General features: G+C 69.4%; 54 protein-coding genes and 1 pseudogene (1 of these 55 running past the window's edge). 28 read left to right on the forward strand and 27 right to left on the reverse strand.

Annotated elements, in window-relative coordinates:
- From ABD224_RS19040 to ABD224_RS19055, 4 genes are all read right to left on the reverse strand, one after another.
- The gene (locus ABD224_RS19040; RefSeq protein WP_344051410.1) at positions 1–252 is read right to left on the reverse strand and encodes an acyl-CoA carboxylase epsilon subunit; all 252 of its coding nucleotides are present in this window, start codon (positions 250–252) and stop codon (positions 1–3) included.
- Positions 249–1,844 carry an acyl-CoA carboxylase subunit beta gene (locus ABD224_RS19045; protein ID WP_344051412.1) on the reverse strand — a complete coding sequence of 532 codons (1,596 nt, stop codon included), beginning with the start codon at positions 1,842–1,844 and terminating at the stop codon, positions 249–251. The genes ABD224_RS19040 and ABD224_RS19045 overlap by 4 nt, the downstream gene beginning before the upstream one ends.
- A complete protein-coding gene (locus tag ABD224_RS19050; RefSeq protein ID WP_344051414.1) occupies positions 1,841–2,005 on the reverse strand; it encodes a hypothetical protein in 165 nt (54 codons plus the stop codon). The genes ABD224_RS19045 and ABD224_RS19050 overlap by 4 nt, the downstream gene beginning before the upstream one ends.
- A gap of 128 nt (positions 2,006–2,133) precedes the next feature.
- Entirely contained in the window at positions 2,134–3,720 is a 1,587-nt protein-coding gene (locus tag ABD224_RS19055; RefSeq protein ID WP_344051416.1) for an acyl-CoA mutase large subunit family protein, read from the reverse strand.
- 100 nt (positions 3,721–3,820) lie between these two features.
- On the opposite strand from ABD224_RS19055, the gene ABD224_RS19060 reads away from it, so the two are divergent.
- The 3 genes from ABD224_RS19060 to ABD224_RS29480 all read left to right on the forward strand — a co-directional run bounded on the left by ABD224_RS19060 (position 3,821) and on the right by ABD224_RS29480 (position 5,479).
- Complete coding sequence (locus tag ABD224_RS19060) at positions 3,821–4,510, forward strand: TetR/AcrR family transcriptional regulator (protein WP_344051418.1); 690 nt, start codon at positions 3,821–3,823, stop codon at positions 4,508–4,510.
- A gap of 229 nt (positions 4,511–4,739) precedes the next feature.
- A complete protein-coding gene (locus ABD224_RS19065; protein ID WP_344051420.1) occupies positions 4,740–5,237 on the forward strand; it encodes a hypothetical protein in 498 nt (165 codons plus the stop codon).
- The gene (locus tag ABD224_RS29480) at positions 5,234–5,479 is read left to right on the forward strand and encodes a snapalysin family zinc-dependent metalloprotease (RefSeq protein ID WP_425581010.1); all 246 of its coding nucleotides are present in this window, start codon (positions 5,234–5,236) and stop codon (positions 5,477–5,479) included. The genes ABD224_RS19065 and ABD224_RS29480 overlap by 4 nt, the downstream gene beginning before the upstream one ends.
- A gap of 33 nt (positions 5,480–5,512) precedes the next feature.
- Here the strand turns inward: ABD224_RS29480 and ABD224_RS19070 are convergent, their stop codons facing one another.
- From ABD224_RS19070 to ABD224_RS19085, 4 genes are all read right to left on the reverse strand, one after another.
- Positions 5,513–5,809: an antibiotic biosynthesis monooxygenase gene (locus ABD224_RS19070; protein ID WP_344051422.1), complete on the reverse strand. Its 297-nt coding sequence runs from the start codon at positions 5,807–5,809 to the stop codon at positions 5,513–5,515.
- A 126-nt stretch (positions 5,810–5,935) separates the two neighbouring features.
- Positions 5,936–6,169, reverse strand: a complete 234-nt coding sequence (locus ABD224_RS19075; RefSeq protein ID WP_067400606.1) for a hypothetical protein — start codon at positions 6,167–6,169, stop codon at positions 5,936–5,938.
- A 424-nt stretch (positions 6,170–6,593) separates the two neighbouring features.
- Positions 6,594–8,471 carry a Na+/H+ antiporter NhaA gene (gene nhaA, locus ABD224_RS19080; RefSeq protein ID WP_344051426.1) on the reverse strand — a complete coding sequence of 626 codons (1,878 nt, stop codon included), beginning with the start codon at positions 8,469–8,471 and terminating at the stop codon, positions 6,594–6,596.
- A gap of 292 nt (positions 8,472–8,763) precedes the next feature.
- A complete protein-coding gene (locus ABD224_RS19085) occupies positions 8,764–9,372 on the reverse strand; it encodes a hypothetical protein (protein ID WP_344051428.1) in 609 nt (202 codons plus the stop codon).
- Between the two features lie 748 nt (positions 9,373–10,120).
- Here ABD224_RS19085 and dnaK point away from each other — a divergent pair.
- The gene (gene dnaK, locus ABD224_RS19090; protein WP_344051430.1) at positions 10,121–11,989 is read left to right on the forward strand and encodes a molecular chaperone DnaK; all 1,869 of its coding nucleotides are present in this window, start codon (positions 10,121–10,123) and stop codon (positions 11,987–11,989) included.
- Positions 11,989–12,618: a nucleotide exchange factor GrpE gene (gene grpE / locus ABD224_RS19095; RefSeq protein ID WP_344051432.1), complete on the forward strand. Its 630-nt coding sequence runs from the start codon at positions 11,989–11,991 to the stop codon at positions 12,616–12,618. Before dnaK ends, grpE begins: the two co-directional genes overlap by 1 nt.
- A gap of 138 nt (positions 12,619–12,756) precedes the next feature.
- On the opposite strand, the gene ABD224_RS19100 is transcribed toward grpE, so the two are convergent.
- Positions 12,757–13,179 carry an Hsp20/alpha crystallin family protein gene (locus ABD224_RS19100; RefSeq protein ID WP_344051434.1) on the reverse strand — a complete coding sequence of 141 codons (423 nt, stop codon included), beginning with the start codon at positions 13,177–13,179 and terminating at the stop codon, positions 12,757–12,759.
- A gap of 359 nt (positions 13,180–13,538) precedes the next feature.
- Here ABD224_RS19100 and ABD224_RS19105 point away from each other — a divergent pair, with 359 nt between their 5' ends.
- Positions 13,539–13,964 carry an Hsp20/alpha crystallin family protein gene (locus ABD224_RS19105; RefSeq protein WP_344051436.1) on the forward strand — a complete coding sequence of 142 codons (426 nt, stop codon included), beginning with the start codon at positions 13,539–13,541 and terminating at the stop codon, positions 13,962–13,964.
- 384 nt (positions 13,965–14,348) lie between these two features.
- On the opposite strand, the gene ABD224_RS19110 is transcribed toward ABD224_RS19105, so the two are convergent.
- Both ABD224_RS19110 and ABD224_RS19115 read right to left on the reverse strand, forming a co-directional pair.
- Positions 14,349–14,828, reverse strand: a complete 480-nt coding sequence (locus tag ABD224_RS19110; protein ID WP_344051438.1) for an Hsp20/alpha crystallin family protein — start codon at positions 14,826–14,828, stop codon at positions 14,349–14,351.
- 249 nt (positions 14,829–15,077) lie between these two features.
- Positions 15,078–15,215, reverse strand: a complete 138-nt coding sequence (locus ABD224_RS19115; RefSeq protein WP_344051440.1) for a hypothetical protein — start codon at positions 15,213–15,215, stop codon at positions 15,078–15,080.
- A gap of 640 nt (positions 15,216–15,855) precedes the next feature.
- On the opposite strand from ABD224_RS19115, the gene ABD224_RS19120 reads away from it, so the two are divergent.
- The 4 genes from ABD224_RS19120 (at position 15,856) to ABD224_RS19135 (ending at position 18,428) form a co-directional block, all read left to right on the forward strand.
- Positions 15,856–16,545 carry a lysophospholipid acyltransferase family protein gene (locus ABD224_RS19120; protein ID WP_344051442.1) on the forward strand — a complete coding sequence of 230 codons (690 nt, stop codon included), beginning with the start codon at positions 15,856–15,858 and terminating at the stop codon, positions 16,543–16,545.
- Between the two features lie 156 nt (positions 16,546–16,701).
- Positions 16,702–17,145, forward strand: coding sequence for an Hsp20/alpha crystallin family protein (locus tag ABD224_RS19125; RefSeq protein WP_344051444.1), 444 nt, complete (start codon positions 16,702–16,704; stop codon positions 17,143–17,145).
- A gap of 115 nt (positions 17,146–17,260) precedes the next feature.
- Positions 17,261–17,737 (forward strand): YflT domain-containing protein, encoded by a 477-nt coding sequence (locus tag ABD224_RS19130; RefSeq protein WP_344051446.1) that lies wholly within the window; start codon positions 17,261–17,263, stop codon positions 17,735–17,737.
- Between the two features lie 118 nt (positions 17,738–17,855).
- The gene (locus tag ABD224_RS19135; protein ID WP_344051448.1) at positions 17,856–18,428 is read left to right on the forward strand and encodes a transcriptional regulator; all 573 of its coding nucleotides are present in this window, start codon (positions 17,856–17,858) and stop codon (positions 18,426–18,428) included.
- 50 nt (positions 18,429–18,478) lie between these two features.
- Here the strand turns inward: ABD224_RS19135 and ABD224_RS19140 are convergent, their stop codons facing one another.
- Positions 18,479–18,916, reverse strand: coding sequence for an MmpS family transport accessory protein (locus tag ABD224_RS19140; protein ID WP_344051450.1), 438 nt, complete (start codon positions 18,914–18,916; stop codon positions 18,479–18,481).
- Positions 18,917–19,587: 671 nt separating this feature from the next.
- Between ABD224_RS19140 and ABD224_RS19145 the strand changes: the two genes are divergently transcribed.
- The 4 genes from ABD224_RS19145 (at position 19,588) to ABD224_RS19160 (ending at position 23,375) form a co-directional block, all read left to right on the forward strand.
- Positions 19,588–19,968, forward strand: a complete 381-nt coding sequence (locus ABD224_RS19145; RefSeq protein ID WP_344051452.1) for an effector-associated constant component EACC1 — start codon at positions 19,588–19,590, stop codon at positions 19,966–19,968.
- Positions 19,969–19,976: 8 nt separating this feature from the next.
- Positions 19,977–21,263 carry a caspase family protein gene (locus ABD224_RS19150; RefSeq protein WP_344051454.1) on the forward strand — a complete coding sequence of 429 codons (1,287 nt, stop codon included), beginning with the start codon at positions 19,977–19,979 and terminating at the stop codon, positions 21,261–21,263.
- 411 nt (positions 21,264–21,674) lie between these two features.
- A complete protein-coding gene (locus ABD224_RS19155; RefSeq protein WP_344051456.1) occupies positions 21,675–22,214 on the forward strand; it encodes a manganese efflux pump MntP in 540 nt (179 codons plus the stop codon).
- 240 nt (positions 22,215–22,454) lie between these two features.
- Positions 22,455–23,375, forward strand: a complete 921-nt coding sequence (locus tag ABD224_RS19160) for an NADP-dependent oxidoreductase (RefSeq protein WP_344051459.1) — start codon at positions 22,455–22,457, stop codon at positions 23,373–23,375.
- A gap of 85 nt (positions 23,376–23,460) precedes the next feature.
- On the opposite strand, the gene pqqE is transcribed toward ABD224_RS19160, so the two are convergent.
- From pqqE to ABD224_RS19205, 9 genes are all read right to left on the reverse strand, one after another.
- On the reverse strand, positions 23,461–24,582 hold the full coding sequence (gene pqqE / locus ABD224_RS19165) for a pyrroloquinoline quinone biosynthesis protein PqqE (RefSeq protein ID WP_344051461.1): 1,122 nt from the start codon (positions 24,580–24,582) through the stop codon (positions 23,461–23,463).
- The gene (gene pqqD, locus ABD224_RS19170) at positions 24,575–24,904 is read right to left on the reverse strand and encodes a pyrroloquinoline quinone biosynthesis peptide chaperone PqqD (RefSeq protein WP_344051463.1); all 330 of its coding nucleotides are present in this window, start codon (positions 24,902–24,904) and stop codon (positions 24,575–24,577) included. Before pqqD ends, pqqE begins: the two co-directional genes overlap by 8 nt.
- Positions 24,905–24,909: 5 nt before the next feature.
- Positions 24,910–25,611 carry a pyrroloquinoline-quinone synthase PqqC gene (pqqC, locus tag ABD224_RS19175; RefSeq protein WP_344051465.1) on the reverse strand — a complete coding sequence of 234 codons (702 nt, stop codon included), beginning with the start codon at positions 25,609–25,611 and terminating at the stop codon, positions 24,910–24,912.
- Between the two features lie 4 nt (positions 25,612–25,615).
- Positions 25,616–26,503 (reverse strand): pyrroloquinoline quinone biosynthesis protein PqqB, encoded by an 888-nt coding sequence (gene pqqB / locus ABD224_RS19180; RefSeq protein WP_344051467.1) that lies wholly within the window; start codon positions 26,501–26,503, stop codon positions 25,616–25,618.
- Between the two features lie 143 nt (positions 26,504–26,646).
- Positions 26,647–26,745, reverse strand: a complete 99-nt coding sequence (gene pqqA / locus ABD224_RS19185; RefSeq protein WP_344051470.1) for a pyrroloquinoline quinone precursor peptide PqqA — start codon at positions 26,743–26,745, stop codon at positions 26,647–26,649.
- Between the two features lie 47 nt (positions 26,746–26,792).
- The gene (locus ABD224_RS19190; protein ID WP_344051472.1) at positions 26,793–28,493 is read right to left on the reverse strand and encodes a PQQ-dependent dehydrogenase, methanol/ethanol family; all 1,701 of its coding nucleotides are present in this window, start codon (positions 28,491–28,493) and stop codon (positions 26,793–26,795) included.
- Positions 28,494–28,512: 19 nt separating this feature from the next.
- Entirely contained in the window at positions 28,513–28,974 is a 462-nt protein-coding gene (locus tag ABD224_RS19195) for an MSMEG_3727 family PQQ-associated protein (protein WP_344051474.1), read from the reverse strand.
- 377 nt (positions 28,975–29,351) lie between these two features.
- Positions 29,352–31,634, reverse strand: coding sequence for a catalase/peroxidase HPI (gene katG, locus ABD224_RS19200; protein WP_344051476.1), 2,283 nt, complete (start codon positions 31,632–31,634; stop codon positions 29,352–29,354).
- Between the two features lie 38 nt (positions 31,635–31,672).
- Positions 31,673–33,067, reverse strand: coding sequence for a DNA-binding protein (locus ABD224_RS19205; RefSeq protein ID WP_344051478.1), 1,395 nt, complete (start codon positions 33,065–33,067; stop codon positions 31,673–31,675).
- 419 nt (positions 33,068–33,486) lie between these two features.
- Here ABD224_RS19205 and ABD224_RS19210 point away from each other — a divergent pair, with 419 nt between their 5' ends.
- Both ABD224_RS19210 and ABD224_RS19215 read left to right on the forward strand, forming a co-directional pair.
- Positions 33,487–34,044, forward strand: a complete 558-nt coding sequence (locus tag ABD224_RS19210) for a pyridoxamine 5'-phosphate oxidase family protein (protein WP_344051480.1) — start codon at positions 33,487–33,489, stop codon at positions 34,042–34,044.
- 503 nt (positions 34,045–34,547) lie between these two features.
- A complete protein-coding gene (locus ABD224_RS19215) occupies positions 34,548–35,414 on the forward strand; it encodes an AraC family transcriptional regulator (protein WP_344051483.1) in 867 nt (288 codons plus the stop codon).
- A 441-nt stretch (positions 35,415–35,855) separates the two neighbouring features.
- On the opposite strand, the gene ABD224_RS19220 is transcribed toward ABD224_RS19215, so the two are convergent.
- Positions 35,856–36,254 carry a winged helix-turn-helix transcriptional regulator gene (locus tag ABD224_RS19220; protein WP_344051485.1) on the reverse strand — a complete coding sequence of 133 codons (399 nt, stop codon included), beginning with the start codon at positions 36,252–36,254 and terminating at the stop codon, positions 35,856–35,858.
- Between the two features lie 100 nt (positions 36,255–36,354).
- On the opposite strand from ABD224_RS19220, the gene ABD224_RS19225 reads away from it, so the two are divergent.
- Complete coding sequence (locus ABD224_RS19225; protein WP_344051487.1) at positions 36,355–37,218, forward strand: SDR family oxidoreductase; 864 nt, start codon at positions 36,355–36,357, stop codon at positions 37,216–37,218.
- A 749-nt stretch (positions 37,219–37,967) separates the two neighbouring features.
- A complete protein-coding gene (locus tag ABD224_RS19230; protein ID WP_344051489.1) occupies positions 37,968–38,444 on the forward strand; it encodes a GNAT family N-acetyltransferase in 477 nt (158 codons plus the stop codon).
- Positions 38,445–38,677: 233 nt separating this feature from the next.
- On the opposite strand, the gene ABD224_RS19235 is transcribed toward ABD224_RS19230, so the two are convergent.
- Together ABD224_RS19235 and ABD224_RS19240 are read right to left on the reverse strand one after the other, a co-directional pair.
- A protein-coding gene (locus ABD224_RS19235) for an IS5 family transposase (RefSeq protein WP_344051492.1) occupies positions 38,678–39,567 on the reverse strand; the annotation gives its coding sequence in 2 pieces (ribosomal slippage) (positions 38,678–39,201 and positions 39,201–39,567; 891 coding nt in all).
- Positions 39,568–39,938: 371 nt separating this feature from the next.
- Positions 39,939–40,757 carry an MBL fold metallo-hydrolase gene (locus ABD224_RS19240; protein WP_344051494.1) on the reverse strand — a complete coding sequence of 273 codons (819 nt, stop codon included), beginning with the start codon at positions 40,755–40,757 and terminating at the stop codon, positions 39,939–39,941.
- Positions 40,758–40,892: 135 nt separating this feature from the next.
- Here ABD224_RS19240 and ABD224_RS19245 point away from each other — a divergent pair, with 135 nt between their 5' ends.
- Positions 40,893–41,324, forward strand: coding sequence for a winged helix-turn-helix transcriptional regulator (locus ABD224_RS19245; protein WP_344051496.1), 432 nt, complete (start codon positions 40,893–40,895; stop codon positions 41,322–41,324).
- Positions 41,325–41,398: 74 nt separating this feature from the next.
- Here the strand turns inward: ABD224_RS19245 and ABD224_RS19250 are convergent, their stop codons facing one another.
- Entirely contained in the window at positions 41,399–41,977 is a 579-nt protein-coding gene (locus ABD224_RS19250) for a hypothetical protein (protein WP_344051498.1), read from the reverse strand.
- A gap of 797 nt (positions 41,978–42,774) precedes the next feature.
- Here ABD224_RS19250 and ABD224_RS19255 point away from each other — a divergent pair.
- The 7 genes and pseudogenes from ABD224_RS19255 (at position 42,775) to ABD224_RS19285 (ending at position 52,474) form a co-directional block, all read left to right on the forward strand.
- Positions 42,775–43,470 (forward strand): response regulator transcription factor, encoded by a 696-nt coding sequence (locus tag ABD224_RS19255; RefSeq protein WP_344051500.1) that lies wholly within the window; start codon positions 42,775–42,777, stop codon positions 43,468–43,470.
- Complete coding sequence (locus tag ABD224_RS19260; protein WP_344051502.1) at positions 43,463–44,590, forward strand: sensor histidine kinase; 1,128 nt, start codon at positions 43,463–43,465, stop codon at positions 44,588–44,590. The genes ABD224_RS19255 and ABD224_RS19260 overlap by 8 nt, the downstream gene beginning before the upstream one ends.
- A gap of 168 nt (positions 44,591–44,758) precedes the next feature.
- Positions 44,759–45,384 (forward strand): annotated as a pseudogene (locus ABD224_RS19265) (endonuclease/exonuclease/phosphatase family protein); the annotation flags it as partial.
- 271 nt (positions 45,385–45,655) lie between these two features.
- A complete protein-coding gene (locus ABD224_RS19270; RefSeq protein WP_344051531.1) occupies positions 45,656–45,922 on the forward strand; it encodes a CU044_2847 family protein in 267 nt (88 codons plus the stop codon).
- Positions 45,923–45,986: 64 nt separating this feature from the next.
- A complete protein-coding gene (locus tag ABD224_RS19275; RefSeq protein WP_425581011.1) occupies positions 45,987–48,098 on the forward strand; it encodes a VMAP-C domain-containing protein in 2,112 nt (703 codons plus the stop codon).
- The gene (locus ABD224_RS19280; protein ID WP_344051504.1) at positions 48,095–49,042 is read left to right on the forward strand and encodes an AAA family ATPase; all 948 of its coding nucleotides are present in this window, start codon (positions 48,095–48,097) and stop codon (positions 49,040–49,042) included. The genes ABD224_RS19275 and ABD224_RS19280 overlap by 4 nt, the downstream gene beginning before the upstream one ends.
- A 3-nt stretch (positions 49,043–49,045) precedes the next feature.
- On the forward strand, positions 49,046–52,474 hold the full coding sequence (locus tag ABD224_RS19285) for an SAV_2336 N-terminal domain-related protein (protein WP_344051507.1): 3,429 nt from the start codon (positions 49,046–49,048) through the stop codon (positions 52,472–52,474).
- Between the two features lie 798 nt (positions 52,475–53,272).
- On the opposite strand, the gene ABD224_RS19290 is transcribed toward ABD224_RS19285, so the two are convergent.
- The gene (locus ABD224_RS19290; RefSeq protein WP_344051509.1) at positions 53,273–54,166 is read right to left on the reverse strand and encodes a LysR family transcriptional regulator; all 894 of its coding nucleotides are present in this window, start codon (positions 54,164–54,166) and stop codon (positions 53,273–53,275) included.
- A gap of 98 nt (positions 54,167–54,264) precedes the next feature.
- Here ABD224_RS19290 and ABD224_RS19295 point away from each other — a divergent pair, with 98 nt between their 5' ends.
- Positions 54,265–54,630 (forward strand): YybH family protein, encoded by a 366-nt coding sequence (locus tag ABD224_RS19295; protein ID WP_344051511.1) that lies wholly within the window; start codon positions 54,265–54,267, stop codon positions 54,628–54,630.
- A gap of 152 nt (positions 54,631–54,782) precedes the next feature.
- Here ABD224_RS19295 and ABD224_RS19300 read toward each other — a convergent pair whose 3' ends face one another.
- The gene (locus ABD224_RS19300) at positions 54,783–55,307 is read right to left on the reverse strand and encodes a hypothetical protein (RefSeq protein ID WP_344051513.1); all 525 of its coding nucleotides are present in this window, start codon (positions 55,305–55,307) and stop codon (positions 54,783–54,785) included.
- 727 nt (positions 55,308–56,034) lie between these two features.
- On the opposite strand from ABD224_RS19300, the gene rph reads away from it, so the two are divergent.
- Positions 56,035–56,930, forward strand: partial view of a rifamycin-inactivating phosphotransferase gene (gene rph / locus ABD224_RS19305; RefSeq protein WP_344051515.1) — the 5' end (the start) only. 1,702 nt of this gene lie beyond the right edge of the window; 896 of the gene's 2,598 nt are visible here — the first part of the coding sequence; its start codon is at positions 56,035–56,037; the stop codon falls past the right edge of the window.

A 56,930-nucleotide genomic window follows, 5' to 3' on the forward strand; every position in this document is an offset into this window, starting at 1 on the left:
TCAGTGGGGCCAGTAGGTGCGGGTCCAGGTGGTGGGGCCGGGTGGGGGCAGGGGGTGGGGGGTGCGGTGGGCGGGGTCGGCCCAGGAGGTGGTGGGGTGGGGTGCGCCGGGCGGGGTGGTGGCCGCCGCGGCGCGGGCGTGGACCACCGCCAGGGCGGCGGCGAGCTCCTCCGGGGTGGGGTTGCCGTGGACGACCTTGATCACAGCGGCTCCTTGCGGTCCGTCCTCGCGGGTGTTGGTGCAGAAGGTCACAGGGGGATGTTGCCGTGTTTCTTGGGCGGCAGGGTGGCGCGTTTGGTGCGCAGGTGGCGCAGGGCGCGGGTGATGTGGGCGCGGGTGTGGGAGGGGGCGATGACGGCGTCGATGTAGCCGCGTTCGGCGGCGATGTAGGGGTTGAGCAGGGTGTCTTCGTACTCGCGGACCAGGCGGGCGCGGGTGGCGTCGGGGTCGTCGGCGGCGGCGATGGTGCGCCGGTGCAGGATGTTGACCGCGCCCTGGGCGCCCATGACCGCGATCTGCGCCGTGGGCCAGGCCAGGTTGACGTCGGCGCCCAGGTGTTTGGAGCCCATCACGTCGTAGGCGCCGCCGAAGGCCTTGCGGGTGATGACGGTGACCAGCGGCACGGTCGCCTCGGCGTAGGCGAAGATCAGTTTGGCGCCGCGGCGGATGATGCCGGTGTGCTCCTGGCCCACCCCGGGCAGGAAGCCGGGCACGTCCACGAAGGTGAGCACCGGCAGGTTGAAGGCGTCGCAGGTGCGCACGAAGCGGGCGGCCTTTTCGGAGGCGTCGATGTCCAGGCAGCCGGCCAGCTGCAGCGGCTGGTTGGCCACCACCCCCACCGGATGGCCCTCCACGCGGCCGAAGCCGGTGAGGATGTTGGGGGCGAACAGCGGCTGGGTCTCCAGAAAGTCGCCGTCGTCCAGGACGTGCTCGATGACGGTGTGCATGTCGTAGGGCTGGTGGGCGCTGTCGGGGATGAGCGCGTCCAGCTCCGCATCCTGCGCGGTGAGGCTCAGGTCGGCCTGCTGGGGGTAGGCGGGGGGGTCGGAGAGGTTGTTGGACGGCAGGAAGCTCAGCAGCTGCTGGACGTAGTCGATGGCGTCCTTTTCGTCGGCGGCCAGGTGGTGGGCGACGCCGGAGGCGGTGTTGTGGGTGCGGGCCCCGCCCAGTTCCTCGAAGCCGACGTCCTCGCCGGTGACGGTTTTGATCACGTCGGGGCCGGTGATGAACATGTGCGAGGTCTGGTCGACCATGATGGTGAAGTCGGTGATGGCCGGGGAGTACACCGCGCCGCCGGCGCACGGGCCCATGATCAGGCTGATCTGGGGGATGACGCCGGAGGCGTGGGTGTTGCGGCGGAAGATCTCGCCGTAGGCGCCCAGGGAGGCGACGCCTTCTTGGATGCGGGCGCCGCCGGAGTCGTTGATGCCGATGACGGGGCAGCCGGTTTTCAGGGCGAAGTCCATCACCTTGATGATTTTCTGCCCGTACACCTCGCCCAGGGCGCCGCCGAAGACGGTGAAGTCCTGGGAGAACACCGCCACCGGGCGGCCGTCGACGGTGCCGTAGCCGGTGACCACGCCGTCGCCGTAGGGGCGGGTGCGGTCCAGGTTGAAGTTGGTCGAGCGGTGCCGGGCGAACTCGTCCAGCTCCACGAAGGAGTCCGCATCCAGCAGCAGCTCGATGCGTTCCCGCGCGGTGAGTTTGCCCTTGGCGTGCTGTTTTTCCACCGCGCGCTGCGAGCCGGCGTGCGTGGCCTGCCGGATACGGCGCCGCAGATCCGCCAGCTTGCCCGCAGTCGTATGAATGTCGATGTCGTCCACCGGCGTTGGTTGCGCAGTCACTGCTTGCTCCCGTCGTTGTCGATACGGCCGACGCCCGTCCCCGCGAGGGGCGGCAGCGCCGCGCCCAGCGGAGGACGGGGGAACCGGCGGGCCGGCCCGTGGACCGGGCCGGGCGCGGCACCGGTGAGCAGGGCGGCGAAGGGCTGCCCGGTCACGGGCACCGGAGAACCAGAGGGCACTTCATGGGCAAGGGCCATGGGATGCCTCCGAGGTCGAGGGCGAGAGAGCCGAGGGGCACAGGGCGTGGGTCCCAAGGCGGGGTGTCCTGGTCGGAAGGAGGGGGGCCTGGTCAGAAGGTGTCCTGCGGGACGTACACCCCCCAGACGTCGCGCAGGGCATGGCAGACCTCGCCGACCGTGGCGCGCAGCCGCAGGGCCTCGCGCATCGGGGGAAGGACGTTGTCGGTGCCCTTGGCAGCGGTGCGCAGGGCGTCGAGGGCACGTCGGACGGCGTCGTTGTCGCGTTCCTTGCGCAGCGCGACGAGGCGTTCGCACTGGTCGATCTCGATCTGCGGGTCGACGCGCAGCGGCTCGTACGGCTCCTCCTCGTCGAGGACGAACGCGTTGACGCCGACCACGGTGCGTTCCTTGTTGTCGATCTCCTGTGCGATCCGGTAGGCGGAGCGTTCGATCTCGGACTTCTGGAAGCCCTGCTCGATCGCCGCGACAGCGCCGCCGCGGTCCTCGACGGCCTGGATCAGCTCCAGGGCCGCCGTCTCGAGCTCGTCGGTCATCGCCTCCATGAAGTAGGAGCCGGCGAAGGGGTCGACGGTCTTGGTCACATCGGTCTCGTGGGCGATGACCTGCTGGGTGCGCAGGGCCAGCCGCGCCGCCTTCTGGGTGGGCAGGGCGATGGCCTCGTCGTAGGAGTTGGTGTGCAGGGACTGCGTTCCGCCCAGGACCGCGCCCAGGCCCTGCAGGGCGACCCGGACGAGATTGACCTCCGGCTGCTGGGCCGTCAGCTGCACACCGGCGGTCTGGGTGTGGAAGCGCAGCATCTGCGACTTCGGATTCCGGGCGCCGAACTCCTCGCGCATGATGCGCGCCCAGATACGGCGGGCGGCACGGAACTTCGCGATCTCCTCCAGCAGCGTGGTGCGGGCGACGAAGAAGAACGACAGACGCGGAGCGAAGTCGTCGACGTCCAGGCCGGCGGCGATCGCGGTGCGCACATACTCCTTGGCGTTGGCGAGGGTGAACCCGATCTCCTGCGCGGGTGTGGCCCCGGCCTCGGCCATGTGGTAGCCGGAGATGGAGATCGTGTTCCAGCGCGGCAGCTCCTCGCGGCAGTAGGCGAAGATGTCGCTGATCAGCCGCAGGGACTGCTTGGGCGGGAAGATGTAGGTGCCGCGGGCGATGTACTCCTTGAGCACGTCGTTCTGGATCGTTCCGGCCAGCCGGCTGCCCGGGACACCCTGCTCGGCCGCGACCAGCTGGTAGAGCAGGAGCAGGGTCGAGGCCGGCGCGTTGATCGTCATCGACGTCGACACCTTGTCGAGCGGCAGGCCCTGGAACAGGATGCGCATGTCCTCGATCGAGTCGATCGCCACCCCGACCTTGCCGACCTCGCCCCGGGCCATGGGCTCGTCGGAGTCGTAGCCCATCTGGGTCGGCAGGTCGAAGGCCACACTCAGGCCGCCCGTGCCGGCGCGGACCAGCTCGTGATAGCGCTCGTTGGACTCCTTCGCGGTGCCGAACCCGGCGTACTGCCGCATCGTCCACGGCCGGCCGGTGTACATCGACGGGTACACGCCGCGGGTGAACGGGAACTGCCCCGGGGCGCCCAGCTTGGCGTCCGCGTCGAAGTCCGTCAGTGTCCCGGCGTCGTAGACCGGTTGGATCGGCAGACCGGACTCGCTGCGTGCGAAGGAACCCACGTCGCTCTCCTCTGGTACTCAATCTCTTGTCGACGGTACTCAGTACCATTCCGGTGGGCAAGTGGTCACCGGGGGCCAGAGCGGGGGAGGATGGGCGATCATGAGTAAGCCAGCCGCGCGAACCCGGCTCGCGGACGCCGCCTTCGCCCTGTTCGACGAGCGCGGATACGAGCAGACCACCGTCGACGACATCGCCGAACGGGCCGGGGTGGGCCGCACCACCTTCTTCCGGCACTACCGGTCCAAGGAAGACGTCATCTTCCCCGACCACGACCGGATGCTCGAACAGATCAAGGACCGGCTGGCCACCTCCAGCCATGAGACCGCCCTGGCCGCCGTCTCCGACGCGGTCCGCCTGGTGCTGCTGCACTACCTCGAGGAAGGCGACCTCGCCCGCCGGCGGTACCGGCTCACCAGCAAGGTCGCCGCGCTCCGCGACCGCGAGATCGCCAGTGTGGCCCGCTACCAGCGCCTGTTCCGCGAGTTCATCGCGAACTGGATGGGGGACTCCACCGAGTCGGCCTCGCTCAGGGCCGAGCTCATGGCCGCGTCCGTGGTCGCGGCCCACAACCATGTGCTGCGCCGATGGCTCCGGGGCGAGTCCCCCGACCCGGTCGCGGAGGTCGACGAGGCGATGCGCGAGGTGCTCGCCCTGTTCCGCGGTCCCCAGTCCCGTCCGGAGACCGGCGACGGCGGCACCATGGTCGTCGCCTTCCGGACCGGACAGGACATCGACACCCTGCTCCCCGCGCTGCGGCGCCTCGTCGAGGGCGAACCGGGCAACAAGTGACCGTCTCGGGGACCTTGGAGTCCACGAGACCGCTGTCCTGGCATGGCCGCCGGCTCCTCGCCCGTCCACCGGTCGCCCGGCGCGGCACCCACAGGTCCCCCAGCCATTGCCTTTGTCCCGCCGCAGAACCCGGCTGACGTGCGGATCCGTTGCCGTGAAGCCCCTTGGCCGACGGCGCGAGAGAATGGGAGACACACACCCAACCGACTCGAAAAGAGGAGGAGAGGGGATGACTACGGCAGCCGAGACCGTGCTCGAGCCCACCGAGCGGGTGCGGGCCCGGAAGAAGCTTTCGGACGCCGCTCTGACCACGCTCGAGCCCACGGAACGCGTGCGAGCCCAGAAGGGGCGGTACACGACAACCCGGAGCGGGCACGTGAGCACCAAGAGCGGGGGAGGGGGGACCGGAGAGGCGCACCCTGACGGCGGGGGCATCCACCTGCGCACCCACACGTTCCACCTTCCGGTTCCGATCCCGTACATCAGCCTGAAGAAGATGCCCGCCCGTCTGGAGGACCTCCCCGCCCGTCTGGAGGACCTGCCCGCGCGTCTGGAGCAGGTACCCGCCCGTCTGGAGCAGGTGCCCACCCGGGACCTGGTCTTCTACGGAGGCCTGGGAGCGCTCGCCGTGGTGGGGGCTCTTGACTGGCCGGTCGCTCTGGCCGTCGGGGGAGCCACCTGGCTGGTGCGCAGCAGGCAGAAGGACAAGCAGAAGGAGAAGCGCTGAAACACGGCAGAGCCAGTGGGAAGCGGCGCCCGGCAGCACACACTGTCGGGCATTCCCTGTGCCTGCCCGATCACGGAGGTGGCCCGATCACGGATGTGCTCTCGGGCACGGGACCGCACCCGAAAGGGGCTCCGGCCCGGACGAGAGCGGCAGGACAGACGAGAGCGACAGGACAAGGAGGCGCTCACGGTTCGCCGGCGAGCCTGAGGGGACCCACGGCTGACAGGGCGCGACCCGCCTGATGGTCCAGCGGCCCGCCGGACCTGTCCGGGGTGTCACCGCTGGGGGAGGGCGAGTTCACGGCCGCGGTAGAAACCCTCCCGCTCCTCGACGACGTACGGGGCCATGGCCGCTCGTCGCTGCGCCTCCGCTTCGGAGGACCGCCAGGCGTCGCACGCCTCCTGGGAGTCCCAGAACGACACCCCGGTGACCTCCTGCCCGTCGTCGGACCAGTACGCGTACGAACGGTGCAGGCCCTGCGGAGGGGAGACCGGACGCCACGCCCTCTCGAACTCCTCCAAAGTGCCCGGCCGAAGGCGGCGTGTCGTCACCCAGACGAAGTGTTCCTCCATTGCAGCTCCTCCGCGACGCCGGTTCGGCCCGTACTGGCCGGCCCCCGGGGATCACCTCGGTCCCGAAGCGTGCCGCGGATCGGGACCGGGCCGCGCGGAGCCCGTCAGTGCTGCCGTACTGTCGTGTCAGGCGTGGTCCACCAGCTGGGCGTGGCCCTTCTGCCGTGCGCAGTGGGCGCAGCAGAAGAACTGCCCGTTCGCCTGCATCCCGTGCCCCAGAATCCGGCAGTTGCAGTTGTCACAGATCGGAGCCATGCGCTGGGCCGCGCACTCCAGGCTGTCGAAGATGTGCACCTGCCCGGCGGCCCGCAGCTCGAAGGCCATCTCGTAGTCGTTGCCGCAGACTTCGCACACTGCCATGGGCCATTCCTCCACCTGCGTTCCGTGGCGGAACCGAGCCCGCCGACATATCCACGAGCCTGTGCCCAGCCCCTCGGCGGCGCAACTCCACGAGTGATGCCCTGACCCGAACGGCGGAACGTCCCGCAGGCCCCGGCTCCCCGGGACTGCCTCGGCGGACGAACCGGGCGTGGATGACGTCGATTCGGCGACCGCACCCCGGGACCGGACGCCGGACTGCGACACGCCGGACGCCGTCCGTCCGACGGCGATCGGGTGACACGAGGGTGACACGACGACAGCCCGGATGTGCGGGAACACGGAACGGGCTCCGCCTGCCGGAAGCAGGCGGAGCCCGTCGTGGTGACGGAGCACGGGAACCGGCCGTCGCCGCCGCTCACCGCGGCTGCTCGCCGGCAGTTCCCCGCCGTCGGCCTTCCGGAACCTATGACGTACGGCCTTGGGAGCCGGACGCTTCGAGTGCGTGGGTGAGGGTGGCCGCGTCGTGGGGTCCGGTGTGGCGGCGGGTGCCGATGAAGAAGGTCGGGGCGCCGTCGGCGCCGCTGGCCTCGGCGCTGGCGACGTCGGCGCGGATGCGGGCGGCGGTCTGCTCGGAGTCCAGGTCGCGCAGGAAGATCTCGATGTCGAGCCCGGCCTGGACGGCGTAGCTGATGATGTCCTCGAACTCGAGGCGGTCTTGGTGGGTGAAGAGCAGGTTGTGCATCCGCCAGAAGCCTTTCTGGGCGTCGGCGGCGACGGCGGCCCGGGCGGCGAGTTCGGCGTGCGGGTGCACCTCGGGCAGCGGCAGATGCCGGAAGACATAGCGCAGCCGGTCGCCGAAGTGCCGGCGCAGCTCCTGGGCCACCCCGGTGGCATGCGCGCAGAAGGGGCACTCGTAGTCGCCGTACTCCACCAGCGTCAGCGGCGCGTCCACCGGCCCCTGGATGTGGTCTCGGGCCGGGTCGACGGGGCGGTCGAGGAGGCGGGGCAGGTCGGCGTCGGCCTGCCCGCCCAGGAGTGCGGCCAGCCGGAAGACCGCCCAGCCCAGGACGGTGGCCAGCACCGCCGCCAGCAACACCCCGACGGTGGCCGGGGCCAGCAGCGGCGTGCCCTCGAAGGCCAGGGAGGCGATCAACAGCGAGACGGTGAAGCCGATGCCGGAGAGCGCCCCGCCGCCCAGCACATGACCGGCCCCGACCCCGCGGGGCAGATCCCCCAGGCCCAGGCGGGCCGGCAGCAGCGCACCGGCGGAGATGCCGAGGAACTTGCCGGCCACCAATCCGACCACCACCGCCCAGGTGACCGGGGAGGACAGGGCCTGCGTCAGCACCCCGCCGCGCAGGTCGATCCCGGCGTTGGCCAGGGCGAAGAGCGGCACCACCCCATAGCTCGCCCACGGATGCAGCACTGTTTGCAGCCGCTCGTTGACCGACACCGCCCGCTTCAGCCCCCGCCGCGCACTCAGACCCACCCGCGCCTGCGGAGACTGACGGAAGGCCCGGAACAGCCGGGCGGCCCGCTCCACCGCCTGCCGGGTGGGGGCATGGGCGGGGATGAGCAGCCCGCCGATCATGCCGGCGATGGAGGCATGCAGCCCCGCCTGCAGCGTCGCCAGCCACAGCGCCACCATCACCAGCGCATACGGGGCAGCCCGCCACACCCCCAGCCGGCCCAGCACCGCCAGCACCCCGCACAACACCACGGCCGCCAGCAGTGGTTGCGGGTGGAGGGCGTCGGAGAAGACCAGACCGATCACGGCCACCGCCACGATGTCGTCGATGACGGTGATGGCCAGCAGAAACACCCGCAGCTGGGTGACGAACCGGGGACCGACCAGGGCCAGTGCGCCGAGCAGGAAGGCGGTGTCGGTGCCGATGACCACCCCCCACCCCTGCAACGCCTGGCCGGTGGGGGCGATGGCCGCGTACAGCAGCACCGGCACCAGCATGCCGCCCAGGCCGGCCAGGGCCGGGATCACCACCCGCCGCCAGTCGGCCAGCACCCCTATGGAGAGCTCGTAGCGCACCTCCAGGCCGATGACGAAGAAGAACAGGGCCATCAGCCCGTCGTTGACCCAGTGCGCCAGGTCCATCGACAGCCCCACCCCGCCCACCCGGAACGACGCCTCGGTCGCCCACAGCCCTGCATACGCCTGTGACCAGGGCGAATTCGCCCACCCCAGGGCCACCACCACAGCAGCCAGGAGCAGGCCCACACTGCCCGCCTCGGTACTGAGAAACGACCGCGCCGGGCCGGTGAGCTGCGCCACCAATGTGCGCTTCGAGGCCGAGGTCCGAGAGGTTCGGGCGTTGTTCTTCCGCATCACCGCTCCCACCGTGCCGTCCCGCTGCTCCCGTGGATGTCTCCGTTCCGGTGGCGGGGCGTCGGCCGCCTTTCGGGGAGGGGATCCCGGACTGCGAGGAGACCCTGGGGAGCGCGGTGGTCCCGATGGCGTGTCGTGGTCACGTGATCACCGTCCCGGGGAAGCCGAAGTGATGCCGTTCCGCCCGGGGTACGGGAGCCGCGTACGTCTCGGACTCCAGGGCGGGAAGGGCGCGGCCTCATGGGCGCAACGGCGGGATGGCCGGATCACGGTGCGGGTGTCCTCCGACGGGTCAACCGGTCACCGGCCCGGGCAGGGCGTCCCAGGGCACCCGTCGGGAGCGCAGGTCGGCCCGGATGCGCTGGGCGAGCTTTCGGGTGTCACGGCGGTTCAGCGAGGCACCGATGGCCGCACCGACCATGAAGGGCGTCAGCACGGGGAGTCGGCGGACGGAGAGACGCAGCAGACGCCGGCGTACTTCCCTTCTCACCCGGATGCCGAGCACAAGACCGGCTGCGGGGACCGGCTGTGCGATGGTCAGGCCGCGTCCCTTGGTCCATTCCGCGAGATACAGCGCGGCACGCTGTCGTGCGGTGCCAGGAGCCCGCAGGCCGTAGACCTCGTGCAGTTCGGCGATGAGCTTGAATTCGACGGCCGCCGTCCCGAGGACGCCCGCGGCCAGCTCCGCGGGCATGGCCAGAGGTGTGGGCAGCGCGGCGACCGACCCCACGCCCGCTCCCACGGCCCCGGCGCCCCGCACGGCACCGGTGACCAGGCGATCGGCGATCTCCTCCGGGCCGAGACCGGGGAAGTACCGGCGCAATGTGGTCAGATCGCGGACCGGGATCCGCGGAGCCGTTTCGATCAGCCGGCCCGCGAGAGAGGGCGTGAGAGAGAACACGGAAGAGAAGGGAAGGGGCGGCCCTGCAGGGCTCCTTGCCACGGGCGACATCGCATCCTCTCCGTTCCGTCCTCCCGCCCCGGCGGCGCCTTCGTCCCCCGGCGCCTGCCCGTCCACCCCCCGTACCCACTGGTACGGCATCGATTCGCATGCCCGGTGGAATGTGTCTGCCGGGAGATCCCCGTGCCCACCGGTACATACTTGACACGAGAGAACTCAAGTTTTATTCAGGCTACATAGGCAAGTCAGGTCCGAAACCGCAGTTCGCAGCGGGCGGGAAGGTGACCTGAAGGGAGGTACCGGGCCTGTGCACGGTGCTGGGCGGAGCCCTCGGCCACGGGCGAGACGATCACCTCTGCCTTCCGCCGCCGGGTGAGGGGACCGTGCCCCGGCACCCGGGTGGATGTCGTCGCGGCGGAACGGTTCAGACGGGTGCAGTCGGCGTACAGGACGGCGCTGCGGGGCCCTGTGCGATGCGCGGCCCGCGATCAGGTGTACGGCCGGGCTCACGAGTCACGGCCGGCCCCACGAGCCCGCGGACCACTCGACAGACCAGGGCGCGCAGGCTCCGGCGCCGCTCCGGTGCATCGCCGCACTCGGCACCGCGACCTGTGAACCGCCCCCGCGCACGGGGCCGGTCCCTCGGCAGCCCCGCCGGCGGAACAGGGTTCCGGCCGGCGTGACATGGAGACACGAACGAGACACGAACGAGGCACGGACGAGGCACGGACGAGGAGGGAGAACACAGATGGCGCGTGCGGTCGGTATCGACCTCGGTACGACGAACTCGGTGGTCTCGGTCCTCGAGGGCGGTGAGCCCACCGTCATCACCAACACGGAGGGTGCCCGGACCACCCCGTCGGTCGTGGCGTTCGCCAAGAACGGCGAGGTGCTGGTCGGCGAGATCGCGAAGAGGCAGGCCGTGACGAACGTGGAGCGCACCGCGCGTTCCGTCAAGCGGCACATGGGCGATCACGGCTGGCGGTTCCCGGAGCACGGCGACATCGACGGCAAGCGGTACACCGCGCAGGAGATCTCCGCGCGTGTGCTGCAGAAGCTGAAGCGGGACGCGGAGGAGTACCTGGGCGAGGAGGTCACCGACGCGGTGATCACCGTGCCGGCGTACTTCGACGACACCCAGCGGCAGGCGACCAAGGAGGCCGGTGAGATCGCGGGCCTGAACGTCCTGCGGATCATCAACGAGCCGACGGCCGCCGCGCTGGCGTACGGACTGGACAAGGAGAACGACCAGACGGTCCTCGTCTTCGACCTGGGCGGCGGCACCTTCGACGTGTCGTTGCTGGAGATGGGCGAGGGCGTCATCGAGGTGAAGGCCACCAATGGCGACACGCACCTGGGCGGTGACGACTGGGACCAGCGGATCGTCGACCACCTGGTCACGCGGTTCAAGAACCACTACGGCGTCGATCTGTCCAAGGACAAGATGGCCGTGCAGCGGCTGAGGGAGGCGGCGGAGAAGGCGAAGGTCGAGCTGTCCAGCTCGTCGGAGACCACCATCAACCTGCCCTACATCACCGCGTCCGCCGAGGGCCCGCTGCACCTGGACGAGAAGCTGACCCGGGCGCAGTTCGAGCAGATGACGGCGGATCTGCTGGAGCGGTGCAAGGTGCCGTTCCGCAACGCGATCAAGGACGCCGGGATCAAGGTGTCCGACATCGACCACGTGGTGCTGGTGGGCGGTTCGACACGGATGCCCGCCGTCACCAGCCTGGTGCGGGAGCTGACCGGCAAGGAGCCGCACAAGGGCGTCAACCCCGACGAAGTGGTGGCCGTGGGCGCCTCGCTGCAGGCCGGTGTGCTCAAGGGCGAAGTCAAGGACGTCCTGCTGCTCGACGTCACCCCGCTGTCCCTGGGCATCGAGACCAAGGGCGGCATCATGACCAAGCTGATCGAGCGCAACACCACGATCCCGACCCGGCGTTCGGAGATCTTCACCACGGCCGAGGACAACCAGCCGTCGGTGACCGTTCAGGTCTACCAGGGCGAGCGGGAGATCGCGGCCTACAACAAGAAGCTCGGCATGTTCGAGCTGACCGGCATCCCGCCCGCGCCGCGTGGAGTGCCGCAGATCGAGGTCACCTTCGACATCGACGCCAACGGCATCATGCACGTCTCCGCCAAGGATCTGGGCACCGGCAAGGAACAGAAGATGACGGTGACCGGCGGCTCGGCCCTGCCCAGGGAGGACATCGACCGGATGATCCGCGAGGCGGAGCAGCACGCGGAGGAGGACCGCAGGCGGCGCGAGGCCGCGGAGACCCGCAACCGGGCCGAGCAGCTCGTCTACCAGACCGAGAAGCTCATCCAGGACAACGCGGACAAGATCCCGGGCGAGGGGAGGAACGAGACCGAGACGGCGCTGACCGAGCTGAAGGAGAAGCTGAAGGACGAGAACGCGGACACCGCGGCGATCCGGCAGGCCACGGACCGAGTGGCGCAGGCGGCCCAGAAGATGGGCGCAGCGCTGTACGAGCAGGCGGGCGCGCAGCACCGGACGGCGGCAGGGAGCTCCGCGTCCGGTGAGTCCGGCGGGTCCGGCTCGGACGACGAGGTGGTGGACGCCGAGATCGTCGACGACGAGCCGAAGGCGAGCTGATGATGGACAAGGGCCATCTGCGGAGCGATGACCCCGCGCAGTTGCGGCGTCTGCTCCAGGAGCGCACGGACGACCTGCAGCGGGTGAAGGCCGAGTACGACAACTACCGCAAACGGGTGCGCCGGGACCGTATGGCCGTGCGTGAGATCGCGGTGGCCAACGTCCTGCGCACCCTGCTGCCCGCCCTGGACGCCGTGGATCTCGCATGCGCCCATGAGCCCATGACGCCGGGACTGCAGCACATCGCCGACACCCTGCGAACCCAGCTGGGGTCCTTGGGACTCGAGGCGTTCGGGCAGGAGGGCGATCCCTTCGATCCCGCCTGCCACGACGCCGCGGCCCATCACATCGCCCCGGATGCCGGTCGTCTGGTCTGCACAAAGATCCTGCGCCCCGGTTACCGGCTCGGTGACCAGCTGCTGCGTCCGGCCCATGTGGAGGTCACCGGGCCGCCTCCGCCGGTGAGGAGTGCGCCGGCGGACAGCCGGAGAGAGGACATCGACGGCACCAGAGAGGACGTCGGCGACACCGGGGGAGGCAAGAACCGTCTTCACCTCGCCGGCGGCCCCGCCGGTACCGGAGACGGCGAACCGGAGGCCCTGGACGGGCCGGCGGCTCCGTCGGCCTGACCCCCTCTTCACGAGCTCCACGGAGACCTTGCCGGTGCGCCCGGCGCGGACCGGCGAGAGGCGCCGGGAGCATGCTTCGGGGCCCGGGCAGTCTGCCCGGGCCCCGAAGCATGACCTGCGAGGGGGAGACCCCCGAGGTCAGTTGTCGAGTTCCTTGCGTTCGCTTCCACCGCTGATGGCGATCTTGCGGGGCTTGGCCTGCTCGGCGACCGGAATCCTCAGCCTCAGCACACCGGCCTCGTAGGAGGCGTCGATCCGCTCGGTGTCCAGGGTGTCACCGAGGAACAGCTGTCGGCTGAACGTCCCCGCGGGCCGCTCGGTGATCACTGTGTCGGTGTTCTCGCCGTACGCCGGCTTGCGTTCGGCCTTCACGGTCAGGACGTTGCGCTCGACACCGAGGTCGATGGACTCCGGGTCCACGCCCGGCAGGTCGAGTTCGACGAAGAACGTGTCACCGTCGCGCCAGGCGTCCATCGGCATGCCGGCAGGGTGGGCGGCCGTGCCCCACATCCGTTCGACGAGCCGGTCAAGCTCCCGGAAGGGATCCGTCCGCATCAGCATCAGCACCCCTCCTTCGCGTCGTACTCCGTGTCCCTACCTTCTACCTCTTATGTACCACGCCGCTGGAAAGTTAACAAGAGTGGACTCAACTTTTTTCGTGAGATCCCAATGGCGGGGTCGCGCAGCCGAGTAGCGGTGACCTCCGGGTGCCCTGGTCGACTGTGCAGGAGGCGGGAACTGTATGTCGATCTGTGCTGCTTTGCGGCTTCGAGGAAGAAAGTTGAGTCTGCTAGTGTCAGTTTCTTCCATCGCTTCCTTGTCAATCATTGTGCGATTGGCTATATGAAGAAAGTGTCATCGCCGTCGAGTCCACGGGAACGCGGGCTCGACTCCACCGCACAGGAAAGGAGAAGTGGGACATGCTCGTGCGCGCCGGTGCCCTTGGCGATCTCGACCGTCTCCTGCATCAGCTCGCGCACACGGCCGCTTCCCCGTCCGGTGCCACCATTCCGGTGGATGCCTGGCGCGACGACGAGGCGCTCTACCTGCAGTTCGACCTGCCCGGCATGGACCCGGCCGGTATCGATCTGACCGTCGAACGCAACACGCTGACCCTGGTCGCCGAACGCCCCTCGCCCTTCCCCGAGGGCGCGCAGCCGATACTGACCGAACGTCTCACCGGCCGTTTCACCCGCCGCCTGGACCTCTCGGACGCCCTGGACACCGACGCCCTCGAAGCGCGATACGACCACGGTGTGCTCACCTTGCGCATCCCGCTGGCCGCCCACGCCAAGCCGCGCAAGATCGCCATCACCAACGGCACACGCAAGCAGCTGACCACCTGATTCCCTCTGCGGCGACGCGGGTCCCTCGGCGCCCTTCCGCGGAACGCAGGCTCTGGTGGCGGGAAGCAGGCCGGCAGTACAGGCACCGGCGGTCCGGCCCACGCGCTCTTCTGGGCCCGGGCCGGCCGTCACGGGCCCGGTTGCGTCCCGGGCGCCGGGAATGTCCCGGCCGGTGGGTGCGCGGGTGCCGGGCCGTTTTGTCTCCGCGCTCCGCCCGGCACCGACGACTGCTCCGGACCCGTCGCGGTCCGCCTGGGCGAACCGGACAAGGCCCGGACGGGGCGGGCGGCGCAAGCAGCTGGGCCTGGTCCCCGGAGCTCCGCCGGGTTCCGTGATGTCCGGCAGACTCCTGTGGAACCGGCCCAGCCGATGCCGGGGTACTCGTCAGTCCCCGGTCGTGATCTCGATACGGCGTGGCTTGGAGGCCTCCGCCTTGGGAACGGTCACCGTCAGTACGCCGTCGCTCAGCGTCGCGCTGATGCCGTCGGCGTCGAAGTCGCCGGGAAGCAGCGTGCGGTGCTCGAAACGGCCGACCCTGCGGGTGCTGTGGCGCAGCAGCCCGGTGCGCTCGCGTTCCGTGTACTCCCCGCTGATGACCAGCTCCCGGTCCATCACCTCGATGGTGATGTCGTCGCGCTTGAGGCCGGGGACCTCGACCTCGATCCGGTAGGCGTCATCGGTCTCGGTGAAGTCGGCCAGCGGTGTCCAGGCGGTGCCCTCGGTCAGGGCTCCGCCCATGGCGGATTCCAGCAGGTTTCCCATCCGGTTGAACAGCTCGTCGAACTCGGCCAGCGGGTCCTTCCAGCCGGGAATGAGCCGCCCGGTGAGCCCACCGGGGGCACCGCGTCGTACGGGCAGGGCCATCGCAGTCACCTCCGTGCGCGTTTCGCTCGGGTGTCGACTGGCCTCAGTACCCCTGACGGTGCCCCTCACACGGCAGGCGGAGGACCGGCCGGGAGAGCTGCGGGCGCACGTCGGTGCCGTCACGGCCGGCACATGCGTGGTCCGGGACGAGCGGGGGCGCGAAGCGTGCTCCGGACCCGGGCTCGTATGGCAGCGTGTGCGCGGCATGCGTGCCACAGGGGGCGCAACGGCGGCGGAGCGCCCCCCTTCTCACTCGGAAGCGTCGTCCTCCACCTGGTAGACCTTGGTCCAGGTGGTTCCGCAGCGGCAGTAGGAGTGCTCCACGAGCTCACCGTCCTCGGTGACTCCCAGCCCCTGGTTGATGCGAACGTGCACGTGATCGGACATGACAAACCTCCGTCTCGTCGGCCCACCGCCTGGAGAGCGGACCGAGCCCTACATCCTCCGAGGCAGGGCAAAAGCCGTATAGGAGCCACGTCACACCGGCAGACGGTGCAGGGGGTGCGTGTTCGGGCGTCGTATCGCTTCGGATGCCGCGGAACGCCGGCGGCCGTCACCGATGCCGGGACCGCTCAGGCGGCTGACGACCCGCCACGCACATGGCCGCTCGCTGCCGGGTAATGAGGCTGGCAGCCGGGCCGGGCCGTCGGCTCCGGGCAGCACGCCGGACGGACTGCCGGGACAGGTCCGGGACCGCCGCGGCGGGGTCCATGCGGCCGGGGTGATGAACCGCACGGCTCGACCGGCCTCATGCCGGACATGTGCCGGGAATCACGACCTCCCCTCGGGGCACGACCTTGCTCCTCGGCTGTCCGCAACCGCTCGAGCGACCCTGAGCCGGTGGCGAACGGCAGACGGACGAAAGGCCCGGCCCCCGGCCTCTTGCCCGGAGAACAGAGCCGGGGACAGTGTCCGAGGGCGACGTTCGAGGGCAACGCCGACCGGGCACCCGGCTCCGGGACGGATCCGGCCCGGCGAGCCGGACACGGACACACCGGGGAAATGACGCGGCAGCGGGAAGCCGCCCATGTTCTACGACCTGCTCAAGTACGTCCTCCTGGGACCGTTGCTGCGGCTGCTGTTCCGGCCGCGGGTCGAGGGGCTCGAGCATGTTCCGGCGGAGGGTGCGGCGATCGTCGCCGGGAATCACCTGTCCTTCGTGGACCCCCTCCTCATGCCCGCGGTCCTGAAACGGCGCATCACGTTCCTGGCCAAGGCGGAGTACTTCACGGCGCCGGGGCTCAAGGGCCGGCTGACCGCGCTCGTCCTCCGCGGCGCCGGGCAGATCCCGGTGGACAGGTCGGGCGGGGCCGCAGGACAGGCGGCGCTCCAGGCGGGGCTGGGAACACTGGCGAAAGGAGAACTGCTCGCGATCTATCCGGAGGGCACGCGGTCCCCCGACGGCCGGCTGTACAGGGGCAAGGTCGGGGTGGCGGTGATGGCGCTGGCCGCGCGGGTGCCGGTGATTCCGTGCGCGATGGTGGGAACGTTCGGGATCCGCCCTCGACGTGTCCTGCCGAGACCTTCGCCGGTCACGATCCGTTTCGGGGAACCGCTGCACTTCTCGCACCGGGCGGGGCAGGAGCAGCAGAAGGCGGTGCTGCGGGCCGCCACCGACGAGATCATGGCCGCGATCCTGCGGCTGTCGGGCCAGGAGTACGTGGATCGGTACGCGGCCGAGGTCAAGGCCGAACAGGCGAAGAGGCGACGGGGCTGAGACGGCGACAGGGCTGAGCCCCTGCGCCCGGCGACACCGAACGAGCGGCGCGGGCTTCCGCTTGCCCCTGACGACACCGGGTACTCAGCCGGGGACGGAGCCCTGGACAGTGGCCCGTTCGAGCAGGGATTCGAGCAGGGAAAGGAGTGAGAACGGATGACGCTTCCCGCCCGCCGTGACATCGGCAGCGCGCTGTGGAGCCCCTTCCGCGAGCTGGAGGAACTGCGCGAACGCATGAACACCTTCTGGACCCACGGCTTCGCCGGCGGCATGGAAGGCATCTGGTCGCCGCTGGTCGACCTGGAGGAGACCGACGACGCCTATCTGGTCGAGATCGAACTTCCCGGCGTGAAGAAGGACGACATCTCCGTGGAGATCGAAGGCGGAGAGCTCGCGGTCCACGGTGAGGTCAAGGAAAAGGAACGGGAGGGCGTGGTGCGCAGCCGCATGCGCCGCACCGGCCGGTTCGACTACCGCACCACCCTTCCGCGGGGCGTCGACGCCGACCGCGTCCAGGCCGACCTCAGCAACGGCGTTCTCACCCTGAAGCTCCCGAAGGCCGAGGAGGCCAAGCCGCGCAGGATCGAGATCTCCGGCTGACCACAACCGCCTCCCCGGCAGCCGGAGAAGGCACCGGCGGCCGGGGAGGAGCACACCTGCGCCGCTTCCGGAGATGGCCGGTCCGGCAAGGAGAGTCCCGGCAAGGAGAGTACCGATGACCGTCCAACCATCCCCGAAGGTCGACCGTCCCGTCGTGGGCTCCTACCCGACGTACGAGGAGGCCCAACGGGCCGTCGACTTCCTGTCCGACAGCGGATTCCCCGTGGAGCGCACCGCGATCATCGGCTCCGACCTGCGCATGGTGGAAACCGTGCTCGGCCGCCTGACCCGCGGCCGGGCCGCCCTGGCCGGCGCGGGCTCCGGAGCGTGGTTCGGCCTGCTGATCGGGCTGCTGCTGTCCCTCTTCGCCACCAGTCCCCACAGCGCCCTCGTCCTCCTGCTCGGCGGCATCGTCCTCGGTGCCGTCTTCGGTGCCGTCTTCGGTTTCATCGGTCACTCCCTCACCGGGGGCCGCCGCGACTTCGCCTCCCGCAGCCAGATCGTCGCCGCCCGCTACGACGTCGTCGCCGAGGCACAGGTGGCCGAGGAGGCGAAGAACATGCTGATCAAGCTGGGGTGGCGGGAGTCCTGACGAACCCGTGCACGGCAGGCGGCAAGACGCCGGTTCAGGCTGCGCCGGCCGGAGCCGGTACTCGGCCCGCGCGAGCCCGTACAGTAATCCGGACGACCCCGAGGGAGATCCGGAGACCATGCCCGAGCGGAACAGACAGTTCGGCCTGTACGGCGCCCGCGGCATCAAGGGCCATGAAGCCGTCGCCCGTCAGCTGGACGCCCTGGCCGGCTACATCGCCACTCCCATCACCGTCCGGCGCGGCCTGCTCGCCCGCCTGCACTACCTCACGCGCACCGACCACGCCCGCCGCAGGGCGCGCAAGGCCGGCCTGACCGTCACCAACCGCACCCTGAAGGCCTGGCTGGACGGCAAACGCTCACCGTCGAAGGCGAACCTGGAACGCATCGAACAGGCCTACCGGACGGTGCGGCGGGAGAACGTCGCCCGTTACCTGCTCGCCCGTCTCAACCGTGAGGGCCGCGGCACCCGCGTCGAGATCCACCCCCTGGACCAGTCTCAGGTCGACCGGCCCCACCAGCGTGTCATCGAGTACCGCACGCTGAACGTACGGAACTGGGACCGCATCGTGCGGGCCTGGGCGGCCGGTGACGACCGGGAACTGGACGAGGCATGGGTCGACCAGATCGTCGACCTCGGATCCCAGTGGGGCCAGTACGAGTACGTCACCAACATCGGCTTTGCGGCATGACGGTGGCCGCCCCACCGCCCGCGCCCCGGCTCCCCGGAACCGGAGGCGGCTCAGCCGACGATCGGTGAGACGGCCACGCAACCGGCTGCGGACACCACGCCCTCACCGGACTTCTCGACCAGGGTCCTGCCCTTGTACACGATCTTGCAGGAGATGTTGCCGGCGTCGACGTCCACGGCCATCGGTACGACGGTGGGCGCCTCGATGCCCCGCAGCTTCACCGTCTTCCTCCAGGGCAGCGTGGGGTTGTTCACCGTCTCGAGCTTCGGGTTGGCCGCGTCCCCACCACCCGCGTTGAAGGTGATGGAGTCGACTCCCTCACCGGTCACCTCGTAGGTGACCTCGTACTCTTTGTCGACCTGCTTGTCGACTTCCTCGACCACCTCGTCCTCGACCTGCCGGGCGGTTTCCTCGGAGCAGGCACCGAGGCCGAGGGCGAGGCCGCCCGCGACGAACGCGGACACGATGCAGCGGCGCATGCGATTCATATGGAATGCTCCCCCCGATCACGCGAACTGTACAAGGGGAAGAAAACAGTTGAAGGACAAGAAGAGTCAACTTGTTATCAACTGTGCGATCCCACTGATAAGTTCCAACCGCTCTGCTTTCACTGAACCCCGGTGAAGCACTCATCTCGCCGCTTCTGAGCCGTAGTTGGCAGGGAGTACCTTGCTGATCGGCAGCTCGACCGCAGCCGGCAGCCGCGGGAAGCGACGGGTACGTAGTGCGCGACGGGGTGGCCGTACTCATCGCGGCCGTCAGCGAAGAGCGGCGACCAAGCGGTTCAGGACAGGAAGCACGCATCGCGGGCCACCGTCGTCCACCACGGCGGTCGTCACCGCGTGTTCCTGACGGACGCACCGCACACCACGCCGGCCCCGAGGGAGGCGAACAGCGGCAGGCCCGAACAACTGTCTTCGACGGCCCGTACGAGCGGGAGGCCGGCCCGACAGGAGCACAACGTCGAACAGGCATCGCGTCGTGCCCCGGAGCGCAGTGGACGACGTGCTCCCCGAACCAGCGGTGATTCCACTGATTTTCTGCTTTCTCGCTGATGTTCTGGGATAAATCGCTACGCTGGGGGGCCTTTGTCCTGCCGGTGACGGCCGTCCCTTGGTGGGCCTTGGTTGAGACCGGGCATTCAGAAACGGAAACCGCTTTGAGTGACGAGCAGCACTTGATCTCGGTGTCGGTCCTCGCTGACCCGGACGGCGAGCAGACCAGGTCCCTGCGGCGCTGGCTGCAGCGCGACAACAAGGTGGCCAAGTCCCCCGACATCACTCCGAGTACCCCGCAGCCGGACCCCGAGGCGATGAGCAGCGCACTCGACTGGTTGGACTTCGCCGTGTCCTCCGCGATCGGTCTGAGCAGCCTGATCGTCAGCATCGCGACCTGGTGCTCGACGAGGGCCTCCGGGCAGCAGGTCCGGGTGTCCAGTGACCGGGGATCCTCCGTGGTCGTGTCCGAGGCCGAGGCCGCGCCGGACCGTGCCGACGAGCGCGCTGCCGAGGTTCTCGGCGACGGAGCACCGGAAGAGTAGCTCCAGGGATGAGCAGCCGCCTGAGCGACCCGCTGCAATCGGCCGCGGTGATCGCCGGAGTGTTCAAGCAGACGTCGGGAAGCGACCTGCCGAACCTTCCGGCAGTCGAGAACAACATCCGCGCACTGGCAGGAGTTCTCCGCGACCCCAAGGTCTGGGGCCTGCCTCCGGAGCGGTGTGTTGAGCTGCCCCAGCCCACCAGGGATGCCTTCCTGTCGGCAGTGGGGTCAGCCGGCACCACGGCGACGGACACACTGCTCGTCTACTTCGCCGGGCATGGTGTCATCCACCCCGCCACGGACCGGTTGTACCTCGCACTGCCGGACTTCCGGAGCGGCGGCGAGTACGGCACCAGGGCGGTCCGGTACGGGGATCTGCAGGACCTGCTGGGGGAGCCGCGCATCAGGGCCCGGCACAAGGTGATCATCCTCGACACCTGCTTCGGCGCCACGGCGTTCGAAGACTCCGTGGGGGCGAACACCCTGAAGACACGTGGAGCGTGCACGCTGGTGTCCTCGGACGTCACGGAGACTTCCAGGGCTCCCAGGGGAACCGAGTACACGTCGTACACCGCCCGCCTGATCTCCACCCTGCGGCACGGCATCGAGGGAGAGGAGGAGACTCTGACCCTCCAGGCCATCCACCAGCGTGTCAGCGAGCGGCTCCGCTCGGCGAACATCTCGACCCCGAGGATTCTCAGCGTCGACGACACCGCCCTGGTGCGTATTGCCCGCAACAGGGCCTACGACGGTTCCACGGACCCCGGGGGCGGGAGCGGCCCCTTCCCGGAGGAGCAGTGGCAGGACTTCCAGAACGAACTGTTCAGCACGCTCAAGGCCGAACTCGACACCAGCCACTCGACCGTGCGAGTGGGATCCTCGCTCCCCTGGGATGCCCGGCTCGGTCCGCGGAGGGAAGGCGAGTGCCTGCTCGCGTTCATCGAGCAGCGCACGACGTTCGGGAGCCGGTTCACGGCCTTCACGACGCAGGCTGTGAAGTTCCGCCATGAGAAGAACGGCACGCTCCTCGCACAGGTGGGATACGCGGAAATGCACCGGTGGTCCGTCAGGAGCACTGTTGCCCGGCCGGCCTGGGAATGGTTCAAGGAAGCGTATGCGGAGTGGTGCAACATTTCGGAGAGATATCGGCCCAGGGCGAAGTGCGATGTCCTGTTGACCTGTGACACCACCACGTTCTGTGTGTCCCACGGAAAAATGGGGGACGAACGATTCCAGCGCCTGATGGAAAAAGTGCGGGACTTGACTCGGAAATACCAGCTCGATCTCCCGGAATGAACGCGCGGAAACAGGTTCTCCGTGGCGCCGTGGGAAGCCGGGCTCACTGCTGGGAGCAGGGTCTTTCCTCTGCCTGAAGCTGCCCGGCAGGCAAAAATGAACCCCGCAGGACGCCCGGGAAGCGAGCCGGACACAGGAGTGTGGGCAAGCGCCAGGTGCTCCGGACCGGCACGTCGCCTGGTGGGGAGCGGCATGGGACGAAGGGCGCACCGAAGACACAGGCCCGGCTGCTCACAGGCCGCAACCGGGTGAGCGGTGTCGAGGAAATTCCAGAAGTCGGCTTGTCACGTTTATTCTGCGAGATGTCCGAGGCCGAGATAAAATTCTTGACATGGCGGATGACATGGCGGATGCCAGCCGAGACGGAGTCGTTCCCGCCGAAGTCGGTCGTCATCGGGCAACGACGTCGCCATGATCTGGGAAGTGCTGCTCCTCGGATTCGTGCTCAGCCTGGACAATTTCCGGGTCGCGATCGTGCTCGGCACCGTCCCGTTCGGCCTGAAACGCGCGGTGCAGGTCGCTCTGACCTTCGGATTGTGGGACGCGGTCATGCCCCTGATCGGGCTGTTGATCGGTCACCGGATCGGGGAGTCCGTCGGAGACATCGCCGAGCTGGTGGGCGCGGCCGCACTCGGCGGATACGGTCTCTACCTCGTCGTCTCCTCCCTCCGTCGTCCCGAGCCGGAGGAACTGGACCAGCCATGGGCGCTGTTCGGCATTCCGTTGACACTGAGCCTGGACAATCTGTTCGCCGGGGCGAGCCTGGGGCTTCTCGGACTCTCGCCGTGGTTCTCAGCCGCCGTCTTCGGCGCCATGACAGCGGTGATGTCGCTGATCGGACTGCGGCTCGGGCGGGCCGCGGCGCGTCTCATCCGCATCCGCTCGGACCTGCTCAGCGGGGTCGCCTTGATCGTCGCCGCTGTGACACTGCCGCTGGTGTTCGGTGACTGAAGGGGGTGTTCGCATCGGGCCGGCTCCTCCATCCGGACACCGTCCACGTCACCGACGACGGCGGCGGCGAGGTCCGGGCGGCACGCACGACCGAGAACGCGCAACGGGCGGCGAAGGACAGACGCCGAAGCAGGTGAGACCGGCCACGCGGAATAGCACGCACCCACCCGCGGCCGCCATGAGCCCCGCGCACGAGCGCGCGCTGTGCGCTCGTGCCGCCCCTCCCAGTCAAGGACCCGTATGCAAGCCATCACTGTACGAGACCGCAACGCCGGCCTCGCCGGGATGTCCCTGACGGACATGCCCTACCCCCATGCGGCCGAGAACGACGTCATCGTGCGGGTGCACGCCGCCGGCTTCACCCCCGGCGAGCTGGACTGGCCCGCGACATGGACCGATCGCGCCGGCCGCGACCGGACGCCGAGCGTACCCGGGCACGAGCTGTCCGGTGTCGTCGCAGAACTGGGATACGGCACCACCGGCCTGAGCGTCGGACAGCGGGTGTTCGGCCTGGCCGACTGGACCCGTGACGGCACACTCGCCGAGTACACCGCGGTGGAGGCCCGCAACCTCGCCCCGCTGCCGACGGACATCGACCACACCGTGGCCGCCGCGCTGCCGATCTCCGGACTGACCGCCTGGCAGGGGCTGTTCGATCACGGCCGCCTCACCACCGGCCAGACCGTCCTGGTCCATGGCGCCGCGGGCGGCGTCGGCTCGATCGCGGTACAGCTCGCCCGCGAGGCAGGCGCCCACGTCATCGGCACCGGCCGGGCCTTTGGGCGGGACAGGGCACTCGCACTCGGCGTCGACACCTTCATCGACCTGCAGACCGAGAAGCTGGAGAACGCCGGCGAGGCCGACGTCGTGTTCGACGTGATCGGCGGCGACATCCTCGACCGCTCGGCCGCCCTGGTCCGCCCCGGCGGCACGCTGGTCACCATCGTCATGCCGCCCAAGGTCCGGCCCAAGGACGGGCGAGCGATCTTCTTCGTCGTCGAACCCGACCGTGTCCGGCTCACCGATCTCGCCGCGCGGCTGAGGGACGGCCGGCTCAAGCCGGTCATCGGCGCTGTGCGGCCACTCGCCGAGGCACCCTCCGCCTTCGCCCCCGGCAAGCACACCCCGGGCAAGACGATCATCCGTGTCACGGAAGACTGAACAGAGACCCCTCGCGTGAGGGGAATTTCGCCGGTGGACCCGGAACGCCACGATCAAGACCCGTGGCTGTCGGCAACGCTCGTGGTCAATGCCCCTGGCGCCCGCCCCGGCCCGCTCCCGGCCGGCGGGCCCGGTGCGAGCGGGGGACCAGCGCGGAAGCATCGGTCCGCGGGTCGGCGTTGGCGGCCTCGACCGCCCGGACCACCAGGTCGTGGTCGGGCGACAGATGACAGACCGGGTCGGTGCGGGCGGCGTCACCGGTGAGCAGGAACGCCTGGCAGCGGCACCCGCCGAAGTCCAGCTCCCGCCGGCTGCAGCTCCGGCAGGGCTCCGGCATCCAGTCGGTCCCCCGGAACGCGGTCATCACCGGGGACTCGGCCCAGATCCACTCCAGCGAGTGCTCCCGCACACTGGCCCGCGGCAACGGCAGGGAGTGGGCGGCAGGGCAGGGCAGGACGTCGCCGTTCGGCGTCACGGTCAGCTGCCGGGAGGCCCAGCCGCCCATGCAGGGCTTCGGGTAGCGGCTGTAGTAGTCGGGGAGGACGTAGATGATGTCCATGCGGTCCCGCAGCCGCTCGCGGGCGGCCCGCACGACGGTCTCGGCCGCCTCGAGCTGGGCCCGGCTCGGCAGCAGCGCGTCACGGTTGCGCCAGGCCCAGCCGTAGTACTGGGTGTTGGCCAGCTCCACCCGGTCGGCACCCACCTCCTCGGCCAGCCCGAGCACCTCGGCGACGCGGTCGATGTTGTACCGGTGCAGCACCACGTTCATGGTGAGCGGCCAGCCCAGCTCCTTGACCACGCCCATCGCCTCGGTCTTGCGCCGGAAGGACGGAGTCCCGGCGATCCGGTCGGACACGGACGGCTCGTCGGCCTGGATGCTGATCTGCACATGGTCCAGGCCGGCGGCCCGCAGCTGCTCGGCCCTCGGACGTGAGAGCCCGAGAGCGCTGGTCACCAGATTGGTGTAGAGACCCAGGCCGTGGGCGTCCGCCACGATCTCCACCAGGTCGCGCCGCAGCAGCGGCTCCCCGCCGGACAGATGACACTGCAGAACCCCCAGGTCGCCGGCCTCGGCCAGCACCCGCCGCCACTCGTCGGTGCTCAGCTCGTCCCCGTAACCGGCCATGTTCAGCGGGTTGGAGCAGTACGCGCAGGCCAGCGGGCAGCGGTAGGTGAGCTCGGCGAGCAGTCCGAACGGGCTATCCATCGGTGAGCTCCACCCAGCGCCGGGCGACGAGCCGCGCCAGGAACTGCCGCACCTCGTCGTCGGGGACGGCCCGGTAGCGCGCGCCCAGCTCGGCCACGATCTCGGCCACGGTGTGCCGCCCGTCGCACAGTCCGAGGATGTCCGCGCCGCTGCCGTTCAGCACCACCACCGTCTCCGGATGCAGCAGGACCTGACACCGCCTGGTCCGGCAGAAGGACAGCCGGACATGGCGCGCCAGCCGGGGCCGGTCCGAGCCGGACACCCCGATGCCGGGCCGGGTCCCGCTCCCGGTCCGGGGCGCTCCGGTGCGGGTCGGGTCCATGACGGTCACTCCGGATAGGCCTGGTCGACGGCGTCCAGCAGACTCCACAGGACGTCGCACTTGAACGACAGCGCGTCGAGGGCACGCGCCTGGGACTCGGCGGAGAGGCAGTGCGTGGTGACCACCTCGAGAGCATGCCCGCAGTCACGGGGAGCCTGCTCCAGACGGGTGCGGAAGTAGGCGAGACCCTCGGGATCGATCCACGGGTACCACCGCTCGAACGCGGCCAGCCGCGCCGCCATCAGATCGGGCGCGAACAGTTCGGTGAGCGAGGACGCCACCGCCTCCACCCATGGGCGGGTCCGGGCGAAGTTCACATAGGCGTCGACGGCGAACCGCACCCCGGGCACCAGGTGCCGGTGGTCCCGGACCTCCTCGCGGGTCAGCCCGACGGCCTCGCCGAGGCGCAGCCACGCCTCGATGCCGCCCTCGCCGGCGGCGGTGCCGTCATGGTCGACGATCCGCCGGATCCAGCGGCGGCGGACCTCCAGGTCGGGGCAGTGGGAAAGGATCGCGGCGTCCTTGAGGGGGATGTTCTCCTGGTAGTAGAAGCGGTTGGCCACCCAGCCCTGGATCTGCCGGCGGCTCAGCCGGCCGGCGTTCATCCGGACGTGGAACGGATGCTGGTCGTGATACCGCCGCGAGTGGGCCCGCAGCGCCTCGACGAAGCCGTCGGCGCCGGCCCTCGTGGCCGTTGACGTCGTCACGGCACTACACCTGGACCTCGAGGCCGTCCATGGCCACCTCCATGCCGTTCTCCTCCACGATACGCCGCTCGGGCGTGTCCTCCAGAAGAATCGGGTTGGTGTTGTTCATGTGCACGAAGACCACCCGCCCCACGCCCAGCGACGGGAGCTGCGCCAGGCTGCCGTCCGGGCCGCCGACGGGCAGATGGCCCATCTCCCGGGACGTTCTGCCGGCCAGGCCGAGCCGTATCAGCTCGTCGTCGCGCCAGCAGGTCCCGTCGATCAGCAGGCATGCACAGCCCCTGATCTCCTCGCGCAGCGCCGGCGTCAGCGACTGCACTCCCGGCAGATACACCAGCGTTCCCCCGCTGTGCTCGTCGGTCAGCCGGTAGCCCACGACGCGGCCGAGGCCCAGCCCGGCTCTGAACCGGGCGCGCTTGACGGTGGGCACATCGAACGCCCGGCAGGACAGCCCGTCCGCCAGGGCGAGGCCGGTGCCGGGGACCACGGCCCGCCACTGGACCGGGCAGTAGTGCTCGAGCGTGCGCAGAATCCCCGAACCGGCACACAGGGTCTTGCGCACCGCCGCCGTGGTGTACAGCCGCAGGGCGCGTGCCTCGCGCAGCAGAAGCAGGCCCAGTGAGTGGTCCAGTTCGGCATCGGTGAGCAGCACCGCCTCCAGCGGAGTCGTCCGGTCGCCGCGCGGATGCAGATCCGGGAAGGCCTCGAACTGGGTGCGGAGGTCGGGCGAGGCGTTGACGAGGAACCACCGGCGGCGGTCGACGCCGACCGCGACCGACGACTGGGTGCGCGCGGGGCCGGCCCCGGAGCGGACCGCGGCGCACACCGGGCAGCCGCAGTTCCACTGCGGAGAGCCGCCCCCCGCCGCCGAACCCAGCACTCGCAGCCACATGCCGGCACTCCGTTCACCGAGGAACTCACCACCGGGGAACTCACCGGGGAACCGGGCTCGTCACCGGCCCGGCCGCCTGTGCTCGTCCCCCACACCCGGAGGGCGCCGGACCAGGTCCGGCGCCGTCCCGTGTCACTCCCGTGTCACTCGTCCTCCAGTCGAGCGACGTACATGGTCACCTCGGCCGCGACATCGATCTCGTCGAACTCGGGCGTCTCCCACACAGCGAGCTGGGACTCCATGGATTCACCTCCTCACTGGCCGCATCACGGCAGGCCTCGGTCACGCGCTACGACGGCTCCGGGAGGGCGAAGGAGATCAGGGCACTTCCGTGTCCCGCGCCGAGCATGCCGGGCAGGAACCCCTCGGCCCATCCGCCCCAGCCGACCGGCACGGCGATGTACTGCCTGCCGTCGACCATGTAGGTGGTCGGGCTGCTGTGGTGCCCGCTCCCGCACTGGAACTGCCACAGCGACTCCCCGGTACGGGCGTCGAGCGCGACGAACTCCCCGGAGGGTTTCCCGGCGAACACCAGGTCGCCGCCGGTGGCCAGTACCGAGGCACACATCGGGAGATCGTTGCGCCGGCGCCACTTCTCCTCACCGCTCGCGTCGAACGCGCTGATGGATCCCGCCATGTCCTCGATGTCCACCTGAACGCCCGCACCCCAGTACGGAATGCTCTCCTTGAACTCCCGGCGTCGCCTGGTGGCCGTGGCACCGGTGTCCTGAACCGGGACGTAGAAGAGCCCGGTCCTCGGGCTGTAGGCCGCGTGGGTCCACTCCTTGGCGCCGGCCGGACCCGGGTAGAAGTGGACCGGTACCCCCTCCTTGTCCGGATACACCTTGGCCGTCACCTGGCCGTCCCTCGTGATCGCCCCCCACGTGATGCGGTCCACGAAGGGAGTGATCTGGACCCTCGCGCCGTTCGTGCGGTCGAGGACGAAGAAGTAGCCGTTCTTGTCGAAGTGTCCGAGCAGTTTGCGGCCGTCCTGCTCGAACAGGATGCACTCGGCGATGCTGTCGTAGTCCCACACGTCGTGCGGGGTGCACTGGTAGTGCCAGCGGATCCGGCCGCTGTCCACGTCGACGGCGATGATGCTGTCGGTGAAGAGGTTGTCGCCCTCGCGGACCTCTCCGTCGAAGTCGGGCGCCGGGTTGCCGGTGCCGACGTACAGCAGGTTCGTCTCCGGGTCGAAGGTGCCGGTGACCCAGCAGTTCGCCCCGCCCCGCGCCCAGGCCTCGCTGCCGGCGGGCCAGGTCTCCGAGCCGGGCTCACCGGGCTTGGGCACCGTGTAGCAGCGCCACTGGTGCTCACCGGTGTCGAGGTCGAACGCGTCGAGGTGGCCGCGCACGCCGAACTCGCCGCCGGAACTCCCGACGATGACCATGTTCTTCACGACCAGCGGGGCGAGCGTGGCGCTCTCCCCGGCCCGGACGTCTCCGTAGGTCCTGCTCCAGAAGGGTTTGCCGTTGGTGGCGTCGAGCGCGAGCACCCGGGCGTTCGCCGTGACGAAGAAGACCTTCCCCCGGGCCACGGCGACCCCGCGGTTCACGTTCCCGCAGCACAGGGACACGTCGAAGGGGATCGCGTGCTTGTACCGCCAGATCTCCACGCCCGTCTTCGCGTCGAGGGCCCAGACCCAGCCGTCCCAGCCGGAGAGGAACATGATCCCGTCGACGACGATCGGGGCGGCCTCGAACGAGTAGGTCGACGCGCCCGCGATCAGACCGGTCGTACCGGCCTGGAAGACCCATGCGGGGCCGATGCGTTTGACGTTCTCCGTGTTGATCTGGTCCAGCGGGCTGTACCGCTGTCCGTTGTAGGCGCCGTAGTAGGTGAGCCAGTTCTGGGGTTCCTCACGGGCATTGAGGAGCCGTTCGTAGTCGACACCGGCCACGACCGGCGGTGCGACGTCCCCGCCCGGGGTCTTGTAGTTCAGGGTTCCCTGGTCGACGGCCTCACCCGCGTCCACGTAGGCGACGGTCATGTACCCCACCTCCTTCTTTCTACGGCCGCGGCTGTTCGGGCCGGTCGAGACGGGCCTCCGGCGGAACGTCCCCCAGGACGACGATGGCCCCGGTCAGTCCCCGGCCCTCGTCGTTGCCCGTGGGCGAGGCGAACCAGTAGTAGCCCGGTCCGTCGAGGTTGAGGGTCGCCCGTCCCCGCGAGTGGTTCACCAGCCAGATGAACTTCCGGTCGCCGTTGCTCGGCAGAAGCGCGCAGTGCGTGTTCAGGTCGTCATTGATGAGCTCGAGCTCGATATCGCCTCCATGGGGCATGACCAGAATGGAGGGATCCCAGGTCAGTTCGTCCGGGTTGATACGAATGGTGGCCTGCATGGTGCCGTCCGGTTTCTCGGTGGCCCGCCCGATGCTTCCGGTTCCCAGTACTTGCCCCAGCGCTGCTTTGTTCTGTGCGGCCAACCCGATCTCGTCCAGCAGATCGGATCGCTCCTGCGCGGTCGTCATCGGGGCTTCACTCCCCTCAGCTCGTCGCGAATCTCCCTGCCCGCTTCGCATCGGTCGCATCGGCGGCGGTACGACCCGGTCGGCTGCGCACTTCCGCTCAGAAAAGGATTTCCCGAGTCCGGCTCGGAATTTTTTTCTTTCGCGTCGCCCGTCATCTGGCTGCAATCGGTGCTCAAGAAACACGCTACGCCCGATGAATCACACCGAGAAGGGCGAGCGCCGTTTCGGAGCGGCTTTGCCGTTCGTCCGCGGCCGGCCGCCGTTCGTCCCCGATGTCCCACCGCTGGGCAGGGACCGGGCCGCACCGGTCGCGCAGGGCCGGCGGCATCCCCGGCCGGCCGTCCGCCGGTCGGCCGGGGATGCCGGCGGACGGCCGGTCACCATGCCTCTTCCGGTGTCCGGGCTCCGGCGGGGGACCGGGCGAGGTCGTACCGGTCGAGAGTCATGACCTTGTCCCACGCGGCGACGAAGTCCCGCACGAACTTCTCCCGTGCGTCGTCGCTCGCGTAGACCTCCGCGAGGGCACGCAGCTCGGAGTGCGCGCCGAAGACGAGATCGACGCGGCTGCCGGTCCACTTGACCTCACCGGTGGCGCGGTCGCGGCCCTCGAAGGTTTCCGCGGCCGCGGAGGCCGGCTCCCAGACCGTGCCCATGTCGAGCAGATTCACGAAGAAGTCGTTGGTCAGCGCCCCGGGCGTCGAGGTGAGGACACCCAGCGAGGACTGCCGGTGGGTGGCACCCAGCACCCGCAGGCCACCCACGAGGACGGTCATCTCGGGAGCGCTCAGTCCCAGCAGGCTCGCACGGTCGACCAGCAGATGCTCCGACGGCAGCCGGCCGCCCGCACCGCGGTAGTTGCGGAACCCGTCCGCGGCCGGCTCGAGCGCGGCGAAGAACTCCGTATCGGTCCACTCCTGCACGGCGTCCGTGCGCCCCGGAACGAAGGGGACCCGGACGTCGTGGCCGGCGGCCCTGGCGGCCTGCTCGACGGCGGCGGCTCCGCCGAGCACGATGAGGTCGGCCAGCGAGATCCTCGTGCCCCCGGCCCGGGAGCCGTTGAAGGACTCCTGGATCCCCTCCAGGGTGTGCAGCACCCGCGCCAGCGTGTCCGGGTCGTTGACCTCCCAGCTCCGCTGCGGCTCGAGGCGGATGCGCGCGCCGTTCGCCCCGCCCCGCTTGTCGCTGACGCGGAACGTCGAGGCCGACGCCCACGCGGTCGAGACGAGCTGGGGGACCGACAGCCCGGAGGCGAGGATCCGGCTCTTGAGCGCGGCGATGTCCGCCGCTTCGACGAGCGCGTGGTCCACGGCGGGCACCGGGTCCTGCCACAGCAGCGTCTCCCGGGGGACCAGCGGCCCGAGGTAGCGCCGGACCGGGCCCATGTCGAGGTGCGTCAGCTTGAACCAGACCCGGGCGAACGCCTCCGCGAGCTGATCCGGGTGCTCCAGGAAACGCCTCGCGATCGGCTCGTAGACCGGGTCCGACCGCAGCGCCAGATCCGTCGTCAGCACCGTCGGGGCGTGGGCCACCGACGGGTCGTGGGCATCCGGCACGGTGCCGGCCCCGCCGCCGTCCCTCGGGATCCACTGCCACAGACCGGCGGGACTCAGCTCCAGCTCCCACTCGTAGCCGAACAGGGTCTCGAGAAAGCTGTTGTCCCAGGTCGTCGGGGTGGGGGTCCACGTACCCTCGAGCCCGCTGGAGATGGCGTCCGCGCCCTTCCCGGTGCCGTAGCCGCTCTTCCAGCCCAGGCCCTGCTCCTCGAGAGGGGCACCTTCGGGCTCGGGACCGAGATGGGCCTCCGGGGCGGCCGCACCGTGGGTCTTGCCGAATGTGTGGCCGCCCGTGATCAGTGCGACGGTCTCCTCGTCGTTCATCCCCATGCGCCGGAACGTCTCGCGGATGTCCCGGGCCGCGGCGAGCGGGTCCGGAACGGTGTTCGGCCCCTCCGGGTTGACGTAGATGAGGCCCATCTGGGCGGCGGCCAGAGGATCCTCCAGCTCCCGGACGCCGCCGTGGCGTTCATCGCCGAGCCAGGCGTGCTCGGGACCCCAGTAAACGCCCTCGTCGGGCTCCCAGACCTCCGCCCGGCCGCCGGCGAAGCCGAAGGTCCTGAACCCCATCGTCTCCAGGGCGCGGTTGCCCGCGAAGACCATCAGGTCGGCCCAGGAGATCCTGCGGCCGTACTTCTTCTTCACCGGCCACAGCAGCCGGTGCGCCTTGTCCAGGTTGCGGTTGTCCGGCCAGCTGTTCACCGGCGCGAAGCGCTGCATGCCGGCGCTCGCCCCACCGCGTCCGTCGGCGATGCGGTACGTCCCGGCGCAGTGCCACACCATCCGGATCACAAGCGGCCCGTAGTGGCCGAAGTCGGCCGGCCACCACTCCTGCGACGTCGTCAGCACCTCGTCGACGTCCCGCGCCAGGGCGTCGAGGTCGAGCGTCCGGAACTCCGCGGCGTAGTCGAAGTCCTCGCCCATGGGGTCGGCCGCGGCAGCGTGTTTCCGGAGAATCCTCAGGTCGAGCCGGTTCGGCCACCAGTCGCGGTTGCTCGCGCTCCCCGCCGGGCGACCGCGGTGCCCGACCGGGGCGGAGAGGCCGAGACCCCCCGCGTTCTTCCCGGTGTTCCTGTCGCCGGCAACGGTGTCTGGACTGTCGGACACGGAAATCTCCTTCCGGGACGGAGACTGTGCCGGGGAACTCAGAGGTTCAGCGCGCGACGCACGGCCGGCGTGTTCCGCCGGGAAACCGGCACCCTCTCGTTCGTCCGGTCCTCCATGACCAAGGACAGTTCGCCCTTGGGGCCGCGCTCGACCTCCCGGACGCGGCTGAGGTTGACCACATACCGGCGGTGCACCCGCAGGAATCCGGCATCCGCCAGCTCACTGCCGAGCCTGTCCAGGCTCGAGGAGGCGGCTCGCAGCCACCCCTGGTCGGTGGAGAGCCACACGTCGTTCCTCTGCGATTCGGCGAAGAGGATTTCCGGCAGCCGCAGCAGCACCATCCGGTTGTCACGCACCGCGACCAGCCGGCGCGGCCGCACCCGGGGATGCGCGGACTCCTCCGCCTGGGGCACCTGTGTCCCGTCGGAGACACCGAACGAGACCAGGTTCCCGAGCAGGTGTCCGGACGAGAAGACGGGGCGGATGCTGATCGGCGTCGGCCCGTCGGCGAGATGGGCGAAGATCTGCGTCGTGCCGACCCAGTGGGGATCGCGGGCCGCCTGCCTGGTGGCACACCGGGCGGCTGCGACCAGTTCCGGCAGCCCGGTGTTCCACCGCAGCGTGGGGTCGACCGCCGGAGCGGACGCCGGAACGCCCAGCAGCACACTCGCCGTGTCATCGGCGATCACCACCTTGCCCGCGGGGTCCACCGCGGCGAGCGCCGCACCGGAGCGTGCCCTGGCCCGGGAGTAGGCCGCGACCAGCTCGACGCCGCTGTCCCGGGCACGCCTCTTCAGCGTGTGCCGGGCCGTGGAGGCCGCGTTCACCAGCCGGCTTCCCACGTCCGAGGGAAGCTGGCTGCGCCAGCAGCAGATGCCCAGGACCGCGATCGGTTCCTTGGTCACCACGTCACGCACCGCGATGCCCGTGCCGGCCCAGCTGTGGAACGCCTGGCACCAGTGCTCCGCGCCCCTGATCGGCACCGGGCCGTGCGCCTCGAGCGCCGTGCCCACGCCGTTCGTGCCGGCCGCGCACTCCGACCAGCAGAACCAGGGCGTCAGACAGGAGTCCTCGGCTCTGGCGAGCGTGGCCTGGTCGCCCCACTCGGCCAGGATCCGGCCGGTGGCGTCGGCGACGGTGACCATGCCACCGGAGCCGCCCAGTTCACGTGCCACCGAAGCGGCGTGAAACCCCAGCTCGGCGAACACGGCATCGTGCTCGGGCGCATGGACGGGCTCCGCGACGGCCACCGGGGCCTTCGAGAGACGAGGATCGACCCCGTACTGATCCCGGCAGCGGTGCCAGGAGGCCGCCACCAGGGGCCGGACACCCGGGACCTGATCCTCGCCCTGCACAAACCGTTCCCACGCCGCGAGCACGCTGCCGCCGCCCGAAGTCGCCGGGATGGGCTCGAGCCGATGTACTTCCCTCATGGTTCGGAACCGCCCTTGGTCCGTCCCCGACACCCGACGACGTGTGCACGGCCCACGCAGGCCGCCGCCTGTCGCGACCGGACCCACCGCGGACCGGGCACTGTGTCACACGTCTGCCTGCGTCATCACTCGTTCCAGGCTGCGTCACAGGCCCGCAGCTCCCGCACTCCCACCCTAGGTACCGCCGTCGGGCCGTGCACGTCCCACCCGGGACCGCATCGGGGAAATTCGCATCGCGGAGGAAGTCCGCGTCCCGGCCGGCCCTGGCGGCCACCCGCGGACAAGGGGCGCGGCCGGCGGTCCGCCGGCCGTCCGGGAGAGCATCACCGTGACCCCAGCGGCCTCCCCGCCGTCCCCGGCCGGATGTGGCGATGGTTTCGATGTGGGTAGCCGGTCGTCGGGGGAGGAAGGAGGCCGCCATGCCGGCCCAGGGACCCGCGAAGCAGCCCACGACCGAGCTCGACACCCGTTACAGCTCCGCGCTCAATTCCCGCCCGGGAGCCGCGGATGTCACCGCCACCGAGTGGGCCGAGGCCCGGCGACGGCTGGAGACCGCCGAGATCTTCTGGGTGTCCACGGTACGACCCGACGGCCGGCTGCACGTCACTCCCATGATCGCCGCCTGGCACCACGGGGCGCTGTACTTCTCCACCGGCGTGGGGGAGCAGAAGGCGAGAAACCTCGCCCACGACGGGCACTGCGCGCTGACCACCGGGGGAAACTCGCTCACCGAAGGGCTCGACCTCGTGGTCGAGGGAACAGCGGAACCGGTTGCCGACCCGGCGGTGCTGGAGGAAGTGATCACGGCATACGAGGCCAAGTACGGGGCGCACATCACTTCGCCCGAGGGCACCTTCCACGGGATCGGGGACACGTTCCGGAAGAGGGACGCGGTGGTGTTCGCGGTGTCCCCGGCCACGGTGTACGGCTTCGGCCGGGTCGACGGGGTGTACACCCATACGCGGTGGACGTTCTGAGCAGCGGGGTTCCTGGGACCGCGGCAGGCATGGCGCGGACGGAACGGGCGGGCACGGCCGCCCGGCGGCCTTCCGCGGCTCGCCCGCGGCCCGGGCGCACCACCACCGGAGTACGGTCCTGAGGACCTCCTGGGGACGTCCACCAGCTCGCCGCCCCCCCACCGCGCCGGAGAGACACCGGCCGCCATCGGTGATCACGGACACCGTCCAGCGCCCCGGAACCGGCACCCGGGCAATGCGGACCGCACGACCCCGTCCGAAGAGCGAGCCGACTGCGGCAAGGCGTGTGACACCGGTGAGCTGACCGCCACTGTCCTCCTCGGCGACAACTCCTCCACCGCACCCGGCAGCCGGCTGCCGATGCGACGCCGCACAAGGCGGGCACCACTGTGCCCCATCACCGGACCGTCCCACGCACCCGACCCGATCGGGCACAGGATGTCGGGTCCGGCAGGGCGCCCGCTGCCTAACGTGACGGTCGCATCGAAGGAAGGAGACCGGGAGTGCTGGAGCGCCTCAACCAGACCCTGGAGCACATCGAGCACCACCTCGACCGGCACATCGACGTGGCCGAGCTGGCGCGCATCGCGACCACCTCGGAGTACCACCTGCGCCGGATGTTCTCCGCGCTCGCGGGCATGCCGCTGTCGGAGTACATACGGCGCCGCCGGCTCACTGTCGCGGGTGCCGAGGTGCTCGCAGGACACGAGTCCTTGCTGGAGATCGCGGTGCGCTACGGCTACGGCTCGGGCGAGGCATTCGCCCGGGCATTCCGCGCCATGCACGGGGTCGGGCCGGGCGAGGCCCGGCGCACCGGCGCCGCGCTCGTCTCCCAGCCCCGGTTGACCTTCCGCCTCACCGTCGAAGGGAGCAGCAGCATGCGCTATCGCGTGGTGGACAAGCCGGGCTTCAACGTCGTCGGCCTCAAGACCCGGGTGCCACTGGTCCACACCGGGCGGAATCAGGCGATCATCGACTTCGTCCGCGGGATCGATCCGCGGCTTCTCGAACGCCTGGAGAAGCTGTCGGACCAGGAGCCGCGCGGTGTCGTAGCGGTCTGCGACGACCTGGACCCGAGCCGTGCCGAAGGCACCGAGCTCGACTACTACCACGGGGTGATCACGTCGGCGGTTGCCCCCGACGGCACCACGGTCCTCCCGGTTCCGGCGGGAACCTGGGCGGTCTTCACCACCTCCGGGCCGGCACCGCAGGCCATCCAGGAGCTGTGGCGGGACGTGTTCACCCAGTGGTTCCCGTCCAACCCGTACCGCAGCCGCCCCGGCCCCGAGATCCTGCGCACCCGCCTGTCCCCGGACAGGACCGAAGCCGATGCCGAGCTGTGGCTTCCGGTGGAGCAGGAACCGAGGTGAAGAGAACAGAGGTGACGAGAACAGAAGTGACGAGAACAGAGGTGAACACGACACCAGACCGAGACACCTGACCGTATGAGTGCTTCAGCCGGCCTCCCCGGCCGGCTGAAGCACTCACCCGTCCCCCCTTCGAGCACCCCTCCGAAGAACACATCACGCACCAGTGGCCGATCAGCCGTTGCCCAGGAGCCACTCGCGGTCGGCATCCTCGCACCGGCAGGGACCTCGTCCCCGAAAGCTCCGACAGGGTGCACCAGGCATCGCACACCGGGCGGCTGACACCACTGACCAGACACGACAGTGCCGGCCCGAACGCCGGCCCCCGGCACCGCGCACACCGCCCTGCCTCCGAGCGGGTACGCCGATACCGAGGCGTACGACCGGCAGACCAGCAGGCAGCCCACGCCTCCCCGGAGGCACACCTCGGGCCGCACCGTCCCGTCAGCGGTGGCGCGCGTCGTAGTCGGCACGCGCCCGGAGAACCTCGGGGGCCTTCTGCTCCGCCCACTGCACGAAGCCGACCACAAGGCCGGCGGCTTCCTCCCCCAGGGGAGTGAGGGCGTACTCCACGCGCGGCGGTACCACCGGGTAGGCCGTACGGCGTACAAATCCCTCACGCTCAAGGGTCTGCAAGGTCTGCGCGAGCATCTTCTCGCTCACCCCCTCGACGGTGCGGCGCAGTTCGCTGAATCGCAGAACACGCCCACGCAGTGCCGCCAGGACCAGCACCCCCCACCGGCTGGTGATCCGGTCGAGGATGGAGCGGGAGGGGCACTGGGCGGAGAACACGCTGAACTCACGTGGTGCGGAAAGGCTTGTTATCTGAGGATCGGTGGTCATTTGTCCCACTTACTTTTTGGTGCGTACTTCCGGAATGGTGCGCGCATTCCTAGGCTGCGTATCAGCGAATGATCGAAACACCCTCCACGGAGTAAAAACCATGAGCATTGTCGTCACCGGCGCCACCGGACAGCTCGGCCGCCTTGTGGTCGCAGCCCTGCTCGACCGGGTCCCCGCCGGCGACATCGCCGCCGTGGTCCGCGACCCGGGCAAGGCCGCCGACCTGGCCGCCCGGGGTGTCGCTCTGCGCGTGGCCGACTACGACCAGCCCGAGACGCTCGCCACGGCATTCCAGGCCGGTGACACGGTGCTGCTCATCTCGGCCAACGAGGTCGGCAGGCGCCTGCCCCAGCACACCGCGGTCGTCGAAGCCGCCCAGGCCGCCGGCGTCGCCCGTCTCGTCTACACGAGCATCCTCGGCGGACCGCGGGCCGACTTCCGCCTCGCCGAGGAGCACAAGGCCACCGAGCAGCTCATCGTGGACAGCGGCCTCAACCACACCTTCCTCAGGAACGGCTGGTACACCGAGAACTACACCGACCAGATGTCGGTTCAGCTGGAGCACGGCGTCCTGGGGTCGGCCGGCGACGGCCGCATCGGTGCCGCCCCCCGCGCCGACTACGCCGAGGCCGCCGCCGTCGTCCTGACCACCGAGGGCCACGACAACACGGCCTACGAACTCAGCGGCGACCAGGCCTTCACACTCGCCGAGTACGCGGCTGAACTCGCGCGCCAGTCCGGTCGCCCCGTGGCCTACCACGACCTGCCTCCCGAGCAGTTCCTTCAGGCACTCACCAGCGCCGGGGTACCGGCTCCCTTCGCCGAGATCCTCGTCGATGTCGACGTCAACGCCATCCGTCCGGGACTGCTCGCCGGCGGCAGCGGGGACCTCGCACGCCTGCTCGGCCGGCCCACGGTCCCGCTCGCCGACTCCATCACGGCTGCCCTGAAGAACCGACAGTGACGATCGCCATGGCCCCGGCCGGGACCTGACACAAGAACTGACCGATGCCTGGGCGGTCGGGCGATCGGCGAACGCGGCAGATGCGGCGGCGTCATCCTGAAGGACGTCACTAAAACCCGCGAGACCAAAGCCCGCGAGAAAACCCCGGCCTGACCGCCAGGCTCCCCTCGCACATCTCGGGACCCTCGTCACGTTGCCCGGCGAGCTGCGGGGGCGGGCGCGCGACATACGCGACACAGCGCCGCTCCGACCGCGGAAAGGGCCGCCGTACGCTGCTCACCACCCGGCCTTCCCGCATGGGCCATCCGTGCACCCCGGCCACGAGTGACGGCCTCTCAGGGCTACGGCCAACCCGTGGAGTTCAAACGGAAGTCCTCGGAAGGAGAGCAGGACCCGCAGGAGTGTCTGATCAACGACCTTGCCTTACTTCAGTGGTGACGCGAACAATGCTCATGACTTGTGCATCGGTCCTCGAGACGACACACGAAGGGCGTACCATTCCGAATGGTCCTGCATCGGTCACCAAGCCAGGCCCGCGTTCGCAGCGCGGGCCGGAGAGGCACGCCCGTGCTCAGCACGGCCGACGAAGAGGTCGCCACCGCTGCCGGTTCACTGATCGACGAGACCGTGCCGGAGGACGCCCGCGGACGGCACTTGGCAGTCCGCGACGGCCACCACCGTCTCCGCACCGTAAGGACAGCGGTCGGCCTGCCGGCAGCCGCAGTGAACCGGCCCACGGAGCGCGCGGCATGACAGCCATCGGCCTGCGACCGGCGACCTCCGCGGACAGCGAGTACTGCTTCCAGCTGCACAAAGCCGCCATGGGCGCCTACGTCACGGCCATCTGGGGCTGGGACGAGCAGGCCCAACGCGACTTCCACGACCGCGTGTTCAACCCCGGCCAGTGGCAGATCATCACCGTCGACGGCACCGATGCGGGCATGCTCCACGTCGAGCACCGGCCCACCGAGATCTACCTGGCACGAATCGAGATCCACCCCGCTTACCAGGGACGCGGCATCGGCAGCAGGCTCATCCGCGGTCTCCTGGACCAAGCCCGCCGACAGGGCCAGGACCTCACCTTGGACGTCCTCGTCGTCAACCACCGGGCCCAGGCCCTCTACCGGCGGCTGGGCCTGCACGAAGTCGCCCGGCACGGCGAGAACAACATCAAGATCAGGATGTCCACCAAGGCGCCTCGACCTGATCCGACCCACAGCTCTTGACAAGGACTCATCGCTCCTCGGCCGGCCGATCACGCCGACTGCGGGGAAGGACGAGGACGAAGCCGCCATCGCTCCGCCCGCTCCGGGACGCAACACCCAGCACGCACACCGCTGTTCGGTTCAGAGCATGACCGGATGGACAAAGGCACGTCCTTCCGGAGACGCACCCGACGGCACTGTCGTCCTTGCCGCGCCCCTCGCCGTGATCCAGCTAGAGCCTGTCTGGCAAACGATCATCCGGCGGGTTCGCGGAGCCACAGGATCAGAGCTGCCAGGACGATTCCAGCCTGGTAGCGATCGGCGAGCTTGTCGAATCTCGTCGCGATCGCACGGAACTGTTTGAGACGGGCGAAGCATCGTTCGACCACATTGCGGGCGCGGTAGATGTCCTTGTCGAAGGCGGGCGGGCGACCACCGTGGGTTCCACGTCGCCGGCGGTTGGCCATCTGATCGCGGCGTTCGGGGATCGTGGCAATGATGCCCCGGCGCCGCAGCAGGTGGCGTATAGCCCAGCTGGAATACGCTTTGTCGCCCAACACCCGCGCCGGTGTCGTGCGAGGTCGGCCCGTAACAGCGCGCGGGATGCGGATGCTGTCGAGGACCTGGCCGAACGCGGTGGCGTCGTTGACGTTACCGGGCGTGAGCACGATGGACAGCGGGAGGCCCCGGCCGTCGACGGCGAGGTGGACCTTGGTGGTCAGTCCGCCCCGGGACCGTCCGAGGGCCTGACGCGCCTGCGAGTGGTCCGGATCTTCCGGTTTGTCCCTGTCTGCGGCCCCTTTTTACGGGTGCCGGCCGCGTGCTGGTGGGCTCGGTTGATCGTGGAGTCGATGGAGACGGTCCACTCCACCCGGCCCACCGCGTCGTCGCGGACCTGGACGTGTTCCAGCAGCTTCACCCAGGTCCCGTCCGCTTCCCAGCGGGCGAACCGCTCGTAGACCGTCTGCCAGGGTCCGTACCGCTCGGGCAGATCGCGCCACGGAGTCTCCGTCCGCAGTTGCCACAGCACCCCGTTGACCACCTGCCGGTGATCACGCCACGGACGACCAGGCCCATCCACCCGCGGCAACAGGGGCTCTATCCGCTCCCACGCCGCATCCGTCAACTCACCTCGACCTGCCACAAGATTAATGATCAGAGTGCTCGTGCTCGGACTCCCGCGCGGGGTCCGTCACGAAACAGCTCAGCCGGTAGGTGGTCGGCAGCCCCAGGCGCCCGCACAGCGTGTCGATCCGGATCATCGACCCGTCGACTCCTGCCTCCCGAAGACGGCGCAACCGTGTACGCATCTCCGCCTGGTCCCGCGTCTCAACGACCACTTTCCACTGGCCCGCGTCCGGCGCGGCGCGAGCAGCAAGCCGCTGCCGCCCGTCCTCTTGCCGCCGTCTTCTCTTCCCCTGTCCTGGCACCTGCCCAGAATCACTGTCCGACGTCAGGACGGCAAGGCAATTGGACCGAGCTGCACCCACTCGGTGATCATTTGTCAGACAGGCTCTAAGGCTCCGATGAGGACCAACGGCAGTCGGAGTCCGCGGGGGCGGCGAGACGGGCGAACTCCCACGGGTCATGTGCGCTGAAGACGGTGACCTCATCCCGATGGTCGCGCCGGAGGGCACGCAGTCGGTCGCGGGTCGTGACACGAGCCGCGGCATCGGTCTGTGCCCCCTGCTGGACCGGCTCGAAGACAGGGTGGGGGAGAGGCGGGGTGTGCTCGAGTTCACCGTGGTACATGTACGCGTCGCCCGCGTGCAACAGCCACCGTCCGTCGCCGTCGCGCACGGCGACACCCGCGTGTCCCGCCGAATGGCCGGGCAACGGCACCAGCAGCAGCTCGCACGCCGGCCCCTGCGGCCGTGCCACACCTGAGAAGCCGAACCACTCCGTGTGCTCCTCCACGGGCGCGGGCACCAGCAGCGGGTTGTGCGCCCGGTGGGCCGGCATGAAGCGGTCGAGGCTGTGCCGGTGATGCGCTGCCGTGGGATCGGTGACGGCCCGGTACTCGTCGGGATGCACATGCACCCGTGCGTGAGGAAAGTCCGGCAGTCCTCCCGTGTGGTCGCGATGCAGGTGGGTGAGCACGATGTGCCGCACGTCCTGGGGCGCGTACCCGAGGCGGACCACCTGGCGCAGCGCGCTCTCCTCGGGGTCCCGCACGGGCTGGGCCCAGGCCACCCAGTCCGCACCCAGCGACCGGTCGGGATGCTGCAGGTCGGCGGTGCCGAGGCCGGTGTCGACCAGGACCAGCCCGCCCGAGTCCGTCTCGATGAGCAGGCAATGGCAGACAGCGGGGACAGCGGTCAGGTCGCGGTCCACGACGCCTGACGTGAGTTCTTCACGCAGCGGTGGAATCTTCCGGAGAGAAGCGCAGTTGAGATGGTGGATACGCATGAGGCCCTTCCGGGAGGCAAGTCGGCGAGCCGTTCACGGCGGACGTTAGAAGGAGCTCTCGTGGCTCACCAAACGGTTGGACACGTATCGGCGGATGATCAGGACGGCCCGCTGGCGGACTGCCCGGACAGCGCCCTCGTTCCGCCGGGCCGCGAACCGAGATGCCCTGTCGACATCACCCTCGCCGCGCTGGGTGGCCGGTGGACGCCGCTGGTACTCCGCGAGTTCCTGCGCCGCGGTCAGGCCACGTACTCCGAGCTGTCCGCCGCCCTGCCCGCCCTCTCGGACAAGGTTCTCTCGGACCGGCTGGCCCAGTTGACCAGTGCGGGCGTCATCGAGCGCCACCGTATCCCCGGTTGGCCTCCCCGAGTCCGCTACGTCCTGACCAGCCAGGGCCGAGCGCTGGAGCCGGTGGTGCGCAGCATGTGGGAGTGGGGCATGGCGCAGCGGAACACCCGTCGCCGATCGCATGACCCGTCGGACACGACCTGAGGATGCGGGAGCCCGGCGCTCGTGGCCGGGGCCGCCCCATGGACTGTTCCGTACGCAGCGGCCGCAGATCACCGTCAGCGACCGAAAGGAGGATCAACCGGTGAACCGTCCTCGATGAACACCTTCAAAGCGCCGCGGTGTTCCTCGGCAAGGGCCGTGGCCGTGCCGCCCATTTCCCGCACCTGCCTCATGGTGCGGTCGAAGAAGTCCCCGCCGGAGGGCACGAGGACGGACAGCACGAGATCCTCGTAGGAGGCCAGAAGCCGGTCGCCCCGCACGTGGAGAGTGACGGGAAACTCCTTCCGGTCGGTTCGACGGAGAAGTTCCTCAGGGGCGCCCTCACTGCAGAAGGACCAGTGGCCGATGAGCGGCACTATCAGGTCCGGCCGAACCGATCGGGCGTATGCGACCGTCATGGCCCGGAGGTCCTCCCACCAGGGCAGCCTCAGCCGCAAGGAACTGAACGAGTACAACCGTCTCGCACCGCGCACGCAGAGCTGGTCGTCGAACTCCTCGCCGGCGTCGGCCCACCGCTCGTCCACCTCGTGGACTTCGACGAACGCGTGACAGCCGACCGGCCGGTCGGAGACGAGAGCCAGGCTCCGCAAAGGGCCACCGAGCGAGACCAGATTCCGCTCGTACATGTAGCCCATGTGCCGCTCATGGTCCGTACCCCCAGGCTCGGTGGCGCGGACACGCTGATCGCCTCGGGGTTGTATTCATTGTCCGGCCGAGGGACGAGCTGCACGGTCACAGGAAGAAGCGTTTGCTTTTCGGATAGTCCCGCGACGGTGGCCTTGAAAAGGCTTTTCTCCCGTCCGTCCGGCAGGCTGTGCTTCACGAATGACCGGTGGACGTCGCCCATGTCGTCCCACAGCACCACCCCGATCGAGAACTTCGCCTCAGCGGCTGGAATCAACAGCAAGCGCTCTCGGGGTCTTCGCTTATTGAGCTTGTCGAGCCGGCCATCATGTCCATTACCACTGCCCTGCCACACTTGGTCCCGTCACTCACCCTCACCTCGGCAGGGCACATCGACACCGGGACGATATCGGACGCCTGCCAGGCCACCCAGGCGGGCTGGGGGGCACCCGCGGGGCCGGCGACCGGCAGGCCGGCACCGTGCGCGCGAACCGACGCCCAAGCCGCACACGACGAAGCCGAGCAGCTCCCGGACCACCAGGAGGGCCTGCTGCACGACCACGACCTGAACCCCGGAACCTCGGAACCTCGGAAACGGTCCTCGGCGCGCCACGCAGGCCTCGGGCGACACCGCAGGTACCCCCCTGCTGCACCGCCCCATAGCCGATCGCGCCCGGTACACCCGGCAGGAGCCTTTTCCGTTCCGTCACCACAGGCCCACTGACGGTCACGGCAATGCGGCGGCGGCGTCGGCACCCCTGTGATTTTCGATATGCCGACGATATGTGGCGACTCATACCCTCGGAACATGCGTGTGTTGATCGTCGAGGACGAGCCCTATATGGCAGAAGCCATACGCGACGGCCTCCGCCTGGAAGCGATCGCGTCCGACATTGCCGGTGACGGCGACACCGCTTTGGAACTGCTGAGCACCAACACCTACGACATCGCCGTCCTCGACCGCGACATTCCCGGCCCTTCCGGTGACGACGTCGCCAGACACATCGTCGGCTCCGGCAGCGGCATGCCGATCCTCATGCTCACCGCCGCCGACCGTCTCGACGACAAGGCCTCCGGGTTCGCACTCGGCGCCGACGACTACCTCACCAAGCCGTTCGAGCTGCGGGAACTCGTGCTCAGGCTCCGAGCACTCGACCGCAGACGCGCCCACAACAGGCCGCCCGTGCGGGAGATCGCGGGCCTGCGCCTGGATCCGTTCCGCCGCGAGGTCCACCGCGACGGCCGCTACGTCGCGCTGACCAGAAAGCAGTTCGCGGTGCTCGAAGTCCTCGTCGCAGCCGAAGGCGGTGTCGTCAGCGCCGAGGAACTGCTGGAGCGGGCCTGGGACAGGAACGCGGACCCGTTCACCAACGCCGTACGCATCACGGTCTCTGCTCTGCGCAAACGGCTCGGCGAACCCTGGATCATCGCCACGGTGCCCGGCGTCGGATACCGCATCGACACACGACCGGAGACCGGCCACGGGGGAGAGGACCGTGGATAGGCGGCCCGGAGTCAGTGTGCGCTTCAAGCTCACCCTCAGCTACGCCGGATTCCTCATGCTCGCCGGCCTCCTGCTGCTCGCGGCGGTGTGGCTGTTCCTCCTGCGCTACGTCCCCGATCGGGCGATGCTCATCAACCCCGACGACAAGAGCGGGGGCAGTCTCGAGGGCGTCTTCCCCGTCCGGTCCGCCCTTCTGGGCGTGTTCGCCCCGAAGGCAGCCGCAGTACTGGCTTTCCTGCTGGTGTTCGGTCTCGTGGGCGGGTGGGTCCTCGCCGGCCGCATGCTCGCCCCGCTGACCCGCATCACGGATGCCACCAGAGTGGCCGCGAAAGGATCGCTCTCCCACCGGATCCGGCTGCCGGGCCGCAAGGACGAGTTCCGCGAACTCGCCGACGCCTTCGACACGATGCTCGCCCGCCTCGAAGCGCACGTGGCCGAGCAGCAGAGATTCGCGGCCAACGCCTCGCACGAACTGCGCACCCCGCTGGCGATCTCGCAGACGCTTCTCGACGTGGCCCGCAACGATCCGACGCAGGACCTCGACGAGATCCTGGACCGCCTGCACACCGTCAACGCCCGGGCGATCGACCTCACCGAGGCGCTGCTCCTCCTCAGCCGCGCCGACCAGAGGTCCTTCACCCGGGAACCCGTCGATCTCTCCCTGCTCGTGGACGAGACGATCGAGACACTGCTCCCGCTCGCCGAGAAACGCGGTGTCACCCTCGAGACCACCGGTGACATCGCCCCGGCTTTCGGCTCACAGGCACTTCTGCTGCAACTGACGACGAACCTCGTGCACAACGCGATCGTGCACAACCTGCCCGACAAGGGCACGGTGCGGATCGGGACCCACGCCGGCCCCGACACCGTGGTGCTCACGGTCGAGAACAGCGGTGAGAAGCTCTCCCTGCAGTTGGCGGCGACGCTCACCGAGCCGTTCCGACGTGCCACCGAACGTATTCGCAACGACCACGCAGGCGTCGGGCTCGGCCTGGCCATCGTCCGGCGGATCACCGAGGTGCACGACGGATCCCTCACCCTCACCCCGCGTGCCCAGGGCGGACTCCGTGTCGCCGTCCGGCTGCCCGCGCCGCCGGCGCTTCCTCCGAAGGACATCTGATCAGTGAGTGAAGCACTACGAGAAGCTCCCGACGTACGGCAGCAGGGCGACACCGGGGAGCGCGCCGGGAACCCGGGCACGGTTCAGGCCGGACAGCGCGGCACCGGCCACGAGGACACCGGCTCAGGCACTCGGCACCCACGTGTCCGCCAAGCGCCCCGCAGCCTCCTGAGACCGGACCCGCGGAAACGCGGCCCGGTTCCCGCGGTGCTGGCGCTGCTGCTCGGCCTGCTCATGCTGCTGCACGCGCACATCACGGACCGGGGCGGCCTCGGCAGTCTGGTGGAGACGTTCCTGCCGTGGTTCGGCCTGTTCGTCCCGGTGCTCCTCGCCGGGGCGCTGTGGCGCCGCTCCGCCACGGCGACGGTCGCGCTGCTGCTGCCGGCCGTGACGTGGCTGAGTCTCTTCGGCGAACTGCTCCTCGACAAGTCCCGGCCGGGCGGCGACCTCACCGTGGTCAGCCACAACGTCAACGCCGAGAACCCCGACCCGGCCGGCACCGCCCGCGCCCTGGCCGCCTTCGGCGCGGACCTGCTGGCCCTCGAGGAGATGACCCCGCAGACCACGGCCGTGTACGCCAGGGAACTGGCGAAGACATATCCGTACCGCACGGTGCAGGGCACGGTCGGACTGTGGAGCAGACTGCCGCTGTCGCAGTCCCGGCCGGTCGACGTCCTGCGCGGCAACGCCGGCCCGCCGGCACAGACCCGGCGGGCCGAGGACCCCCCGTCGACCCGCCCCGGGCACTGCGCACCACGGTGGCCACGGACCAGGGGCCACTGGCGGTGTACGTGGTCCCATAAAGCTCCCCTTGAAGCATGGCTGGGCGGCAAACGCGCACCGCCGAAGGCACTGGCACGGAGTTGCGCCATGCGCCCATGGTTCGTGGCCGGCAACCAAAATTTTTTATTCCGAGCCCTCAGCGGAGCTGTGATCGGCACAATGGCAAAGATGTCGGACTTCAGCGAACTTCAGTTGGCGGACGGGACACCCGTATGGTTTCAGCTCGCACCGGGAGATGCCTGGAATGGCCCCGTAGAGCCGACCGCGGATCTCCCGGAGGGCATGGGGGCCACCGTTCCGGTGTCCCGAGGCGGGCGGGGCGTCGCCGACCGCACCGTCGGGACGGTACGCAGCGCACTGCGGCCGCTGGGGCCGATCTTGCAGGAGATCCATGACGCTGTAACGGGTGCCGAGAATCCGCCGCAGGAGATCAACGTCACCTTCGGCGTGCAGGTCGGACAAGGGCTCAAGCTGGGCTTCGTCACAGGAAATGGGCAGGCCCATCTGACCATCTCGGCCACCTGGCGGCCCGTGCCTGCCGCGGACTGACGGCGTGGGCTGGTTCATCAAGGCGAGCCCGTCAGCAGCAGACCCGCGTCACTGCGTGGTCTCCGTGCTGAAGGCCGCCGGCTCCGAGAGTGTGGGCGCGGGTGTCCTGCTGCCCCGGAACCACCTGCTGACCTGTGCCCATGTCGTCAACGACGCGCTGGGACGAAGACCGTTCGATCCGCGGCACCCGGGCGACCATACCGTGCCGGTTGTCTTGCACGGCCGGTCTCGTATGGTCCGCGCCGACGCTCGGATTACGCACTGGGTGCCCGCGCGCCGCCGGGACGGCACACCGGGCGTTCCGCGGGCCGAGGATCACGAGTGGCTGGGCGACTTGGCGGTGCTGCAGGTGGAGGCGGAGCCGTATCACGACGTGCCGCCTCCTCAGTGGCTGCCGATGACGATCGGCCAGTCGCTGCGCGCCTGGCACAGCAGCGGGCAGAGCCACACCTTCGCGGACGTGCGGGTCAAGTCTTGTGACGAGGCAGTCGGTTACGTCGACGGCGACGCCACCGGCATGGCCATCGGCCCCTCATACAGTGGCTGTCCGCTGTGGTCGGTCAGGGACAACGCGGTGGTGGGCATCGTTGCCGGACACGTCATGCCGCCCCACGACCCGGTCACCGGCCGGCCGTTGCCTTACAGCTCCCAGCACATCGCGCGGCGCAGCTGGGGCATCCCCTGGCAGCGCATCGAGGCCGAACTGCGGGCGGCCGGCGCGGCCATACTCTTCGAAGCACCGGAACCTGATCCGGACGATCCAGCGTTCGACCTTCTGGTGGACCTGCTGGACCAGCACATGCCGGCGCCGGGGCTGCGCATCGAATATGCGCGTGCCGTTGCGGAACACTGCGGATATGGCGTCCACGACACCTCGTCCGCGCCTGCCACCGAGGAGTTCGCAGCCCTGCTGCTGACCGAACCGCGGGCGCTGGCCGCGCTGACGGAGGTGCTGCGCCGACGGGAACCGATGGCGGTGCCCTCGCTGCTGGCAGTCGGCCGGATGTCGCAGGTGCCCCGGCTGCTGTCCCCACGCGAGCACCGCAAGCTGACGCGCTACTTGGATGCCCTGCCCGCGCCGCTGCGGGCTCGGCTGCCCGAGGTGACACGTGCCGCGCTGCCCCTGGCCGCCGCGCTCCCCATGAGTGAGGGCATCAGGGGGCTCTTGGAGCACCTGGAGTGCCTCACCGGCGACAGCCGTACCAACGCTGACGGTATGCGGGTGCCGGGGCTGCTGCGTGTGGTGGAGTACCTGGCCGCGCTCGCGCCGCCCTCGCTGCAGGCGCCCCTGCGACTGTGGACGATGTCCGTCGTGGACCGGCTGGGTATCCCCGCCACCTCGCTCCTGGAGCGCCGTACGGATGCTGAGGAGTGGGCGCGTGCGGCGCGGGAGCGGACGGCCCCGGCGTGGGTGACGGCCCGGGTGGAGCGAGCTGGTGCGGACCGCTACCGCTTGCGGGTGTGGTGCGACGAGGGTGGCGGGCCCCGGCAGACCTCGGTGGACACCGAGACTCCCCGCTCGGGGGCCGAGGCGGCTCGCGAGCTGCTCGGTGTGCTGGAGTCGCTGTACCGTGCGGCGCCTGACCGAGGGCGGCCGGTGCTGGAACTCCTGGTTGGACGGACCGAGTTGAATCTCGCCGTGGACGAGTGGGGCATGACCGGCACCGACGGCGATTCGTTCGGGCCCGACGAGCTGCCCGGGGTGCTCGGTGCCGAGTTCCCGGTCGTCGTCACCTGTCCAGAACTTCTGCACCGGCACGAGCGTTTTCATCCCGACTGGCGCCACCGCTGGAGACTTCTTGACTCGGACGCGCTCCTGACGTTCGACGACCCTGCCCAGGGCCGCAGTGAGGTCTATGGCGCCCTGTTGGCCGGCAAGGACGTCGTTCGGGTTGCTGTGGACGTTCCGCCTCGCACGCGTGACGAGATCGTTCAGACCTGTCTGCTGATGGGGGTGCCCGTAGTGATGTGGGACCGTGAGCGGACCGAACGCTCCCATGCTCTGGCCCAGCTGTCACCGGTGCCGGTGCGCACCCTGCCGGAGGGCACACGCGCGTACCGGGCGATGCGGCTGAGCAGCCCTCACCGGTACGTTGGCCGCCCCGTCCTCGCCTGGTCGGACGCGGACCGTTCGATGCCCCAGCTGCAACTGGCAGAACCCCAGGAGAACGGATGACCACGTCGGCACACGACAGTTGGCGGATCTTTCGCGGGGATGGCGTGGCCCGTCCGGTCACCATGCCACCCGCTCCGCCTTGGCGGCGCTTCGGCCCCGGCGGTCGTACGGCCCCACTGCCTTATCTCATCGCACCGGAGCACGCGGACATCGTCAACGCGGCTCTGCATCTGCGCCGCCCGTTGCTCGTGACCGGCCCGGCGGGCACCGGCAAATCGTCGCTGGCGCGCGCGGTGGCGCACGAGCTGAGCCTCGGTGAGCTGTTGCGCTGGCCGGTCAACAGTCGCTCCAATGTGCAGGAGGCCCTCTACCAGTACGACGCGATCGGGCGGTTGCGGGAGACCACGCTGAGCCGGGACCGGGGCGAGGCGGAACCCTCCATCGGCACGTTCATCCGGCTCGGCCCGCTCGGCACGGCACTCGCCCCGCATGACACCCCGCGCGCGCTGCTCGTGGACGAGATGGACAAAGGGGACGTAGACCTGCCCAACGACCTTCTGACTGTGTTCGAGGAGGGTTTCTTCGAAATCCCCGAACTTGCCCGGCTGCCCGAGGAGTTGGCCGAGGTGGAGGTGCTGACGGCCGACCACCGGGGTACAGTGACCGTTCGGCAGGGCCGGGTGGAATGCACTGAGTTCCCGGTCGTCATCATCACCAGCAACGGCGAGCGGGACTTTCCGCCCGCTTTCTTGCGCCGCTGTATCCGGCTCGATCTGCCGATGCCTGACGAGGAGCAGCTGCGGGCCATCGTCGCCGCGCATCTTGGGCCGGAGATCCTGCCGGAGGTGGATGACTTGCTCCAGGCGTTCTTGCGTCGCCGTGCCCCTGGCGAACTCGCCACCGACCAGCTGCTTAACGCAGTGTTCCTGCGTACCAACGGCGTGCACCTGGACGCCGACGGGCTGCTGGACGCCGTTCTGCACCAGCTCACGGGAACGGTGTGAGCTGTGCCGGGGACGCGGGGGAACAGTGGAGGCGACCGGCTCGGGGCGCTGCTGCGGGTGCTGAAGGGCATCGGCTGCAACCCTGATCCGCTGGAAGTACTGGACATGCTGTGGCTGGCTGGCCGCCTGCCGCAGGACACCCACGACTTGCCTCTGCCACGGCTGCTGCGCCGTACGGCACCCCCCGCTCAGCCCGTGCCCCCGAATCTGCCGAAACCGGTCACCGAGCCGGACGAGGAACCAGACACCCCACGGCCCGGCCCCGAACTGCCCGCGTTGACCCGGCCGAAGCTGTACGCCGCACCGCAGCTCCCGGAACTGCCCGGCCTGCCGAACACGCTGCCTTCATCAGCCTCGGACCCCGGTCGACCGGCGCTACCGCTGCTGGTACCGGAGGAGAAGGCCCTGCGTGACGAGCTGGCAATCGGGCGGGCGTTGCGACCGCTGAAACGGAAGAGGCCGAGTCCCCGGCTGCGCGAGGTGGACGAGGTGGCCACAGCCGCCCAGCTCGCCGAAACCCGGGTGCCCGACGTCGTACTCCGGCCGCGCCGGGAACGTTGGCTGAACCTGGTCCTGGTGGTCGACGACGGCCTGTCCATGCTGCTCTGGCACCGGCTTACCGCCGAGCTGCTCACGACCCTTCAGCGGATCGGCGCCTTCCGTTCGGTCCAGGTCCGCGGCTTCGACACCCGTGCCCGGGGCGGCCCGGTGCTGCGCGGCCACCCATTCGACCCGGACAGCTCCACGCTGTCACCGTCCACACTGGTCGATCCCTCCGGACAGAGCCTGATCTTCGTCGTAAGCGACGGCATGGGCTCCGGCTGGCGCAGCGGCGCGGTTCACGACACCCTGCTGACCTGGGCGGAGAATGGCCCAGTGGCGATCCTGCACACTCTGCCGCCCGCGCTGTGGGACAGCTCCGGCATCCAGGCCGACCGCTGGCAGGCCACCACCCGCAGGCCCGGCGGCGCGGGCACGGCTTGGCGGATCAGCGACCCCGTACTGCCCATTGACTTCACCGGTGTGCCCGTCCCGGTGCTGGAGCCGACCGCTGACTCTCTGCGCACCTGGACCGGACTGCTGACCTCACCGGGTACCACCGTGCAGCTCCCGCTGCTGGCCCGGCCCCGGCAGCACGCCCCGGTCGCCTCCCGTCAGGTGGGCAGTCTCCAGCATTTCCGGGACGCGGCCTCGCCGGAGGCCTATCGGCTCGCTGCCCATCTTGCTGCCGTGTCCCCGCTGACCGTGCCAGTGATGCGGCTGGTGCAGTCTGCGGTGCCCTGGCAGGCCCGCACCACTCATCTGGCTGAGGTTTTCCTGGGCGGCCTGCTGCATCCCCGCCCAGCCCCGGTTCCTGGGCCGCTGCCCGCCAAGCATCGAGTCTTCGACTTCACCGAGGAGTGCAAGACCGCCCTGCTGGACGTCGTACCCAGCGGTGAACTGGCCCGCACCAGCCGCCGCATCGGCCGTCGCCTGGAGCAACTGGCGGGCCGCTCCCCGGATTTCCCCGCCTGGCTTGTCCATCCGGACGGCACGGACCGGCTGCCGGCCGGATCTGCTGCCTTTACCACCGTGGAGCGCCGGCTGATGACCCGGTTCGGGGTGCGCCTGCCCGCCTCGGCCGCCGTTCCCGAGCCGCCGCCCCGGGTGGTTCGCCCGCCGGTCTGGCACGCGCTCACCCCGCAGGACCCAACTCAGCTCGGCCCGTACACACTACGTGGGCGTCGCCTGGGCCGCCGTACGATCGTCTACCTCGGCTACGCCCCACACCTCGGGGAGGTGGCAGTGCGTACCGTACGGCCTGAACTTCCAACATCCACAGCACAGCTGCTTACCACAGAAGCGGAAGCTCTGCGACGGATGGCCGGCCGGTACGCCCCCGAACTGCTCGACGCCGACTTGAACGGCCGTCCCGGCTGGATCGCGGTACAACTCTTTCCATCGGCCGGCGGTGCCAACGCCCAGCCACCTCGCCTGAGCGATCTGCTGGCCTACGTCGGCCCTGACCAGACGGGCGCCTTCGACCTGCTTACCAGTCTCCACCTCAGCTTCCATCTGGCCTCCGCGCTGAGTATCTGCCATCTCAATGAACTGGTACCGGCTGATCTGGCGCCGGACTCGGTGGTGGTGCTGGAGCGGACGGTGTTGCTGACCGGGTTGTCGGACTGCGCCATCGACGGCGAGTACCACGGCACCGGCGTCCCGCCCACCAAAGAGGACAACATCAGAGCCCTCGGCGAACTCCTCCGGCTGGTCAGCAGCCGCCCCCGGGCCCCGCTGCCCGGCCTGCCCGAGGGCATGCAGCTGTGGTCAGGTGACACCTGGCAGCCCCTCCGAGAACTCGTCCTGCGCTGCTTGGACCCTGATCCGACGGTACGGCCGACGGCCAGTGAGGTGGCCGATAAACTCGCTCAGTACGTGACGATTGCAGCAACACTGCAGCGTAGGACGAGCCCCGCACCGAACTCCCGTACAAACGCACCCGACGCGCATCGCGCGCAGGTGGAGCCGCCCGAGCTGACACCAGGCTCGGCGGACCTGACGGCAGCGTCGGCAAGGGAGGCCGATGCACCCCGGCCGCCCTCCTTCGGTTACTTCGGCCGCGTCAAACGCGACCACAGGCTGGCGCTGGTGCGCCGCCGGCTGCGACACAGCCGCCGGATCACACTCGTCGGGACGCGGCCCCACTCCGGGCGGCTCACCACGACCGTCGTCCTGGGGTCGCTCTTCGTGGCGTTGCGCCGACAAGCAGTGCTGGCCCTGGACGGGGCACCCTACACCGGGGACCTGCACAGCCATCTGCCACCGGACGCCTCCTTCACCCCCCGCACGCTGACTCGGCTGCCGCTGGATGCCCCGTACGAGGAGATGCGGCGCAGCATGAACATTCTGCCCTCGGGTCTGCATGTACTGGCCCACCGCGCACTGCGGGCCACGCCGAGCCCAGCGTACGCCGACGAGTACCGGCACATCCTGTCCCTGGCAGCCCGGCACTACCCGGTTATCCTGATCGACTGGGCGGCGAAGCAATTCGACGACATGGCGGACGTCGTGCTCCAGCACACCGACCAGCTGGTCGTGTGCACCACGCTCCAGCACCAGGACGATCCCGTCGCTGGACTCCTTGACGATCTGCGCGCTCGGGGCTGGGGCACGCTGGCCGACAGCGTCGCGGTCACCGTGACACAGACCCTGAACAACGAACCCGCGTCCTGGCTCGCCCGGTCCGGGCTGCTGGAACGCTACCGGGACTTGGTCGTGATCCCCTATGACCCCCACCTGTCATCCCAGCGTGCGATCGACCTCTCCCGGCTTAAGCCCCGTACAGCCAAAGCCTTCCTGAGCCTCGCAGCACTGGTGATGACGGACCCGGAAAATCCGTCACCGACCGAGGCCGACGATGTGCCGAGCCAGGACAGTTCGGACGTTTGACATGCCTGTGGGGCACGGTCAGGGGGCCTTCCTGAGAGTGGGACTGATGGACGGCCGTCAGTTTGAGTGTCCATTTGTCGCCCTAAGCGCGCTTCACAGGTTGCTCATCCGGCCCAGCAGGCGCCAAGGCCGAGAGCGCTCTCCGGCTTGATCTTTAACGTCCGAGGCCGAAGGGCACCTCAACTTGATCACTCGGCCCGGCAAATGGCGTACATTAAAGCGGTCTTCATCTGAAACATGTGTTCCAGGCAGGGAGTACGCACGTCCAGCATGAAGGCCGCAGGAATGAGTCTGCTGCAACGCGACGCCCTGCATGAGGAATGAGCGCCACTGTCACGCTTCAGGGATGAATTCCATTCTTGTCTCACCGCTTGTTCGGATGCGTTGTTCGAGCTGGCTGACGCTGTTCTGTGCGGCAACGGGCCGGTTGGACCGCCGGGACGGCTGTGGACGCGACTCGGTGTCCCGGCCGGACTGGTGACCTCGCTGCTCCTGACCCCTGGGCACTGCTGTACAGGCTGAGCACCTGGGAGGTGGCGCTCCGGACACTGATCGCAGCCGCCCAACTGCACGCGCAGCGCGGCCACCGGCACCGCCGCAAGACCACAACTCTCCCCCTTGGAGCGCCATTGACGAGCGGGCGCCCCACACAGAACGCCCCAGACCGCTGCTGAGCCAAGCAGCCAGAAGGACACAGACAACACCTTGCCCCTGTGACGCGGATGCCCGGTGCAGCGAGGTGGTGGCTGCGCAAGCGGAACGGCCACTGACCGACGCGGGCGGACTTCGAAGACGCTGCTACCGAGCAGAGCCGGCCTCGGCGAACGCCTGTCGGCTGTGTGCGAGCAGCTCACGCACCGGAGGGTTGTGCGTGTTCTTCCAGACCAGAGCGAGCAACGCCGGTGTTTCGACGTCATCGATGACGCGGGCGGTGAGCCGGTCACGGTGACCGGCGGCCATCGAGTCGCTGAGAACGGCGACGCCGAGCCCGCGGGCGGCGAGGTCGGCAATGGCCTCTGCGGCGCTGGCCTGCAACGCGATCGAAGGATGGAGGCCCTGCGCGGTGCAGGCATGGTCGAACACCGTACGCAGACCGGTACCAGGAGGCATGCAGACGACCGGATAAGCGGTCAGATCGCGCAAGGTGACCCGCTGTTGGCTCGCCAGGGGATGCCCGGCTGGAACCGCTGCGACGAGCCGTTCACTGATGACCGTCAGCGCCTCCAGCCCGTCCAGGGCAGCGGTTGCGGTCCCGACAAGAGCCAGGTCGACGGTGCCGGCGCGGACCTTCTTGATGAGCCGGTCGGAGTTGTCCTCCAGCAGGGAGATCTCCACACCGGGATGCGCCCGATGAAACGCGGCGAGCGCATCGAACAGCGGAGTGAGGGTGCAGCCGGTGACCATGCCGACCGTGATCCGCCCCCGGATCAGCCCGGTCACTTCACCCACTGCCTGACCGACCGCCCCGGCGGCGGCGAGTGCGGCGCGCGCGTGCTCGAGGGCGGCCTTCCCCGCAGCAGTGAGGGTGACGGTGCGCGCCGACCGGTCGAACAGCTCGGCACCGAGCTCACGCTCCAGCTGGCGGATCTGAGCGCTGACGCCGGACTGGCTGATGTGCACCCGTTCAGCTGCCCGGGTGAAGTTCTGCTCCTCGGCGACCGCGACAAAGTACTCCAGCTGCCTCAGTTCCATGAATGAAAATTCTAGTTCGCAGCAGATCCATCTGTTGGACTTCTGGCAGGCGGGCGACCACGCTGGGAGGCAGTCGAACCCGACGCCAGGAGGACCCCGTGCCGGAATACGAGAAGGCCATGCGACCCGAGGACATCACCCGCCTGTTCGTTGAGCGGTCCAACGCCGGTGACGCGGCCGGAGTCGCCGCGCTCTACGAGGAGAACGCGGTGATGGCCTACCCGCCCGGCGAACTGACGGTGGGACGGGAGGCGATCCGTGCGCTGTGGGAGAAGGTGCTGGCCAACCGTCCCCGCTTCGAGCCGGAACAACCGCTGCCGACGCTGATCAGCGGCGACATCGCCCTCACCTCGACCCCGCCGAAGGACGGGGCGGGAGCCCGCGCACAGGTCGTCCGGCGCCAGCCTGACGGAAGCTGGCTGCGCCTGCTCGACCGGCCCGAGTTCATCCCACCCACCAGCTGACCCCCTCGACCTTCTGCGAACCGACCAGGGACAAACCCGAAGACACCGCCCGCACAAACCCGCCGGCATCCTGCACGACAACGCCGGCGGGCCCGTCGTTCGCCCGCTGAGGACGAGCCGGACGACGGGCCCAGGGTGTGTGCGGGTACGGCTCAGCAGCCGCCGCAGTTGTAGTACGTGACGTCCCAGTGGTTGCCCTCTTCGGCGTAGACGTTGCCCGAAGCGGAACGCCACTGCCGGGCACCGTCACCGCGTACCCCGATGTAGGTGAAGCTGTTCTTGATGTAGTTCCCGAGGCACGTGTTCATGCTGTAGTCGAGCTTGTAGCCGTTCCAGTGCGAGTACGTCCCCGAGGCGTGACCTGTCTCGGTGCCGCCGGTGATGTTCAGCGCGCAGCCGCTGGCCCGCTTGAGGGTCTGGGCACCCTGGGCAGTGGCGAGGTTGAGCTGCTCGAACGACGTGCAGGTGGGGACGTTGCGGTCCGAGCAATTGCCGGAGGACGACCAGGTGATGCCCACCTCGCGGAACATCGAGACCGCGGTGGCGTGACTGATCTTTGTGACGGCCGACGCCTCACTCGCCGTGCCGATGACGGCGAGACCCGGAGCGATGATCAGAGCAAGGGCGACCAGGACCGAACGGAGTCTTGGGAACTTCAGAGCCTTCACGGCTTTCATGGACGAACCCTTCCTGCTGGGGCCAGTTTTCCTCGAAGTGGCTGTGCAGGTGGTGCACGTAGATCATGGCGGATGTCTACGCGCGTCCGCCAGGGTGCGAACGGCTTCGTTCGTTCCGGGAACAGGCCCGGGAACAGAGACGCCGCCCGCCGGGACGCTCCTGAAGCAGACGCAGGCACCTTGACGGCGTGCCTGTACTCGACGAGACGCCATGCCCCAGCGGTAAGGGCCGCCCTCCGGTTACTTCTGCAGCGCCGTATCCATCGCTGGGAAAAGGGGATTCCGCCACGGACCGTTCCGCACTGGGCTTGTCGGTTCCAGCGGACAGCATGAAAAGAAAGAAGGCGATGGAGATCTCTCCTCTCGCCCTTTTCAACATATAGCGCACCGGGGGGCTTGCGGCAAGACCCGGGTCACGGCGCAGAATCGTCGGCCGAGGCCACGACCTGCGGTAACGGGGGCGCACGCGTGTGCGGGGCAACACATCAAGGGCATGCCGCCCGACTCGAGCCTTGCAGCGGAGGCAGGCAGTGCAGTCGCGCCCACCCCGGACAGGGATGCGGAGTGCGTATGGCCCGACTGGACGAAGCAGCCGGCTGACCCGTCAAAAAAAGAGGGCAGCCGACGACGAGAACACGCCCGAGAGAATTCGACAGAGCCTGGAGACGCCGGTGAGCCCATCAGCCACCACAGTGCAACAGAACACGGCTGCCCCGGAGGTATCACGGTGACCGAGCAGTACGTGTTGGACCTTCGGCAGGTCGACGGGACACAGACCGCGATCGTTGGTGGCAAGGGCGCCCACCTGGGCGAGCTGTCACGGATCGAAGGCATCCGTGTACCGGAAGGCTTTTGCGTGACGACGGACGCCTTCCGGCGGATCATGGCGCAAGCACCATCCATCGACGACCAGCTCGATCAGCTGTCACGTCTGGACCCGGACGACCGGGAGGCGATCGGCACGCTCAGCGCGCAGATCCGCCAGACCGTCGAAGAGACCGCCATCCCGGACGATCTCGCGGCAGCGATCACCCACGCGCTCTCCCGGCTCGGCGGGCAAACCGCCTGCGCCGTCCGGTCCAGCGCGACGGCAGAAGACCTGCCGACGGCCTCCTTCGCCGGCCAGCAGGACACCTACCTGAACGTCATGGGACCGGCAGCAGTCCTCCAGCACGTCCGCCGCTGCTGGGCCTCACTGTTCACCGAGCGGGCCGTGACCTACCGGCAACGCAACAACATCGACCACCGCATGGTCCACATGGCCGTGGTCGTGCAGCAGATGGTCTTCCCGCACACGGCCGGCACCCTGTTCACGGCCGACCCCGTCACGGGCAACCGGACGATCGCCACCGTGGACGCCGGCTTCGGCCTCGGCGAAGCCCTGGTCTCCGGCCTGGTGAACCCGGACGTCTTCAAAGTCCGGCACGACGAAATCATCGCCAGGACGATCGCCGCCAAACAACGTGCCGTACACGCTCTGCCAGGCGGCGGCACACAGGAAACAGCAATCGACCCGCAGCAGCAGAAGCAGCCGGCGCTGACGGACCCACAGGTGCTGCGACTGGTGCGGCTCGGGCGGCGGATCGAGGCGCACTTCGGCTGCCCGCAGGACATCGAATGGTG

The organism is Streptomyces thermoalcalitolerans (genome assembly GCF_039525155.1).
In the GTDB taxonomy this organism is placed as follows: Bacteria; Actinomycetota; Actinomycetes; order Streptomycetales; family Streptomycetaceae; genus Streptomyces; species Streptomyces thermovulgaris.

Coding starts and splice junctions, on each gene's coding strand:
- ABD224_RS19060 (WP_344051418.1), top strand. CDS start 3,821: ATGAGTAAGCCAGCCGCGCGAACCCGGCTCGCGGACGCCGCCTTCGCC.
- ABD224_RS19065 (WP_344051420.1), top strand. CDS start 4,740: ATGACTACGGCAGCCGAGACCGTGCTCGAGCCCACCGAGCGGGTGCGG.
- ABD224_RS19070 (WP_344051422.1), bottom strand. CDS start 5,809: ATGGAGGAACACTTCGTCTGGGTGACGACACGCCGCCTTCGGCCGGGC.
- ABD224_RS19075 (WP_067400606.1), bottom strand. CDS start 6,169: ATGGCAGTGTGCGAAGTCTGCGGCAACGACTACGAGATGGCCTTCGAG.
- nhaA (WP_344051426.1), bottom strand. CDS start 8,471: ATGCGGAAGAACAACGCCCGAACCTCTCGGACCTCGGCCTCGAAGCGC.
- dnaK (WP_344051430.1), top strand. CDS start 10,121: ATGGCGCGTGCGGTCGGTATCGACCTCGGTACGACGAACTCGGTGGTC.
- grpE (WP_344051432.1), top strand. CDS start 11,989: ATGATGGACAAGGGCCATCTGCGGAGCGATGACCCCGCGCAGTTGCGG.
- ABD224_RS19100 (WP_344051434.1), bottom strand. CDS start 13,179: ATGCTGATGCGGACGGATCCCTTCCGGGAGCTTGACCGGCTCGTCGAA.
- ABD224_RS19105 (WP_344051436.1), top strand. CDS start 13,539: ATGCTCGTGCGCGCCGGTGCCCTTGGCGATCTCGACCGTCTCCTGCAT.
- ABD224_RS19110 (WP_344051438.1), bottom strand. CDS start 14,828: ATGGCCCTGCCCGTACGACGCGGTGCCCCCGGTGGGCTCACCGGGCGG.
- ABD224_RS19115 (WP_344051440.1), bottom strand. CDS start 15,215: ATGTCCGATCACGTGCACGTTCGCATCAACCAGGGGCTGGGAGTCACC.
- ABD224_RS19120 (WP_344051442.1), top strand. CDS start 15,856: ATGTTCTACGACCTGCTCAAGTACGTCCTCCTGGGACCGTTGCTGCGG.
- ABD224_RS19125 (WP_344051444.1), top strand. CDS start 16,702: ATGACGCTTCCCGCCCGCCGTGACATCGGCAGCGCGCTGTGGAGCCCC.
- ABD224_RS19130 (WP_344051446.1), top strand. CDS start 17,261: ATGACCGTCCAACCATCCCCGAAGGTCGACCGTCCCGTCGTGGGCTCC.
- ABD224_RS19135 (WP_344051448.1), top strand. CDS start 17,856: ATGCCCGAGCGGAACAGACAGTTCGGCCTGTACGGCGCCCGCGGCATC.
- ABD224_RS19140 (WP_344051450.1), bottom strand. CDS start 18,916: ATGAATCGCATGCGCCGCTGCATCGTGTCCGCGTTCGTCGCGGGCGGC.
- ABD224_RS19150 (WP_344051454.1), top strand. CDS start 19,977: ATGAGCAGCCGCCTGAGCGACCCGCTGCAATCGGCCGCGGTGATCGCC.
- ABD224_RS19155 (WP_344051456.1), top strand. CDS start 21,675: ATGATCTGGGAAGTGCTGCTCCTCGGATTCGTGCTCAGCCTGGACAAT.
- ABD224_RS19160 (WP_344051459.1), top strand. CDS start 22,455: ATGCAAGCCATCACTGTACGAGACCGCAACGCCGGCCTCGCCGGGATG.
- pqqE (WP_344051461.1), bottom strand. CDS start 24,582: ATGGATAGCCCGTTCGGACTGCTCGCCGAGCTCACCTACCGCTGCCCG.
- pqqD (WP_344051463.1), bottom strand. CDS start 24,904: ATGGACCCGACCCGCACCGGAGCGCCCCGGACCGGGAGCGGGACCCGG.
- pqqB (WP_344051467.1), bottom strand. CDS start 26,503: ATGTGGCTGCGAGTGCTGGGTTCGGCGGCGGGGGGCGGCTCTCCGCAG.
- pqqA (WP_344051470.1), bottom strand. CDS start 26,745: ATGGAGTCCCAGCTCGCTGTGTGGGAGACGCCCGAGTTCGACGAGATC.
- ABD224_RS19190 (WP_344051472.1), bottom strand. CDS start 28,493: ATGACCGTCGCCTACGTGGACGCGGGTGAGGCCGTCGACCAGGGAACC.
- ABD224_RS19195 (WP_344051474.1), bottom strand. CDS start 28,974: ATGACGACCGCGCAGGAGCGATCCGATCTGCTGGACGAGATCGGGTTG.
- ABD224_RS19205 (WP_344051478.1), bottom strand. CDS start 33,067: ATGAGGGAAGTACATCGGCTCGAGCCCATCCCGGCGACTTCGGGCGGC.
- ABD224_RS19210 (WP_344051480.1), top strand. CDS start 33,487: ATGCCGGCCCAGGGACCCGCGAAGCAGCCCACGACCGAGCTCGACACC.
- ABD224_RS19220 (WP_344051485.1), bottom strand. CDS start 36,254: ATGACCACCGATCCTCAGATAACAAGCCTTTCCGCACCACGTGAGTTC.
- ABD224_RS19225 (WP_344051487.1), top strand. CDS start 36,355: ATGAGCATTGTCGTCACCGGCGCCACCGGACAGCTCGGCCGCCTTGTG.
- ABD224_RS19230 (WP_344051489.1), top strand. CDS start 37,968: ATGACAGCCATCGGCCTGCGACCGGCGACCTCCGCGGACAGCGAGTAC.
- ABD224_RS19250 (WP_344051498.1), bottom strand. CDS start 41,977: ATGGGCTACATGTACGAGCGGAATCTGGTCTCGCTCGGTGGCCCTTTG.
- ABD224_RS19255 (WP_344051500.1), top strand. CDS start 42,775: ATGCGTGTGTTGATCGTCGAGGACGAGCCCTATATGGCAGAAGCCATA.
- ABD224_RS19270 (WP_344051531.1), top strand. CDS start 45,656: ATGGGGGCCACCGTTCCGGTGTCCCGAGGCGGGCGGGGCGTCGCCGAC.
- ABD224_RS19280 (WP_344051504.1), top strand. CDS start 48,095: ATGACCACGTCGGCACACGACAGTTGGCGGATCTTTCGCGGGGATGGC.
- ABD224_RS19290 (WP_344051509.1), bottom strand. CDS start 54,166: ATGGAACTGAGGCAGCTGGAGTACTTTGTCGCGGTCGCCGAGGAGCAG.
- ABD224_RS19300 (WP_344051513.1), bottom strand. CDS start 55,307: ATGAAAGCCGTGAAGGCTCTGAAGTTCCCAAGACTCCGTTCGGTCCTG.